Below are 56,225 nucleotides of genomic sequence, written 5' to 3'. Positions count from 1 at the left end.
AGCATCAGCTCGCGCCAGTCGATGCCGGCGGTCTCGGCGAAGCCGGAGGCCCGGGCGACGATGGTGCCCAGAAGCGCGGCGCCGACGCCGATCAGCATGTGCAGCCAGATGGGCATGTTCTGCCGGCCCGGCACGACCAGCCGGCCCAGCGCGCCGACGATCAGACCAACGACCAGCGCCGTGATGATGCCCCAAACGGTGAGCTCCATGGTCGCCCTCCTCCTTAAGATCGGGTCACACATTCCTGTGTGGTTACTGTCGTGATCGCTAAGTTCCCGACCGCCCGGAAATCCAAACCGACTCCGATGACGAATTGTTCAGGCGCACCCTGAGCTGCTGCTTCTTCCCGAAACCCGGCGCGGCGGGCCAGCCCGGCGCACCGACGGGGCTCAATGCGCCGAATACACCGACGGGCGCCCGGCCGCATCGGCCGGGCGCCCGTCGAGGCGCGTGGTACGTCGATCAGTGATGCGCGACGCCGCGGCGGCGGCCGACGCCGGCCACCAGGGCCACACCGATGGCCGCGAGCACGACCTGCACGGCCAGCTCGGCCCAGTCGATACCGGCGGTCTGCGTGGCGATGCCGAGCGCGCGGGCCAGGACGGTGCCCAGCAGCGCGGCGCCGACGCCGATCACCATGTGCAGCCACATCGGCATGTTCTGCCGGCCCGGTACGACCAGCCGGCCCAGCGCGCCGACGATCAGACCCACGACGAGCGCGGTGATGATGCCCCAGACGGTGAACTCCACGGTCGGTCCTCCTCAAGCGATTTCGCACGTTCCGTGCGGTTGCTGTCGTGCCCGCTAAATGCCCGACGCATCGAAAACCGAAACCGGCGGCATCGACCGCCGCTCCCCGACCGCGACGAACCCGCAGGTGGGAGCGCTGCCGGCAGCTGAAAAATTCCTGGGTACGCGAACCGGCCGGCGCCCTGGAGAGGACGCCGGCCGGTTCGTGGAGCCTTGCCGCTACTTCTTGCCGGGCGACTTGGTGTCGCCGGAGTCGGACGACAGCGCCGCGATGAACGCCTCCTGAGGGACCTCCACCCGGCCCACCATCTTCATCCGCTTCTTGCCCTCCTTCTGCTTCTCCAGCAGCTTGCGCTTACGGCTGATGTCACCGCCGTAGCACTTGGCGAGCACGTCCTTGCGGATCGCGCGGATCGTCTCCCGGGCGATGACCCGGCTGCCGATGGCCGCCTGGATCGGCACCTCGAACTGCTGGCGCGGGATCAACGAGCGCAGCTTCGCCGCGATCGTCGTGCCGTACGTGTACGCCTTGTCCTTGTGCACGATCGCGCTGAACGCGTCGACCGGCTCGCCGTGCAACAGGATGTCGACCTTGACCAGGTCGGACGCCTGCTCGCCGGAGGGCTCGTAGTCGAGCGAGGCGTAACCCTTGGTGCGGCTCTTGAGCTGGTCGAAGAAGTCGAAGATGATCTCGGCCAGCGGCAGCGTGTAGCGCAGCTCCACCCGGTCGGCGGAGAGGTAGTCCATGCCGAGCAGGCTGCCGCGGCGACCCTGGCACAGCTCCATCACCGCGCCGACGTAGTCGTTCGGGGTCAGCACGGTGGCCCGGACGGTCGGCTCGTACACCTCGGCGATCTTGCCGGTCGGGTACTCGCTCGGGTTGGTGACCACGACCTCCTCGCCGTCCTCCTGAATGGCCCGGTAGACCACGTTCGGAGCGGTGGAGATCAGATCGAGGTTGAACTCCCGCTCCAGCCGCTCCCGGATGATCTCCAGGTGCAGCAGGCCGAGGAAGCCGCAGCGGAAGCCGAAGCCCAGCGCGCCGGAGGTCTCCGGCTCGTACGTGAGCGCCGCGTCGTTGAGCTTGAGCTTGTCCAGCGCCTCACGCAGGTTCGGGTAGTCCGAGCCGTCGATCGGGTAGAGCCCCGAGTAGACCATCGGCTTCGGATCCTTGTAGCCGCCGAGCGCCTCGGACGCCGGCCGCCCGTTGATGGTGACCGTGTCACCGACCCGGGACTGCCGCACATCCTTCACGCCGGTGATCAGGTAACCCACCTCGCCGACGCCGAGCGCGTCGGCCTTCACCATCTCCGGCGAGATGACGCCGATCTCCAGCAGCTCGTGGACCGCGCCGGTGGACATCATCTTGATCCGGTCCCGGGCGGAGATCCGGCCGTCGATCACCCGGACGTACGTGACCACGCCCCGGTACACGTCGTACACCGAGTCGAAGATCATCGCGCGGGCCGGCGCCTCGGCGTCGCCCACCGGCGGCACGAACTGCCGGACGATCTCGTCCAGGAGGTAGGGCACGCCCTCGCCGGTCTTGCCGGAGACCCTGATGCAGTCCGCCGGGTCGCCGCCGATCAGGTGGGCCAACTCCTCGGCGTACTTCTCCGGCTGGGCGGCCGGCAGGTCGATCTTGTTGAGCACCGGGATGATGTGCAGGTCGTTCTCGAGCGCCAGGTAGAGGTTGGCGAGCGTCTGCGCCTCGATGCCCTGCGCCGCGTCGACGAGCAGGATCGCGCCCTCGCAGGCGGCGAGCGAACGGGACACCTCGTAGGTGAAGTCCACGTGGCCCGGAGTGTCGATCATGTTGAGCACGGCGGTCTCGCCGGCCCGGTCGCCCTCGCGGATCGTCCACGGCATCCGCACGGCCTGGCTCTTGATGGTGATGCCGCGCTCGCGCTCGATGTCCATCCGGTCCAGGTACTGCGCGCGCATCTGCCGCGGATCGACCACACCGGTGAGCTGCAACATCCGGTCGGCCAGGGTCGACTTCCCGTGGTCGATGTGGGCGATGATGCAGAAGTTCCGGATGCGCGCCGGGTCGGTGGCACCAGGAGCGTTCGCGCCGGGATCGAGCGTCGGTGGCACAGCGGTCCGTTCTGGTCGGCTGACGTGAGCGGGCCGGCGCGCCGCCGGCCCCCTCCATGGTCCCACGTCGCCCGGGGCGCGCCCGGGCTCCCCCTTCACTCCACGCCTATTCCACGGGTGGCTCGACGAACAGCGCGGCCAGCCTCGGCAGCCGGCGGCGGGCCTCCTCCTCGTCGTCGAAGTCCCAGAAGTCGTTCAGGTCGGGCACCGGGACCGGGTCGCGCTCGGCCGGCAGGTCGGACGCGGTGGCCTTGCGGTACGCGTCCCACGGCACCCCGAGCATCCGCTCGCACTCGAACTCCTCGCCACTGAGCGCGGCGGCCCGGACCTGCGGCAGCTCGGCCAGCGAGTCCGGGTCGCCGACCGTCCGGGCGAACACCGCCCGGCCCTGGGTCATCAGCCAGCCCCGGAAGTACTCGAAGCCGTCGTCCGAGGCGCCGCCGTTGATCAGGTACGCCGCGCCCCACAGGTCGACCCGGTAGGAGGCGGCGAGCACCCGCCGCTGGTGGTGGGCGTATCCGACGATCTCCTCCGGGTCGCGCTCGGCCAGCAGCGCGACCGCCCGGGCGGCGACCGCGTCGGGCTCTCCCCCGGCGCCGGCGCGGGCCTCGTCGATCAACTGCCAGAACTCGTCGGTCCTCATGGCAGGCAGTCTGGCAGAGCCCACCGACGCGCCGGTTCGCCGCGCGCCGCCGGTGCGGCAGCATGGTGCGGTGCGCGCGATCTCCCTACCGCCCGTTCCGTACGGGTCGACGGCCGTCCGGCCCGGCTGGGCCGACCTGCCGGCCGGGCTGCGCGACGCGCTCGCCGCCCGGATCGGCGGTCCACCAGCGGCGGTACGGGTGGCGGGTGGCGGCTTCACCAGCGGCTTCGCCGCCGTACTGACCGGCCCTGCCGGGGAGCGGGCGTTCGTCAAGGCGGCGGCACTGAACGGGCAGCGGCACCTGGTCGACTGGTACGCCCACGAGGCGGCGATCCTGGCCCGGCTCCCGGCCGGGCTGCCGGTGCCCCGGCCGCGCTGGGCGCTCACCGAGTCCGGCTGGTACGCGCTCGCGCTCGACGCCATCGACGGGCACACCCCCCGCCTGCCCTGGGCGCCGGCCGAGCTGGACGCCGCCCTCGCCGCGTACGCCGAGGTGGCCGCCGCGCTCGCCACCGCGCCCGCGGAACTGGCCGCGCTCCGGCTCCCCCGCCTCGCCGACCTGGCCCGCGACGACATCCTCTGGTGGGGCGAGGTGGCCGCCGGACGGGAGCCGCTGCCCGAGCAGGCCGCCGGCGCCCCGCTGGCCGAGCTGGTCGCGCTGGAGTCGCGCCTGCCCGGGTATGCCGACGCCGCTCCCGGCCTGACCCACGGCGACCTGCGGGTGGACAACCTCCTGATCGACTCCGGCGGGCGGGCCTGGCTGTGCGACTGGCCCTGGCTCTGCCACGGGCCGGCCTGGTTCGACCTGGCCGGGCTGCTGCTCACCGCGTACGCCAGCGGCCTCGACGCGGACGCCGCGTTCGCGGGGCACCCGGCGGCGGCCGGGGCGCCCGCTGACGCGCTGGACGTGACGCTCGCCGCGCTGGCCGGGTACTTCCTGACCGGCGCCGAGGCCGGGCCGTCCAACGCCTCCCCGCACCTGCGCGCCCACCAGCGCTGGAGCGGGGAGCAGGCACTCGGCTGGCTGGCCGAGCGCCGGGGCTGGTCCTGGGCACGCCCCGCCCCTTCCCCTTGATCCACACCAGTTCGGCGAGATGGCGGCATCCCACGGGCCCTGACCTCACCACCTCCCCGAAGTGGCACGCGCTCGACCAGGCTGGATGGGGCCGGGCGGAGGCGTTTTGGCTCGTCCGGGGCCGACCTGGTAGCCTGGCTTTTCGCGCGGCGATGACGCATGCTCGTCGTGCGCGAAAGCAGACCAACCCGAGCTATCAAGACGAGGCTGTCGCGTGGCGAACATCAAGTCCCAGATCAAGCGCAACCGGCAGAACGAGAAGCGCCGGCTGCGTAACAAGTCGGTCAAGTCGTCGCTGAAGACCGCCATCCGGAAGTTCCACGAGGCTGCCGAGGCGGGCGACACCGAGAAGGCCACCGTGCTCATGCGTGAGGCCACCCGCAAGCTGGACAAGGCTGCCAGCAAGGGTGTCATCCACTCGAACCAGGCGGCCAACCGGAAGTCGGCGATCGCCAAGCGCGTCGCCTCGTTCTCTGCCTGACCAGCGCCACAGATCCCACCGGAAGCCCCGGGGCCATTGTGCCCACGGGGCTTCCGCCTGTCCGTACTCCCCGCTTGCACCTCCGGCGCACCGGAATGCGGGCGTGGTGCGCGGCGCGGGTGCGCCGCGGAGGTCGTGGAAGATTTCGGCCCCTACGGGGGCCGTTTCGTACCAAGATCTGCGGGGTGATCGCGCCACGGTCGGTCGGCGACGGCGCCGGCGGGAGAGCGCGGGTGTTCGGAGGGCGTAGCGCGGGGCGTCCGGCGGAAGAGCGCCGCCCGGTGGCTGCGGCTATCGCTCGTTCGGGCGGTCGAACGTCGCGCGTTGGGGATGGTGGTAGCGGACGCCCCGGGAATCGGCGGTCGCGCCGCCGTGCAGCGCACCGGAGCTCGCCGGTGACGCGCCGCCCGGCAGCGACCCGATGCTCGCCGCCCCGCCCGGCGACACGCGGGCGCTCGCCGGCACCCGGGCCCGCCCGATCACCGGCTCCATCTGCCGGCGGAAGCGGTCCCGTTCCTGCTCGGGCACCTGCGCGGCGGTGCGGACGACCATCTCGGCCACCACGTCGTTGAGCTTGACCATCGCCGCGACCGCGACCGGCAGCACCAGCACCGCCCACCAGCTCACCAGTTCGGCGAGCGCGAGCAGCACGGCCAGCGCCACCGCGCCCTCGAAGAAGAGGAAGCAGAGCACCCCACCCGGGTTGACGAAGCGCAGCCCCAGCACCCGGGCGTAGAGCGGGCGGTACCGCTCCTCGTCCGTGGCCACCGTCGACCACGCTCGGGTCACCGGGCGCCGCCCTGCCGGGCCGCGGCCACCGAGAACACGGCCCGCTCCAGCGCGTACGCCCGGTCGTCGGCACCGCCCTTGACCGCCGCGTTGCACTCGGCGGCCACCCGCATCGCCTCGACCAGGCCCTCGGGCGTCCAGCCCCGGGCGCGTACCTGAGCCTTCTCGATCTTCCAGGCCGGCATGCCGAGCGTCTTGGCCAGCTGGAACGCGTTGCCCCGGCCGGCGGCGGCGACCCGGGCCACGGTCCGCACGCCGTCGGCCAGCGCGTCGGCGATCGGCACCGGATCGACGCCGACGTGCAGCGCCCACCGCAGCGCCTCCAGCGCGCCGGGCACGTCACCGACCATCGTCGCGTCGGCGACGGTGAAGCCGGTCACCTCGGCCCGTCCCCGGTAGTAACGGGCGACGGTGTCCGCGCCGATCCGCCCGTCGGTGTCGGCGACCAGTTGCGAGCAGGCGGCAGCCAGCTCACGCATGTCGTTGCCGACGGCCGCGACCAGGGCGTCGGCCGCGTCGGGCGTGCACTTGCCACCGTGGCGGCGGATCTCGTCCCGAACGAAGGCGGACCGCTCCCGGTCGCCCTTGAGCTTCACCGCCGGCACCACTGTGGCGCCCGCCGCCCGCAGGCCGTCCGCGAACGCCTTGCCCTTGGCCCCACCCAGGTGCAGCACCACGAGTTGCACGTCCGGGTCGGGATTCTTCGCGTACCCGAGCAGCGCGGTGGACAGGTCCTTGCGGGCGTCCTGACCGGAGCGGAGCACGAGCACCCGGCGACCGCCGAACAGCGACGGGCTGAGCATCTCGGCGATCTCGCCGACGGTGAGCGTGCCGGCCTGGTATTCCCGCACGTCCACGTCGGGGTCGACCTCGCGGGCCCGGGCGACGGCTTCGGTGACCGCTCGCGTGGCGAGCAGCTCCTCGTCGCCCAGGACGAGCACAATAGGAGGCAGGTCGGCGGGGGTCACGTCGCCCATACTCGCACGCCCTCCGACCCGGCCGGGCCTGCTCATCGGGGACTGTGACGGCGCAGCCCGCAGACAGCGCAAATCCAGACATTTGACTTGATCCCCTTTTTACTCTGACAAGATTCCCCTTCAGCGTGGCCGTCCCGCCTCGGCGCCCCGCTTCACCACCGCGAGCCCGCCACCCACCCGGACCGCTGCGATGTCCCCGTCGGTGTCGGTACGCAACACCCGCGCGCCGCCCCGGCTCAGCCGATCCAGCAGCCCGGCGTCGGGGTGCCCGTAGTCGTTGCCGACGCCCACGCAGACGAGCGCCACCGCCGGACGCACCGCGGCCAGGAACTCCGGATCCTGGTACGCCGACCCGTGGTGGGCCACCTTCAGCACGTCGGCCCGGATCCGGGCGGCCGGCGTCGTCTCCAGCATCGCCCGCTGCTCCTCCGTCTCGGCGTCCCCGGTCAGCAGGATGCGTACCCCGTCCACGGTGGCGGCCAGCACCAGCGAGTTGTTGTTCGGGTCGGACCGGCTGCCCCGCAGCGGGTACGGCGGCCCGACCGCGTCCAGGTCCACCGCGCCCGCCCGCCACCGCCACCCCGCCTGCACCGGAGCCACCGGCGTACCCGCCCGACGGGCCGCCTCGCGCACCTGGGCGGCCCCGTAGGGCGGCTCGGACCAGGACGGGCCCACCACAGCACCCACCCGCCGGCCCCGGAACACCCCGGACACCCCGCCGACGTGGTCGACGTGGAAGTGACTGACCACCAGCAGCGGCACCTCACGTACCCGGAGGCGGCGCAGGCAGGCGTCCACGCCTGACGGTTCCGGGCCGGCGTCGACCACCACGGCCCGGCCGGCGGCGACCGGCAGCACCACCGCGTCCCCCTGCCCCACCGCGCACGCCACCACCACCCAGCCGCGCGGCGGCCAGCCGGAGGCGAGCAGTCTTACCGGCACCGCGCCCAGCACCACCGCCACCGCGACGACAGCGATCAGCCGCCGCGCCCGGCGCCGCTGGAAGGCGAGCAGCAGCGCCACGCTCACCGCGGCCAGCAGCAGCGCCCCGGCCGCCCCGCCCGCCCACGGCAGGTTCCCGGCCGGCAGGTCCGCCCCGTATCCGGCCACCGCCACCAGCCAGCGCGCCGGCCAGCTCGCCAGCCAGGCCAGGAACTCCGCACCGCCCGGCCACAGCGGCGACAGCACCGCCGCCAGCACGCCGAGCACAGTGGCCGGCGCGACGGCCGGCACCGCGAGCAGGTTCGCCGGCACCGCCACCAGGCTCACCGTCGCGGACAGGCCGGCGATCACCGGGCCGCAGGCCAGTTGCGCGGCCGCCGGCACCGCGAGCGCCTCGGCCAGCCCGGCCGGTACGCCCCGGCGCCGCAACGCGTCCCGCCAGCCGGGCGCGAGCAGCAGCAGTCCCCCGGTGGCGCAGACCGACAACGCGAAACCCGGGTCGCCCGCGAGCTCCGGGTCGTACAGCACCAGACCGGTGACGGCGGCGGCGAGCGCGGGCAGCGCCGACCGGGACCGCCCGGCGGCGAGCGCGGCGAGCCCGATCGCGCCCATCGCTGCGGCACGCACCACGCTCGGCGAGGGTCGCACCAGGATGACGAACCCGACGAGCGCGAGGACGCAGAGCGTGGCGGCGGTACGCGGACCGGCGCGCGCCCAGCGGGCCAGCAACAGCACCGCCCCGACGACGATCGCCACGTTGGAGCCGGACACCGCGTTGAGGTGGGTCATCCCGGTGGCCCGGAAGTCCTCCTCCACCTCCGGCAGCAGCCGGCTGGTGTCGCCCACCACCAGGCCCGGCAGCAGCCCGCCCGGCGCGTCGGGCAGCGGCTCGCAGGCCCGTTGCAGCCCGGCGCGCAGCACGCCCGCGGCCCGTTGCGGCCATGACGCGTCGCCGCGCAGCGTGGGCGGGTCGGCGGTGGAGAACACGGCGGCGGTCAGGTCGCCGCCGCGCGGGGCGGACAGCCGTCCCCGGCTGGTGACCCGCTGCCCCGGCAGCAGTGGACGCCAGGACGGGTCGGTGGCGAGCACCAGCGCGCGTACCGGGCCGGTGACCCGGGTGCCACCGGGTCCGGTGAGCCGGATCAGATCCACCCGGACCAGCAGCATCGGCGGACGGCCGGGCGCGCCGCGAATCGCACGGGGGTCGTCTCGGAGCACCAGGTCGGCGGTGACCGGGGCACGGTCGGTGACGAGCGCGCGGACCGGGGCGGCGTCGCGGACCGCGACCCGGGCCCCGGTGGCCGCCGCCCCGCAGAGCACGCCGAGCAGTACGGCGACCGCGATCCAGCCGTAGCGACGGGCCACCGCACCCGGCCGGCCCAGCACCCCGCCCAGGTGCAGGCCCGCGAGCAGGGCGAGCGCAGCGGCGACGGCGGCCAACCACACGCTCGCCCGGACACCGAGGTGCAGCCCGGCCAGCGCGGCGAGCCAGGCCGCCACCGCCAACCCGGCCAGCCGCAGGTCGAGCACCTCACGACCGCCCACGTCCCCGTCGGCGACCACGGCGCGGCCATCAGCCAGAACGGGCCTTGGCCCAGGTCGGCTGCTCACACAGTCACCAGTTCCTTGAGCTGCTCGTACCGCGCGTCGCCGATGCCGTCGACCTGGCGCAGGTCGGACACGGACCGGAAGCCGCCGTTCCGGTCCCGGTGGTCGAGGATCCGCTGGGCGAGCACCGGGCCGACGCCGGGCAGCGCGTCGAGCTGGGCGAGGGTGGCGGTGTTCAGGTTGACCGGCCCGGCCGGTGCCGCCGGACCGCCCGGCGCTGTCCCGCCGCCGGCCGGGGCGGGTCCGGACGGTCCCGGTGGGGCGGTCACGCCGACCAGGATCAGCTCACCGTCGGTGACCTTGCGGGCGGGATTGAGCAGCGCCACGTCGACGCCGGGCAGCGCGCCGCCGGCCGCTTCGATGGCATCGGCGAGCCGGGCACCGGCCGGCAGCCGGACCAGGCCGGGGCGGCGCACCTTCCCGGCCACCGCGACGACGACCTGACCGGGTGAGCCGCCCGATGCGGGCGCACCGGTCACCACGTCGGTCACCCCGCCTGCCGGCGCCTCGGTGGCCGCCACGACCGGCTGGACGGGTTCGGCGGTCGGACGCGAGCGCCACGCCCAGACGGCGGCCACCACGACCACGACTGCCGCCAGCACCGCGAGCGCACGCACACCCCGACGGCCGGGGTCGAACGCGCCCGGGCCGGGCAGCCGGGACGCCAGACCTCGCGGGGACGCCGACTGACGGTTCCCCTCGTCGTCCGGCTCGGTGGACGCCGGATCCGCCCCGAATGGCTGCTCCGCACCGCCGTCGTGCTCCGGGACACCGCGCCGCAGCCCGAACCCCGTCTCGACCTCGCCCGGCCCACGCCCGGAACCCGAGCCGAGCCGCCCTCGCAAATCCGGCCCGGTCCCGCCGGTGGCATGCCCGGAGCGCGCACCGGGCATGCCGTTGAGGACCGGCCCGGCGTCGTCGGGCCCAGGCTCGCGGTCCGGCCCGGAGAGGGATGGCCCGGGCCACCGCGAGGACCCCGCCGCCGAGCCAGGCCCGCGCGAGCGGGAGGCGGGGCTCGGCGGAACGGCAGCGGCGTCCGCGAACCCGAACAGCCGGACGAGCCGCCGCCGTACCGTCGTCTCCTCGTCGTCTGGCACGGCTCGGAACGCTACGGTGACGGCTCGTCACACATCGGCCGATGAACCGTCACCTGTGGACAACGTAGGCACTGTGGACAGGCACCCGAGCCGACCGTGACTGTGCTAGGCATGCCGGCGGCCCCCCGGGCACGACGTGATCAGGTCAGCGCGCCTCCGGATCCAGCCCGAGCGCCGCCCGTCCCCCGTCGACCGGCACCGTCGCGCCGTTGACGAACGAGGCACGCTCGGAGAGCAGGAACACGACCACCTCGGCCACCTCGCCGGTACGCCCGATCCGACCGACCGGGTGCAGCCGGCCCATCTCCTCGCCGACGTGCGCCACCCCGGCCACGTCGAGTCCGGCCAGGTAGGCGGCGTCCCCGGTCACGGCGTGCAGCCGGTCGGCTAGTGATTACCCTGACGCGCCGTCGGACATGAAGCAGCCCCGGCACCCATCAGGAGTACCGGGGCCGCTCATGGCCTGGGGTCAGCCCACAGGGCCGATCTTCTTGGCCAGGTTAACGAAGCCCTGCCACGATACCGGCCCGAAGGTCAGGGTTCCGCCGTCACGGTCCTTGGTGTCCCGGACCAGGACGATGCCCGGGAGGTTGTCGGCGACCTCGACACACGAGCCACCGTTGTTGCCGCTCTTCGTGCTCTTGCGCCACTGCGCACCGGTCATGTCCATGATCCTGCCGCTTCTCTGATCAGGTCTAGAGACTGGTTTCGGGAGAGGGCGTCACCCCTGATGCGCTCCCATCTACGACTGAGCGTAGCAACGTCCGCAGCCTGATTTACGATCTGCGCTGGCCCCTGGCTGTCGACGTGCGCGACGTGCTCGCCGCTGGGTAGCTCGGCGATGATGAAGCCTCCGCCGAGCCCCGGATACATGCCAACGTCCTTCGGCACGATGTGCACTTGCACCGTGGAAAGGGCTGCGCAGCGGGCAAGGTGCTCGACCTGTTCGCGCATCAGATCGCGGTTGCCATACGCCGACTGGTGCAGCACTCCTCCGAAGATGACGGCGACGAAAAGGGGTGGGCGCTCTCGGCGCAGGATCGCTTGCCGCTCGATGCGTGAGGCGACCAGTTCGTCTACCTCCGCCGGGGTCAGCGCCTCGCCGGCAAGAGTTGCCCGCGCGTACGCCTCGGTCTGGAGAAGGCCAGGTATCCAACAGTGCTCGAACCAGCGGAGGGCAACTGCTTCTCGTTCCCAGTCGACCCACTCGCGTAGCCACTGCGGCTCACGTCGCTTCAGGACGTCGGGCCATAGATCCCCGACGTCCCGACCAAGGAGTGCGGCCACCTGTGCACGTCGGCGTGGTTGGGGCACTCGTCCCGGGGAGATCCAACGCGCTGCCGTCTTCGGGTCTACGCCGGTCTGAGCTGCCAAGCTCTCGGCCGTCTCGCCAGCCTCAGCCATCGCCGCCTGGAGTACGTGGTTCATCCCGCCTCCCCTGTGGACGTCCCGAATATCTAGGCACCATACATCAACGCTGTGTACTGGTCCCGTAGCTCTCGGCAGGGTGACGGTTGAGCGGCGCTACCCGGTGGAGGCCCGACGCCCGGCGGGAGTGCTGCCCGGGGTCGCCCCTTGGGCGAGCAACCAGGGGCGGCCCCTTCCCAACGACGGAGGGGGTCACATGGCGGCAGCGCCCGGGTTGATCAAGTGCGGCGATGTCCTGCACCTCACCCGCGCCGCAAGCGTGCAATTCGTGCGACCCATCATCGTCCGCGTGATTCGGGAGATCGCCGACCGGCACAGCTACGACGGCTGGACATGGATCGAGGCATACGAGCTGAGCGCCAGGGGCGAGGCGGTCGCCAAGCGGGAACTGTTCGTGCAACCGGCCGGACTGCGCTGGCTCGCCGCCGCGCCGGCAACGCCTGCTGTCAGCCGCCCTCGCGCCAGGCGGGTACGGGTGACGGCATGACCAGCGCCGCCCGTCCGCATCTGCCCATCCGGCCCATGTGGCTGTGCAAGCGCTGTGCGCACCCGTGGCCGTGCGCCGTCGCCCGGCTGTCCCTGGTCGCCGAGTACGCCGGGGATCGGGTAGGCATGTCGGTCTACCTGTGCGGGCAGCTCTACGAGGCAGCGATCGACCTGCACCGCCTCAACCCGAACGAGGCACCGTCACCGCAAGCTCTATTCGTTCGGTTCGTCGGCTGGGCGTCGCTGCGGTCGCCTCCTTAGCGGCGTCCGCGAACCCGAACAGCCGCAAGGCGGAGCGGCGACGTGATCATGTCAGCGTGCCTCCGGGTCCAGCCCGAGCACGGACCGCCCCCCGTCGACCGGCACAGTCGCGCCGTTGACGAACGAGGCGCGGCCGGAGAGCAGGAACGCGACCACCTCGGCCACCTCGTCGGTACGCCCGATCCGGCCGACCGGGTGCAGCCGGGCCATCTCGGCACCGACGTGTGCCGCCTCCGCCGGGTCGAGTCCGGCGAGGTAGGCGGCGTGCCGTTCGGTGTGGATGGACCCGAGCGCGACCGCGTTGGCGCGGATCCCGCGCGGACCGTAGTCGACGGCGAGCGCCCGGGTCAGCCCCTCCAGCGCGGCCTTGGCGGTGGTGTACGGCAGGGCGCCCGGCACTGCCCGGCGGGCCTGGTGGGACGAGACGTTGACGATCGCGCCGCCGGTCCCGGCCGCCAGGAACCGGCGTACGGCGGTGCCGGCCCCGGCCACGGCGGGGCGCAGGTTCAGCGCGATCAGGTCGACCACCTCGCTCGCGGGCGCCCGGTGCAGGTCGGCGTCGCGGAAGACGGCGGCGTTGTTGACCCAGCCGGCCAGCGGCGCGTACGCCTCGGCGCGGTCGGCGGCCCGGCCGGTGACCGCCTCGTCGCCGGCGTCCCCGGTCACGGCGTGCAGCCGACCGGTGACTGGATGCCGGGCCAGCCAGTCCACCGCGCCGGCATCCCGCTCGACCACGACCACCGTGCCGCCGGCGGCGGCCAGCCGTTCGACGACGGCCCGCCCGCCGCCGGTGACGACGTACGACAGTGGGCTCATCCGGCCACCCTAGGGCGTGCGGCGGTGGACCACCACGCACGCCAGCCCGGGCCCGGCGTGGGCGGCGACCACGGCTCCGGCCTCGGTGACGTACGTGTCGTGCAGGCGGTCGCCCAGCCGCTCGGTCAGCGCCGCCAGCAACTGCTCGGCCCGCTGCGGCGCGGCGAGGTGGTGCACGCCGAGGTCCACAGGCGCGTCACCGGCCGCCTCGACGGCGAGGTCGACCAGGCGTGCCACGCCCCGGCTCGCGGTACGGACCTTGTCCTTCACCACGATCGCACCATCGGGCATGTGCATGATCGGCTTGACCGAGAGGGCGGTGCCGAGCAGTGCCTCGGCCGCGTTGATCCGGCCGCCCCGGCGCAGGAACTCCAGCGTGTCGACGTAGAAGTAGATGGTTGTCCGGGCGACCGCGTCCAGCGCCGCGTCGCGTACCCCGGTCAGGTCGGCGCCCTGCGCGGCGGCCGCGGCGGCGGCGAGCGCCGGGAAGCCGAGGCCCATGCCGGTGGATCGGCTGTCGACCACCGTGACCCGGTCGTCGCCGACCTCGGCGGCGGCCAGCCGGGCGGCCTCGACGGTGCCGGACAGCTCGGCGGACAGGTGCACCGACACCACGCCGTCGGCGCCCTCGGCGAGCAGCGTGCGGTAGACCTGCGCGAACTGTTCCGGCGCGGGCCGGGACGTGCTCACCGAGACCCGCCGGCCGCTCAGCGCGCGGGTGGCGTCGGCCGGGGAGGTCTCGACGCCCTCCAGCCCTTCCGCGCCGTTGAGGACGACGGTGAGCGGAACGACCGTGAACCCGCGTGCGCGGACCAGGTCGGGGGGCAGGTAGGCGGTGGAGTCGGTGACGACCGCGACGGGCATGACCGGCACGCTAGCCGATGGCGCTGTGACGCGCCGGGTCCGGAGGTGTCAGACCGCCTCGGTGAGCGCCGGCTGGGCGATCAGGCCGACGTTGTGCGCGCGCAGGTGCCAGCCCCGGACGTCGTCGTGGCGCAGTTCGGTCCAGTGGCAGTTCGCCAGCGAACCGAGGCTGCGCAGCACCGTGTGGTCCCAGCCGAGCAGGTGGCCGACGCCCTGCCGGGCGCCGCCGCCGTGGGTGGTCACCACGACCGTGCCGCCGACGGCGAGGTCGGCGGCGGCCTGGAACGCGGCGCCGAGTCGCTCACCCAGGTCGGGCAGAGGCTCGATGCCGGCACCGGGGTCGGGGTCGCCGGCCCGCCAGCGGGCGTACTCGTCGGGGAACCGCTCGGCCACCTCGGTCAGGGTGAGGCCCTGCCACTGGCCGAAGTGCCGTTCGCGCAGCCGGGCGTCGGCGCGGACCGGCAGCCCGGTCAGCGCCGCGAGCGCGGCGGCGGTGTCGGCGGCGCGGCGCAGGTCGCTGGCGACGATCGCGTCCGGGCGCAGCGCGGCGAGCACCGGAGCGGCGGCCCGGGCCTGCTCGCGGCCGAGGTCGTTGAGCGGCACGTCGGTCTGGCCCTGGACCCGGCTCGCGGCGTTCCAGTCGGTGTTGCCGTGCCGCCAGACGATCAGGCGGGTCATTCGGCGGTGGCGGTGCCGGCGGCCGAGTCGGCCAGGTCGCGATCGGTGAACGGGATCTGCGGGCAGTCCTTCCAGAGCCGGTCGAGGGCGTAGAACTCGCGTTCCTCGGTGTGCTGGACGTGGACCACGATGTCGACGTAGTCGAGCAGCACCCAGCGGCCGCCCCGCTCGCCCTCGCGGCGCACCGGCTTGGCCTTGTCCGGCAGCTCCAGCAGGCGCTCCTCGATGGCGTCGACGATGGCGAGCACCTGACGCTCGTTCGGAGCGGCGGCCAGCAGGAACGCGTCGGTGATCGCGAGCTGGTCGCCCACGTCGATGATAACGATGTCCTGTGCCTTCTTGTCGGCCGCGGCCTGGGCGGCGGCCATCGCCAGCTCGTGCGCGCGTTCGGAAACTGTCACCGTTCTCCTTCGATCAACCGTGCGACCCTCCAAGCCTCTCACACCCGGCGGTGCGGCGACTTGTCAGTTCTGGTCGATTTCAGGTATCAACCGGGACGTAAGTGGGCGTATCACCGCTGGTAGAGACGTCGTTTCGCGATGTACTGCACCACACCGTCGGGCACCAGGTACCACACCGGCTCCCCCCGGGCGACGCGCGCGCGGCAGTCGGTCGACGAGATGGCCATCGCGGGCACCTGCACCAGGCTCACCGAGTCGGCCGGGAGGTGCTTGTCGGTGAGTTCGAAGCCGGGCCGCGTCACGCCGATGAAATGGGCCAGTTCGAGCGCGTCGTCCAGGTCCTTCCAGGAGAGGATGCGCTCCAGGGCGTCCGCGCCGGTGATGAAGAAGAGCTGCGCCTTCGGGCCGTACTCGGCGTGCAGGTCGCGCAGCGTGTCGACGGTGTAGGTGGGACCGCCGCGGTCGATGTCGACCCGGCTCACCTGGAAACGCGGGTTGGAGGCGGTGGCGATCACCGTCATGAGGTAACGGTCCTCGGCCGGGGTGACCGCTTCCTCCGCCTTCTGCCACGGCTGCCCGGTCGGCACGAACACGACCTCGTCCAGACCGAACCGGTCGGCCACCTCGCTCGCCGCCACCAGGTGCCCGTGGTGGATCGGGTCGAACGTGCCGCCCATGATGCCGACCCGCCGGATGTCTTCCTCCACCCCGCGATCGTAGGCCGCGCACCGGACAGGCCCGGGCGGGGTCGGCCACGCCGGGCGGAGGAGGCCGCCCGGCGTGCCCGGTCAGGCCGACGTGGCCGCCACCGCCGTCCGGGCCACGAGCGCCCGGCGCATGTCGTCGTCCAGGTCGGTCACCCACCGCCGCAGGCCGGGCGTGAGGTCGTCGCGGGCCAGCAGCGCCGCGGCCATCTCCCGGGTGGGCTGCGCCACGGCATAGCGGGGGTACGCGGCGACGGTGACCGCGTCGGCCACCCACGCGGTACGCAGACGCGCCGCCGCCGGCATGTCGGTGAAGTAGCGATCCACGTACCCGGCGGTCAGCTCGGCCTGCTCGGGCTGCCAGAAGCCCTCTGCGGTCGCCTCGACCAGGCGGTTCGACAGTTCGGTGCTGCGGGTGACGATCTCCCAGGCGGCGCGCTTCGCGTCGGCGCCGGGCAACGCGGCCCGGCACGCGGCGGCCTGCTCGGCGCCAGTGGCGCTGCGGTCGGCGCCGGCCTCGGCGTCGATCTCCGGCGAGCCGGCCGCGCCGAGCACCACGAGCCGGCGCAGCACCGCCCAGCGCAGGTCGGCGTCGACCGCCAGGCCCGGCGGGACGCCCTCGCCGGCCAGCCAGCCGGTCAGCATCGCGGTGTCGGTGGTGGCGCCGATCAGACCACGCGCGGCGGCGAGCTGCAACGAGCCGCCCGACGGTGCCGGGTCGAGCAGCGCCGCGCAGGCGGTCGCGACCCGCAGCAACGCCGCGTCACGGGCGAGCGGGTCGAGGTAGCGGTCGATCAGCCGGCGGCTGAGCGACAGGACGTCCTCGACGATCGTCACCTCGGTCTCGGCGGGCAGCGCCGCCCCGATCAGCTCGGCGAGCGCGCCGGCCGGCCGTTCCCCGTCGGTTACCGCGTCCAGCGTCTCGGCCCAGAGCAGCGCCCGGGCCAGCGAATCGTCCAGGCCCGGAAGCAGCAGCGGCACCGCGTCCGCCGAGGCCGGGTCGAGCCGGACCTTCGCGAACGTCAGGTCACCGGCGTTCGGCAGCACGAGCCCAGTGGCGGGCCGCCCGACCAGCTCCGGCAGCGGCGTACGGCCGCCGTCGGCGTCCGGGTCGAGGTCGACCTCGAACCGGTACGCCGGGCCGTCCGCGGTGTGGTGGGCCACCCCGATGCGGTGCGGCCGCAGCACCGGGTGGCTCGCCGGGGCGGTCTGCACGATCGCCACGTCGGTCCACCGCCCGTCGGCGTCCACAGCGGTGTCCACCCGCAGCGTGTTCACCTGCGCGCGGCGCAGCCAGCGCTCCGCCCAGCCGTCCAGGTCGCGGCCGCTCGCCCCGCCGAGGGCGGCCAGCAGGTCGGCGAGCGTGGCGTTGCCGAACCGGTGCGCCGCGAAATGGGCGTTCAGCCCGGCCAGGAACGCCTCGTCACCGAGCCAGGCGACGAGCTGGCGCAGGACACTGGCGCCCTTGGCGTACGAGATGCCGTCGAAGTTGAGCAGCGCCTGGGCGGCGTCTGCCACCTCCTGCGGGGCCACCGGATGGGTGGAAGGGCGCTGGTCGGCGGTGTAGCCCCAGGCCTTGCGGCGGCTCGCGAACGTGGTCCACGCCTGGTCGAACCGGGTCGCCTCGGCGGTGACCCGGGTGCCCAGGTATTCGGCGAAGGACTCGTTGAGCCACAGGTCGTCCCACCAGCTCATGGTGACCAGGTCACCGAACCACATGTGCGCCATCTCGTGGGCGATGGTGGTGGCGCGCAGCTCCCGCTGGGTGTCGGTGACCGCGGAGCGGAACACGTAGTCGTCGCGGATCGTGACCAGGCCCGGGTTCTCCATCGCGCCGGCGTTGAACTCGGGCACGAACGCCTGGTCGTACTTGCCGAACGGATAGCGCTCGGCGAACAGCTCGTGGAAGCGGTCGAAGCACTGCCGGGTGACGGTGAAGATCTCGTCGGCGTCGGCGTCCAGGTGGGCGGCGAGCGAACGCCTGCAGTAGAGGCCGAGCGGGATGCCGTCGTGCTCGGCGCGCAGCACGTGCCAGGGCCCCGCGATCAGCGAGACGAAGTAGGTGGCCAGCGGCTCGGTGGGGGCGAACTCCCAGCGGCCGGGCGCGGGCCGCTCGGCGAGCTGCCCGTTGGCGGCGACAGTCCACTCCGGCGGCACGGTGACCGTCAGCGTCACCGGGGCCTTCAGGTCGGGCTGGTCGAACGCGGCGAAGATGCGCGGCCCGTCGTCCAGGAAGGACATCGCGTAGAGGTAGGTCTCGCCGTCGGCCGGGTCGACGAAGCGGTGCAGCCCCTCGCCGGTGTTGGAGTAGGCCATCTCGGCCTCGACGGTGAGCGTGTTGGTCCCGGCCAGGCCGGTCAGCGGCAGCCGGTCGCCGGCGAGCAGGGCCGGGTCGAGGTCGCGGTCGTTGAGGCGGGCAGCGACGAGTCGGCGCGGCTTGACGTCGACGAAGGTCTCGGCACCGGGGGTGGCCCGGAACCGGATGGTGACGGCGGAGCGGAACCGCTCGGCGTCGCCGGTCAGGTCGAGGTCCACATCGTAGGACTCGACGACGATCGACGCGCCGCGCGCGGTCGCCTCTGCACGGGTGAGGCTCGGCATCCGCTTATCCTGCCCGATGAGGTCCGCTCGGGCCTTCTCGTTACGCATGGCAATGGAGGAGCAGCGATGGGTCAGCACCCCAAGGGCGATTTCGACCTCTCCCGGGCGGTTTGGCAGCGGGCCGAGGGCGACACCTCCGAGGGAGCGGTCGAAGTGGCATTCGTCGACGACCTGATCGGCATGCGCAACTCCGCCGAGCCGGACGGGCCCGTGCTGGTCTTCACGCAGGCCGAGTGGGACGCGTTCGTCGCGGGCGCCCAGGACGGTGAGTTCGACCTGGACTGAGCGCGCCTCAGTCACCGTCGCCCCAGCCGAGGCCGCCCGGACCGGGCGCGTGGTGGAAGCCGGGGTGAACGGCCACGTCGGCACAGCGCTCGCCGTCGGGCCCGGCGGCGTCGCAGAACAGCCGCTCGGCGCGGTGCCAGGCGTCCGCCGGGGACAGCGCCGCCGCGCCGAGCGCCAGCTCCGGGCGGAGCAGTCCGAGCGCTTCGGCGTACGCCACGGCGTGCTCACGCGCGACGGCGGGATCGGCGGCCGCGAAGCCCAGGTGCACGGTGAAGTGCCGCGGTGGGCGGGGTGCGGAGCGCCGCGGCCCGCCGATCAGCGGCCCGTCGCGGCCGTCGCCGCGCAGCCGGGCCGGCGCCTCGCGGTGCCGTCGTGCCGCCCTGTCGTCACGCATCGGTGCCCTCCCCCGTCGCCGGTGTCGCCCGCCGGACGTCGCGCCGGCGGGCGGCGGACCGGTCGCCGCCGGTCCGCGGAACCGAGCCAACCAGCTTTTCCGCGCCCGGGGAGGGGCCAGCGGCCACCCGCGTGGCCGGCCCCTCCCCCGAGCGGCCGGAGCTGCTGGAATGGAGGATTCGGCCGCGCCGACCCGGGTAGGTAGGCAGCGCCGCCGAACCGCGTCAGGAGCAGCCCAGATGAGCACCATGCCGAGCGACCGGACCCCGGACAGTACGCTGGCGTTCCTTCGGGAGGGCTACCGCTTCGTCGGCGACCGCTGCGACCGCCTCGGCACCGACGTCTTCCAGACCCGGCTGCTGCTGGAGCCGACGATCTGCCTGCGCGGCCGGGAGGCCGCCGAACTGTTCTACGACGAGGAGCGGTTCGTCCGGCGCGGCGCCATGCCGGTGCGCGGGCAACGCACGCTCACCGGCGTCGGCGGCGTGCAGGGCCTCGACGGACAGGCTCACCTGGTCCGCAAGGCGATGTTCATGTCGATCATGACCCCGACCGCGATCCGCCGCCTCGGGAAGATCTTCGACGAGCAGTGGCGGGCCCAGCTCCAGGTCTGGGCGGGCAGCGGCCCGGTGGCGCTCTACGACGAGGTGGGCCGGATCCTGACCCGGACGGTCTGGGCCTGGGCCGGGGTGCCGCTGGCCGAGGCCGACGTGCCGCGCCGCACCGCCGAGATGCACGCGATGATCGAGGCGCCGGCCGCAGTGGGCCCCCGGCACTGGCGCGGACGGCTCGGCCGCCGGCACGCGCAACGCTGGGCCGGCGAACTGATCGAGCGGGTACGCGCGGGCGCGGTGCCCGCCCCGGAGGGCAGCGCGCTGGCGGTCGTGGCCGGGTACCGGGACGAACGGGGCCTGCCGCTGCCCCGCCGGATCGCCGCGGTGGAGCTGCTGAACGTGCTGCGTCCCACCGTCGCGCTGGACCGGTACGTGGTCTTCGCCGCGCTGGCGCTGCACGACCACCCGCACTGGCGGGACCGGCTACCCGGCGACGACGCCGCGACCGAGCAGTTCGTGCAGGAGGTACGGCGCTACTACCCGTTCTTCCCGGTCGCCGCGGCCCGGGTGCGCCGCTCGTTCCGGTGGCGGGGGTACGCGTTCCCACAGGGCCGGCGGGTGCTGCTCGACCTGTACGGCACGAACCACCACCCCGACGTGTGGCCCGAGCCCGAACGGTTCCGCCCGGAGCGCTTCGCCGGGTGGCGGGACGACCCGTTCGGCCTGGTCCCGCAGGGCGGCGGCGACCACTACACCGGCCACCGCTGCGCCGGAGAATGGATCACGATCGAGCTGATGAAGCGGGCGGTGACGAACCTGACCGGCGCGATGACCTACCGCGTACCGCCGCAGGACCTGGCGCTCGACCTCGGCGCCATGCCGGCGTTGCCGCCCGGCGGGCTGGTGCTCGACGGGATACGACCGGCCGAGGGGGTACGCCCGCCGCGCTGACTCGGGCGCACCCCCGCGTGCTCACGCGGCCTGCGGGTGCAGCACGGTACGCAGGCAGCCGTCCTCCTTCTTCTCGAAGATCTCGTAGCCCCGGGCGCCCTGTTCCAGCGACATCGGATGGGTGGCCAGGTAGCCGGGGTCGATCTCGCCGGCTGCGACCCGGTCCAGCAGCATCGGGATGTAACGCTGGGCGTGCATCTGTCCCATCCGCAGCACCAGGGCCTTGTTCATGGCCGCGCCGAGCGGAAACTTGTCCACCAGGCCGCCGTACACGCCGACGATGCTCACCGTGCCGCCCTTGCGAGCCGCCATGATCGCCTGCCGGACGGAGGTGGGCCGGTCGGTCTGCGCGCGTACCGTCTGCTTGGCCTTGTCGTACGCGTAGACCGGGCCGACGTCGTGCGACTCCATGCCGACGGCCTCGATGCAGGCGTCCGGGCCGCGCCCGGCGGTCATCTCCCGCAGCGCCTCCAGCACGTCGGTCTCGGCGTAGTTGATCGTCTCCACGCCGAGGCGCTGCGCCGCGGTGGCGAGCCGCTCCGGCAGCCGGTCGATGACAACGACCCGCTCGGCACCGAGGATCTGCGCGGACCGGGCCGCCATCTGACCGACGCCACCGGCGCCCCAGACCGCTACCACCTCGCCGCCCTTGAGGTCGCAGAAGTCGGCGGCCATCCAGCCGGTCGGCATCGCGTCGGAGGCGAACACGACGGAGTCGTCCGGCACCCCGTCCGGCACTGTGAACGCGCCGACGTCGCCGAACGGCACCCGGATGTACTCGGCGTGGCTGCCCGAGTAGCCGCCGGCCGCGTGCGAGTAGCCGAGGATGCCGGCGGGCGAGTGACCCCACAGCTTCTCGGTGAAGACCGGCTGCGGGTTGGAGTTGTCGCAGAGCGAGAACTGCTCGGTGCGGCAGTACCAGCACGAGCCGCAGGCCACCACCGACCCGACCACGACCCGGTCGCCGACGGAGATCCGGCGCACGTCCGGGCCGGTCTCGACCACCTCGCCCATGAACTCGTGGCCGAGGATGTCACCCTCACGCATCGCCGGCAGGTAGCCGTTGATCAGGTGCAGGTCGGAGCCGCAGACGCTGCTCGCGCGGACCTTGACGATGATGTCGCCGCCGGACCTGACGGTCGGCTCCGGCACGTCCCGCACCGCCAGCTTGCCGACCCCCTCCCAGCACAACGCCCTCACGGCCGTCCTCCCGCCATCAGCTTCTCGCGTACCTTGTCCGTCGCCCGTTCCTGCCGTGGGCTGCGGCCGGACGGGTCGTGCCGGGTGTCGAGCACCTGCCCGGTCTCGACCAGTGACTTGATCCGGCGCAGCGTGGTGCGCAGCGCCAGGTCCGGGTCGCTGCCGCCGGCCAGGCCGACCACCCGCCGGATCGGTCCGGAGCGCCACCGCAGCTCGGCCCGGATCTCGGTGCCCCGGTCCTGCGGAGCGGCGGTCAGCTCGACCCGGCCGCGCTGGGCGACCGGCCCGTCGGTGACCCGCCAGCTCAACCGGCCCGGCCCGTCGACGGTGATCTCGGCCCGCCACCCGGTGCCGCCGCCGGCCGGGTCGGCCGCCACGCAGCGCCACCGGTTCGCGTCGATCTGCTCCAGCGTGGCCCACTCCGCCAGGCCACGGTCGAGCCGTTCCCGGTCGGCCCAGAAGCCGACCACCTCGTCCATCGGCCGGTCCACGGTGATCCCGCGGTGCACCACGTACCAGCCGTCCTCCCGGTCGGGCTGGTGCCGGTGCCGCCGCCGCGCCACCGTCCGGGTGACCCCGAGGGCGGTCACCGCGGCGGCGCCGGCCAGCGCCCATCTCGTCGCGTTGCTGGGCATCACGTCTCCTCCCGACTCGGACCGTCCGTATTCGGCTGCGCTACCCGGCGCAGCCCGCCCGAAACGGTTTCAGCAGCCGCATTCCGGGCAAGTCGCGTGACCCGACACGAGGGGGAGGGCGACGTGACCCGACCGACCGCCGCACAGCCGCGCGACGAGGGCGCCGCGTCCGCGCCGGTCCGGCTGCCGATGACGTACGTCCTGCCGCTTCGCGCCCACGACGACGACGGTCTGGACGAGCTGACCGGATACCTGCGCGAGCTGAGCCGCTGGGTCGACGTGGTGGTGGTCGACGGATCGCCGCCGGAGCTGTTCGCCCGGCACGCCGGCGCCTGGCGCGGGCTGGTGCGGCACGTGCCGCCGGACCCGGCCTTACACGGCCGCAACGGCAAGGTGCTCGGTGTGCTCACCGGCGTCGCGCTGGCCCGGCACGAGCACGTGGTGATCGCCGACGACGACGTCCGGTACGACCGCCCCGCCCTGTGCGCCGTGCACCAGATGCTGGACGGGGTGGACCTGGTCCGGCCGCAGAACCACTTCGACCCGCTGCCCTGGCATGCCTGGTGGGACACCGGCCGGACGCTGCTCGCCCGCACGTTCGGCGGCGACTGGCCGGGCACGCTCGCGGTACGGCGGAGCACGTTCCTGTCGATGGGCGGCTACGACCCCGACGTGCTCTTCGAGAACCTGGAACTGGTCCGGACCGTGCGCGCGTACGGCGGCAGCACCGCCACCCCGGCGTGGCTGTACGTGCGGCGGCTACCGCCGACCGCCGCGCACTTCCTCGGGCAGCGCGTCCGCCAGGCGTACGACGAGACGGCCCGTCCGGCGTGGCTGCTCGCCGCGCTGGCGGTGCTGCCCGCGGCGGCGGTCGCGCTCGCCACCGGCCGGCCCGGCCTGCTGCTGCGCGCCGGAGTGGCCACCGTCGCGGTGGCCGAGTTGGGCCGGCGACGGGCCGGTGGCACCCACATCTTCCCGGCGCACACGAGCCTGGCCGCGCCCGCCTGGGTGCTGGAACGTGGCCTGTGCGCCTGGCTGGCGGTGGCACGGCGGCTAGGCGGCGGGCTGCCCTACGCGGGAGCCCGGCTGCGGATGGCGGCCCACCCCTCACGGGTCCTGCGCCGGCGGATGACACGGCGCCGCCCCGACGATCTGGTGCTCTGGGTGGAGGCCGGGGCGATGCCCCCACCGCTGCGCGCCGAGGTGTAAGGAAGGGCCCCTTTTTATCGCCTGGGCGATAAAAAGGGGCCCTTCCTTACAGTTCAGGACCGCGCCTGCTCGGCGCTGTGCCGGACGTCGTGGGCGGCGGCGCGGCCGTCGTCCTTGACCGTGTACGCGGCGTCCTGCGCGGTGGCCTTCACCGACTCGGCGGCGTGCTGCGCCGGCTCGCGCAGCTCCTCCTTCAGCTCACCGGCGACCTCGCCCAGCTTCTCCTTCACCACCCCGCCGTGCTCGGCGGCCTTCTCCTTGACCTGCGCGGCGACCTGCTGCTCGCGGCGGGTGGCCGGGATCAGCGAGGAGACCAGCATGCCGACGCCGAAGGCGATCACCCCGGCGGCGATCGGGTTGCCCTCGGACTTCTGCCGCACCACCTGCGGCGCCCGGTGGGCGGCGTCGCTCACCGAGGCCGCGGCGGACTGCGCCTTGTCGCCCACCGAGGAGGCCATCGAGGAGGCGTGGTCGCCCACCGAGTGGGCGGCGTGGCCGGAGCTGTGGCCGAGGTCCGAAGCGGTTCCCATCACCTTGTCCTTCACGTTCGTCAGCGCGCTGCGGACGCGCTGCTTGCGGTCGTCGACGATGCGGCTCGGGCTGACCTTGTACGCCAGGGCGTCCACGTCCGAGCTGAGGTTGTTGCGGGTGGCTTCGATCTCGCGGCGGATCTGCTCGGGATCGGTGCTCATCGGGTGACTCCCTCCGGGTGCGGCTTGAGCGCGTCGGGGATGCGCTGCACGCTGTCGTTCGTCTGCTTCAGGCCGCGGATCCGCTCGGCGTTCTTCTTGCCCATCGAGTACAGGACCGCCGCGACCGCGGCCCAGATGACGGCCACGATCAGCGCGGCCAGCCCGGAGTCCATGACGTTGTCGAGGAACTGCCAGATCGCGATCGAGACGAAGAGCGCCACCATGTAGCCGCCGAAGCCGGCGCCGCCGAACAGGCCGGCGGCCTTCCCCGCCTTCTTGCCCTCCTGGCGGATCTCGGCCTTGGCCAGTTCCACCTCCTGGCGCATCAGCGTGGACAGGTCGGTGGTGACCTGGCGCATCAGGTCGCCGAGCGAACTGCCGCGCACCTCGTCGGCGTGGGGCGGGGCGCCCGCCGCCTGGTAGCCGGGGTCCTGCGTGGGTACGGTCATGCCGTCGCCTCCCTTCTGCCGGTGCGGCCGGTCACGGGCGGGGAGCGCCGGTCGACGGGACGCCCGGCAGCGGGTCGGTGCGCTCCGGCGGGGGCAGCGGCTGGCCGGTGCCGCCCGCCGGGTCGGCCCAGGTGTTCGGGGCGCCGCCACCCGGGTAGGTCGCGCCCGGCGCGGAGTAGCCCGGGTCCGGCTCGGCGTAGCTGCCCGGCGTCGGGTCGAGGTAGCCGCCCGGCGGCACCTGGTCCGGCACCTCACGGGCGGTCGGGATGACGGCGGTGCGGTCCGGGTCGTACGCCGGCCGCGCAGTGCTGTCGTCGCCGAGCGCGGTGATGTTGCGGGTGAGCCGCCCGGCGACCACGCCGAGCAGCGCCGCGCCGACGAGGAACGTGCCCGGGTTGCGGCGGGCGTAGGTCTTCACCTCGTTGAGCAGGTCGCCCGGCTCGCGCTGCTCCAGCCACCCGGCCACGCCGTGCACGCGCTCGGCCGCCTGGTGGGCCAGCTCGGTGACCGGCCCGGAGCCGCCACCCTGCTGCGCCATGGTGCGCATCTCGTCGGCGAGCGACCGCAGTCCGCTCGCGGCGCGCTGCTGCTGCTGACCGGCCTGCGCGGTGACCTGGCCGCGGGCCTCGCCGTAGAGGTCGCGGGCCTGCCGCTTGGCCTCGCCCACCACCTCCCGGCCCTGCTCCTTGGCGGTCTGCGCGACCGCGCCGCCCGCGTGTGCGGCGTCGGAGCCGACCTGGCGCGCCTGGTCACGCACGCCGCCACCGTTCGTCGACTGGTACGTCGCAGACGTGGGGGAAAGATCCTGAGTCATGGTGTCCCTTCCGCTCGTGTGTTCCCAGCGGGTGTCGTCGGGGGGTCACGCGGATCGTTTCCGCGTGACAACTGCCCTACCCCAGGCCGGTCGGTCCATTCCTGATTCGTGATTTCTCTGCGGGACCGACCCGCTCCGGTCAGAGAATGGAATGCCCGCCCGCCCGGGCGGCGGCCAGTTCACGGGGGTGACGGGGATGGCACGTGACGTGCGCGAACACGCGTCTGCCCGGCCTGCGGTGCAGAAGGTCGCCCTCGCGGCGGCGGCCCTCTTCACACTCCTCGGCGTGCTCGGCTTCGTGCCCGGCGTCACCACCCACTACGGCGAGATGACGTTCGCCGGGCACCACTCCGAGGCGAAGCTGCTCGGGGTGTTCCAGGTGTCGGTGCTGCACAACCTGCTGCACCTGTCGTTCGGGCTGGTCGGCCTGGTGATGGCCCGGCGGCTGGGCGGGGCGCGGGTGTTCCTGACCGGCGGCGGCGCGCTCTACCTGATGCTGTGGCTGTACGGCTTCGCCATCGACCGGGACACCTCGATGAACTTCGTGCCGGTCAACGACGCCGACAACTGGCTGCACCTGTTCCTCGGCTTCGGCATGCTTGCCGCCGGCCTGCTGCTCAACAACAACCTCGGCACCGGCACCCGGGTGGAGGCTCCCTTCGATCGCCCATGACCAGGCACGACCCGCCGATCCGGAGTTTGCGCCCGGCCGGCACAGTCAGGCCGGGGGCAACGGCGATCGGGGCGAGGAGGTCAGGCGATGGTGTTCGAGCGTCAGGCCGCCACCGGCAGCCGCTTGGCGAAGCAGACGCTGTACGGGTTGTCCACGTACTCGCCGTAGACCGGGATCGGCTCGTAACCGCTGGACCGGTAGAGCCCGATCGCGGCCGGCAGGTAGATGCCCGTCTCCAGGCACACCGTCCGGTGCCCCTGCTGGAACGCCAGCTCCTCCAGCGCCACCAGCAGCTGCCGGGCGATGCCCCGCCCCCGGTACGCCGGCCGCACGTACATCCGCTTCAGCTCGCCGGTGTCGGCGTCGAGCGCCTGGAGGCCGCCGCAGCCGACCGCCCGGCCGCCCACCACGACGGCCAGATAGTGGATGTCGGTGTGCACGACTGTGACCTGCCCGTCCAACCCGCCGTCCGCGTCGCGCAGCTCACGCTGCTGGGCGACGACGAGCGCGGCGATCTCCGGATCGGTGGCGGGGCGGGACTCGATCAACATGCCCGTACGTTAGATCAGCCGGATTTCGCGCAGGTTTCCCACCATCGACCCACAAACGGCTACTCGGCGTCCGCTTCCGCCGCGGGCGCGGCCTCGACCTCGTCCTCCGGCCGGACCCGACGGGCCTTGCGGGCCGCCAGCCGGTCGGACGCCGACGGGCGGTTCGACTTCTCCTCCAGCCGTACGTCGGTGCCCCGGTTACCGGGCACGAAGTCGGCACCGGCGTAGAGCGTCGGCTGCCAGTCGAACTCCCGGTCGCCGATGCGCACCAGGTCACCGGCCTGCGCACCGGCCTTCGCGAGCTTCTCCTCGACGCCGAGGCGGGCCAGCCGGTCGGCCAGGTAACCCACCGCCTCGTCGTTGTCGAAGTTGGTCTGCTTGACCCAGCGCTCCGGCCGGCTGCCGCGCACCGTGTACGACCCGTCCGGCTCGGCCTCGATGGTGAAGCCGGCGTCGTCGACCGCCTTCGGGCGGATCACCACCCGGGTCGGCTCGGCCGGCGGGGCGGCGCGACGGCCCTGGTCGACCAGCTCCGCCATCGCGTACGTCAGCTCGCGCAGGCCCTCCCGGGTGGCGGCCGAGACGTCGAACACGCGCAGGCCACGCGCCTCCAGGTCGGGGCGGACGATGTCGGCGAGGTCCTTGCCGTCCGGCACGTCGACCTTGTTGAGCGCGACCAGCCGGGGCCGGTCGGCCAAGCCGCCGTACTGGGACAGCTCCGACTCGATGGCGTCGATGTCGGCGAGCGGGTCGCGGCCGGGCTCCAGCGTCGCGGTGTCGATCACGTGCACCAGCACGGCGCAGCGCTCGACGTGGCGGAGGAACTCCAGGCCCAGGCCCTTGCCGCTGGCCGCACCAGGGATCAGGCCCGGTACGTCGGCGACGGTGAAGGTGTGGTTGTCCACCCGGACCACGCCCAGGTTGGGCACCAGCGTGGTGAACGGGTAGTCGGCGATCTTCGGCTTGGCCGCGGAGATCACCGAGATCAGCGACGACTTGCCGGCCGACGGGAAGCCGACCAGGCCCACGTCGGCGACGCTCTTGAGTTCCAGCACCACGTCCAGCCGGTCGCCGGGCTCGCCCAGCTCGGCGAAGCCCGGTGCCTTGCGGCGGGCGTTGGCAAGCGAGGCGTTGCCGCGCCCGCCCCGGCCGCCCCGGGCCGCCTCGAACGTGGTGCCGACGCCGACCATGTCGGCCAGCACCTCGCCGTCGAGGCTCTGCACCACGGTGCCGTTCGGCACCTTGATGACCAGGTCACGCCCGTTGGCGCCGTCCCGGTTCGAGCCGGCGCCACCCTTGCCGTTCTCGGCCTTCAGGTGCGGCCGGAAGTGGAAGTCGAGCAGCGTGGTGACCTGCGGGTCGACCACCAGTGACACGCTGCCGCCGTGGCCGCCGTTGCCGCCGTCCGGCCCGCCGAACGGCTTGAACTTCTCCCGGTGGATCGAGACACAGCCGTGCCCGCCGTCGCCGGCCTGCATGTGCAGGACGACCCGGTCAACGAACGTCGTCACGACGCCAATCCTTCCAGCGGGGTCCGCCCCGCACGGGGAAAAGCGAAGCGGGCCGGGACTCGAGGTCCGCGGCCCGCAACGCTTTCGGAACTACTGCTGCGGCACGATGCTGACGGTCTTGCGACCGCGCTTGGTGCCGAACTGCACCGAGCCGGCGGCCAGCGCGAACAGCGTGTCGTCGCCGCCACGGCCGACCAGGTCACCGGGGTGGAACTTGGTGCCACGCTGACGGATGAGGATCTCACCCGCGCTGACGACCTGACCACCGAAGCGCTTCACGCCGAGTCGCTGGGCCGCGGAGTCACGGCCGTTACGCGAGCTGGACGCACCCTTTTTGTGAGCCATTGGAGGACGACCTACTTCCCGCTGGAGATGCCGGTCACCTTGACCTGGGTCAGCGGCTGGCGGTGACCCTGGCGCTTGTGGTAGCCGGTCTTGTTCTTGAACTTGTGGATCCGGATCTTCGGGCCCTTGGTGTGCGCGGCGATCTCGCCGGACACCGCGACCTTGGCGAGCTTCGCCGCGTCGGTCACCAGGTCGTCACCGTCGACGAGGAGCACCGCGGTGAGCTTCACCGCGTCGCCGGGGGCACCGGCGAGCTTCTCGACCTCGATCACGTCGCCCTCGGCGACCTTGTACTGCTTGCCGCCGGTCTTGACGATCGCGTACATCGGAGGCGGACTCCCTGTCGTTGAGGCTACTGGCGTCTATTCCACCGCTGTCGGCTGTCACACCGTTCGCGGTCGTTCCCACGGCGTCTCGCCGGGAGCCGTGACACCGGCAGCGCGGGCACGCGGGAACTCGGCCCACCAAAAGTGCGCCGCAGGCAAGCGTACGCCATACCCGCCCCGCCCCCCAAACCGGGCTGCCGGTCGGTGCCTCTGCGCCCGGATCGGCGGGCACGACAGGGCCCCCGCTCCGCCGGGAAGAGGCGGGGCGAGGGCCCGGTTCGCGCAGGTCAGCGCGTCAAGACCTCACGGCCGGGTACGCCGCCGGGCGCCGCCGCGGCGTGCCCGCCGGCGCGGAGCGCCGCTGTCGTCGTCGTTGTCCCCGTCACCGATCGCGTCCGGGTCGTCGGCGGCGGCCAGCCGGGCCGACTTGCCCTCCTGGCTGTCCGCGACCGCCGGGGCGGCGGGCGTGTCCGTCTCGAACCGGGACAGGTCGTAGCCCTGGGTGTCGTAGTAGTCGTCGTCGTTCTCGACCACCTCGGCGACGGTCCGCTCCGGCATGACCGGCGCGGCCGGCGGCTCGACCTGCGCAGCCGGCTGCTCCGGCGCGGCGGCCTCGGCCGCGGGCTTCTCCGCGGCGGCCTTGCGGCCCCGGCGGCGGCCGGTCTTCTCCTCGGCCGGCGCGGCGACCGCCGAGGCGACCGCCTTGACCTTCTCCCCCGCCCCGGCGCGCGGCTTCTCCGGCACCGGCTCGGTGTGGATGATCACGCCCCGGCCCTTGCAGCACTCGCAGGTCTCGCTGAACGCCTCCAGCAGGCCCGCGCCGATGCGCTTGCGGGTCATCTGCACCAGGCCGAGTGAGGTGATCTCGGTGACCTGGTGCTTCGTACGGTCCCGGCCGAGGCACTCGGTGAGCCGGCGCAGCACCAGCTCCCGGTTCGACTCCAGCACCATGTCGATGAAGTCGATCACCACGATGCCGCCGAGGTCACGCAGCCGGAGCTGGCGCACGATCTCCTCGGCCGCCTCCAGGTTGTTGCGGGTGACGGTCTCCTCCAGGTTGCCCCCGGAGCCGGTGTACTTGCCGGTGTTCACGTCGACGACAGTCATCGCCTCGGTGCGGTCGATCACCAGCGAGCCGCCCGAGGGGAGGAAGACCTTCCGGTCCAGCCCCTTGAGGATCTGCTCGTCGATCCGGTACTCGGCGAACACGTCCGCCACCCCGGCGTGCCGGCGCAGCCGCGCCACCAGGTCCGGCGACACGTGCGACAGGTACGACTCGACCAGGTTGTACGCGGGCTCGCCCTCGATGACCAGCTCGCGGAAGTCCTCGTTGAAGAGGTCCCGGACCACCCGGATGACCAGGTCCGGCTCCTCGTAGAGCAGCACCGGCGCGCCACCCTCGGTCGCCTTGGCCTGGATGTCCTCCCACTGCGCCTGGAGCCGCTTGACGTCACGCGCCAGCTCGTCCTCGCTGGCGCCCTCGGCCGCGGTCCGGACGATCACCCCGGCGCCGTCCGGCACCAGCTTCTTCAGCACGTCCCGCAGCCGCTTGCGCTCGGTGTCGGGCAGCTTGCGGCTGATCCCGGAGGCGTTGCCGTTGGGCACGTAGACCAGGTGCCGGCCGGAGAGCGCGATGTGGCTGGTCAGCCGCGCGCCCTTGTGCCCGATCGGGTCCTTGGTCACCTGCACCAGCACCGAGTCGCCCGAGCGCAGCGCCTGCTCGATCGAGCGGGCCCGGCCCTCCAGGCCGGTGGCGTCCCAGTTGACCTCGCCGGCGTACAGGACCGCGTTGCGCCCGCGCCCGATGTCGACGAAGGCCGCCTCCATGCTCGGCAGGACGTTCTGGACCTTGCCCAGGTAGACGTTGCCGGCCATGGTGCCGGACGAGTTCCGCGTGACGTAGTGCTCCACGAGCACGCCGTCCTCGAGCACGGCGATCTGGGTGCGGTCGCCGCGCTGGCGGACCACCATCACCCGGTCCACCGCCTCGCGACGGGCCAGGAACTCCGACTCGCTCAGGATCGGCGGCCGCGTACGCCGCTGCTCGCGGCCGTCCCGGCGGCGCTGCCGCTTGGCCTCCAGCCGGGTCGAGCCGGAGACGCCCTGCACCTCGTCGACCGGCTTGCGCGGCTCACGGATCTTGACGACGGTCGGCACGCCGTCCTCGGCGGCGGTGTCCGCCTCCCCGGCGCCCCGGCGGCGACGACGGCGACGGCGGCGGGTCATCCCCTCGCCCTCGTCCTCCTCGTCCTCCGCAGGCTCCTCGGCCTCGCCCTCGGCGGCCTCGGCCGCGGCGGCGGGCTCCTCGACGTCCTCGTCGTCGGCCTCGTCCGCGCCGCCCTTGCCCCGGCCCCGGCCCCGGCGGCCCCGGCGACGGCGACGGCGGCCCGCGGCCGTCTCGTCGTCCTCGTCCCCCTCGGCAGGCTCCTCGGCCTCGGCGGTGGGCTCCTCCTCGGCGGCCTCCGGCTCGGCCTCGGCCTCGACCTCGACCGGCTCGACCTCACGGCGGCCGCGACGGCGACGCCGGCCGGTCTCGACCGTTTCCTCGATCGGCTCCTCGGCGGCCGGGTACGTCACCTGGACGGCCGGCGCCTCGTCGGGCTGCGGCGCCATGAACAGGACAGTCGGCGCGGAGAGCGCGGCCCGACGCCGGCGGCTCGTGGCCGGCGGCGTCTCGGCCGGCTCCTCGGCCGCGCGCGGCACGGCGGCGCCCGTCGCGTCCGCCGGGCCGCCGCGGGCCAGGTTGACCTCTTCGGTACGCGCAGCCGCGGCGCTCGCGTCCGCAACCGCCTCGGCGTCCTCGTCCTCGACGTCCGCGCCGGTGGTCTCGACGATGCCAGACGGGCCGGCGGTGCTCGCCGTGCCGGCGGCCTTGTTGCCGCGGGTGGTGGCCCTGCGCCGGCCGGTGGGGGCCTGCGCGGCGGTCCCGGCGGCGGCACCCGCGGTCTCCGCGATCCCTGCGCTCTCCGCGGCGGCGGCTTCGCCGGGTGCGGCGGCCTCGCCGCCGTCGATGTCGGCGCGTCCCTCGGCGATCAGGTCGCCCCCGGGCGCGGAGACCGGTCCGTCGATCACGCCGTCCGCGAACGCCTGCCCCGCGGCGGCGGTCTCCTCCGGCGCGACGTTCTCGGCAGCCGGCGGCGTGGCCTTGCGACGACGGGTCCGGGTCACCTTGACCGGCGGCACGACCTCCTCCGAGGCGGCCTCCACACCGGCCGCGGCCACCGGCTCCTCGACCGCCTTCGCCGGGGTCGCCTTGCGACGCCGCCGGGTGGTCTTCGGCGCGGTGTCCAGTTCGCCGGCCACCGGCGCGAGCACCTCGGCCTGCGGCGACTCACCGCTGCCGGTGACCGTCGTGGACGCCTCGACCGGCGCATCGGTCTGCTCCGGCTGGTTCAGCGGGGCGGCCCTGCGGCGGCTGGCCCGCTTACGGGCCGGCGGCTTGGTCTCGGCGACACCCTCCGCGACGGTGCCGCCTTCCGCGGTGGTGCCTTCCGCGGTGGTGCCGGAGGCGGCACCCTCGGTGCCGGCAGAGGTCGCACTCGCGGCGCTGCCGGAGGCGGTGGTCGCGCTGTCGGCGGTCGTCCCGGCCGGCTCTGCGCCGGTCCGTTCGCCGCCCTCGGGCTCGTTCTCGAGCATGGACGTTCTCCAGTTCTGGCCGCCCCGGGCGCGGGTGAGCGCTGCCACGCAGGGTTGCCGCAAAGGTGTTTCCGCCGGGCGCGCAAACGCGCGACCGCCGAAGTCTGCCTGCCAGAGCGTTGACCGACGGTCAGCGCTCTCCGATGGTTGCCCCGTCGCGATCCGCTTCCAACGGATCGACGATCTCGCCCTGCGCGGTCAGCGTGCCCTGCGCCAGCCGGATCACCTTCGGGGTGACCGGCGGCTCCAGGGCGGCCACCGCGCGGAGGCCGGACAGGACGTCATCGGGCCGAACGGACGGGGTGACCTGCCGCACGACCAGTTCGAGTATCGCACACGGTACGGCCGCCGCCCCGGAAGGCGTCTCAGCCGGAGCCATGGCATCGATCGTCACCACTGCCGCGCGGGCGTCGAACGTACGCCGCCCCTGCTTGGTCATCCGCTCGACCTGGATCTCCTCGGCGGCGGTGAAGGCCGCCACAGCCTCCGCGAGCACCTTCGGATCGACCTCGGGCAGCTCGATCCGCCAGTACGACGCCTCGATCCGGTCCGCCAGGCTGCCGCCGGTGGCCTCCACCGCGTCGAGCACGTCGAGTCCGGGCGAGAGCGCGGCGTCGAGCGCCGCACGCAGCCCCGCCGGATCGACCGGCTCACGGAGCCCGATCTCCAAATACTCGGCCTCGCTCGCCACTCCCGTCGGGGCGGCCGAGGCGTACGAGATCTTCGGGTGCGGGGTGAACCCCTGGGAGAAGGCGATCGGCACGCCGGCCCGGCGCAGCGCACGCTCGAAGGCCCGGGCGAAGTCGCGGTGCGAGGTGAAGCGCAGCGGCCCACGCTTGGCGTACCGGATACGGACCCGCTGGACGACGGGGGCCTGGCCGCCCTCGGGTTGAGGCTTTCTGGCGATCGTTAGCTCCTCGGCTGTGCCTGCGTATCTGTCTCATCCTGACGCAGCACCCGCCGCGCCCCACACCCGGGGCCACCCACCCCACCCCAAAACCACCCAAACCCCAGCCCTTCCAGGCACTCAGGTGGGGCCCTCACGTGATGATCAAGGGCTTGACGTCCGGATCCGCCTCACCCCGATCCACAAACCCCTTGATCACCGGGCACGGCGAGGCGGGGTCAGGCAGCCGGACGATCATGAGGTTGACGGTGCGATTGGAGATCGACATCGCCGTCAATTTCATGATCGACCGGGTGGTGGGTGGGTCTGCGGGAGTCGACGGGTGGGTCAGGTGCGGGTGTCGTGGGGTGGGGTGGGCCGCTGGGGTGGGGGTGGGTAGGCGCCCGGGTGGGGCGGGGTGACCGGGTGGGCGTGGACGCCGGGTGACGGGTGGCTGCCGGGCGGGCCGTACCCTGAAGGCGGGGCGGCGGGATAGCCGGCCGGGACCAGCGGGCCCTGCCCACCGCCGTCCATCCGGTCCAGCGCCTCGTCCGGGATCGAGCCGGCCTCGGCCAGCTCGCGCCGGTGACGGCGACGGTTCCAGATCAGGAACACCACGAGCGCCAGCAGCACCACGAGTGCCACGGCGATGCCGATGCCGATCACCATGACCTGCTGGTCGGTGGGGCCACCCCGGTCGCCGTGCTTCGTCACGTCGAAGTTGTCGTCCTCGGCGGCAGCCGGCGGCACGGACGCGCTCGGCGCCGCGGCTCCGAGCAGCGGGTTCGCCGACACCGACGGCACATCGGCGGTGAGCGCCGCCACCGGGTCGATCCGGCCGAAGCCGAACCGCGGGTCGCGGCCGGGCGGGCCGGAGTCCCGGGCGGTACGGATGATCCGGTTGATCACGTCGGGCGCGGAGAGCCGCGAAAACTTCGACCGGATCAGCGCCGCCACACCGGCGACGATGGCGCTGGAGTCGGAGGTGCCGTCGCCCCAGCCGTACCCCCGGTCGGGGCCGATGTTGTAGACCTCGTCCCCGGGCGCGGCGATCACCGCTTCCGGGCCCTGGGCCGACCCGGACCAGAAGCCGCCGCCCCGCGTCGTGCCGGTCACCGCGATCACGCCGGGGATCTTGGCGGGCGCGGCGATGTCGGGGCCGAGTTTGCGGACGTTGCCGGCGGCGGCCACCACGACCACGTCGCGCTCCAGCGCGTACCGGATCGCGGCCTCCTCGCCCTCGTCGATGGCTCCGGCGTGCCCGTAGGACAGGTTGAGCACCTTCGCGCCGCCGTCGACAGCCATCCGGATTCCGGTCGCGGAGTGGCCCGGATCGCCGATCTCGGCCGCCGGCTTGCGGATCGGCAGGATCCGGGCGTCCGGCGCGACGCCTGTCACACCGGCTCCGTTCGCAGCGATGATCCCGGCCATGTGGGTGCCGTGACCGTCCGGGTCGCGCCGGCCGTCGCCGGAGCCGGAGGTGCTCCGGCCGGCCAGGAGCTGACCGCGCAGGTCCGGGTGGTCGGCGTCGGCGCCGGTGTCGACGACTCCGACCACGACACCGCGCCCCGTGGAGATCTGATGCGCCCGGTCGATCCGCAGCTCGTCGAGATACCACTGCTCGGACCGGCGCGGCGCGCCGACCGCGGGCTGCGCGGCCCCCAGCACCATCAGCCCGGCCGCCAGCGCGGCCACCACCGGCCGGAGCGCGCCGACGTGCACCCTCATCCGTCCGTCCTCATCGCAGGATGCCCGGGGACGCACCGTCACCGGCGCCCCACGGATCGTCGTCCTCAGTCAACCACGACGAGTGGTCGCCACCACCGCCGCCATGCCCGGCGCCGCCGTGGCCACCCATCATCCCGCCGCCCATCATGCCCGCGCCGGCCAGGCCGCCACGCGCACCGCCCGCGCCGCCCGTGCCGCCCGGCCCCGCGCCCGCCGCCGCGCGCAGCGCACCTGCCGCGCTGGTCAGCGGGGGCACCTTGCCGTTGCCGCCGCCGACCATGCCGGGCAGCGCGCCCACGCCCATGCCACCCGCGGCGCCGAGGCCACCGCCACCGATGCCGCCCGCGGAACCCAGTCCGGCGCCACCGCCACCGCCGCCGAAGCCGGCGCCGCCGGTGCTCAGTCCGGCACCACCGCCGAGGGTGCTGCCCGGGCCGCCCGGGGTGATCGTGCCCGGACCGCCCGCGCCGGCCAGGCCGCTGCCGTACTCGGGGCTGACGGAACCCGGGGCGCCGGCGCCGGGCACGCCGGTGCCCGGCGGGGTGTACGAGCCGCCGCCGGGACCGCCGCCACCCAGCTCGGGCACGCCCGTGGTCGGCGGGGGCGTGAACGAGCCGCCGCCGGTCACGCCGGCACCACCGCCGCCGATACCGGTGCTGCCCAGCGAGGGCATCCCGCCACCGCCACCGCCACCGCCGATGCCGCCGCCACCGCCGCCCGGCAGCCCGCCGCCGGGCACTCCGGACGGGGGTACGCGGGTGTCCGGGCGGTAGCCGTCGTCCAGACCCCCCTCAGGCATCGGTACGGCCAGCTTGGGGCGTTCGGCCTCGACCGCGGCCGGCAACGGCGACATCGCCGCGTTGGCCGCCTTCTGGTTGTCGTTGTACCAGTTGTCGAGGTGCGACTTGGTGTCCCACCAGCCGCCGCGCTTCTGGTCGCTGGCGTTGCCGTCGATCTTCATGGTGGCTTCGAGGTCGTCGGCCTTGTCGCGGAACGCGCCGTCGGCGTACAGCGCCTGGTTGCTCTGGTAGTCGCTGCGCAGGGCGGCGAGGAAGCCGGACTGGCTCTCACCGTCGCGCGCGTCGTCCAGCTCGGTGCCGCCGGGCAGGCTCCACTCGTTCCAGCCGAAGTTGTCCATCAGCGGGATCGGAATGCTCGCCACCGTCTTGCGGATGTCACCCTCGATCCGCGTCAGCGCGCCACTGACGTTGCTGGCGTACGTGCCGAGTTCCTCGATCTGCTTGCCGATGTCGCCGAGGTGCTCGCGGTACGCGTCGCCGCCGCTGCCCGTCCAGCCGGCAAGCATCCCGGGGAGGCCGCCGGTGTGCGGGCGCTCCTGCCCGGCCGCGACCGGGCCGACGAACGAGCGACCGACGAGCGAGTCGCGCAGGTGGCCGAGCGCGGTGGCGAGGTTCTCCCAGCCCGCGCCGACCGATCCGACGGTTTCCGGGTCCGCCGAGAGCGTCACCTCACGGACGCAGCGCTCCCAGGTGCCTGCTGCCATGACCGTCTCCCCCTCAGGCCGTGTACGGGTAGGTGGGCTGCTGCCCGGCGTCCGGCGGCGGGGCCGCGGACTCCAGCAGCCGCTCGATGTCCCTACCGTTGGCCGCGTTGCGGGCCTCGGCGTCGCGGAACGCCTTGGCGATGTCCTGTGTGCCCTGCTTCAGGCCGGCCAGCTTCAGGGAGATGGCCTTCAGGTGAGCCTCCATGCTGGCCGTCGACGTGGTCAGCGCCTGCCACTGCATCCGGGCGTCCTCGTACGCGCCGAACGGCGTGCCGTTGGGCACCGTCTGCGCGTTGCCGCTGTCGCCCTTCATCCGCTCCTTGATGCGCTCCATCTCCCATGAGATGGTGTCCTCGACGTACTGCTTGAGGCGCTCGATGTATTCGGCCGCCGCATCCAGGTCCTCGACGCTGACGTGCAGATCGCCGGTGTCCGGCGGATTGATGCCCATCCTGACTGTCCTCCCCGCTGCCGGCCCCGGCCGGTCCACTACGGACGCAGCGTATCGAGGAAGAACCAGTCGGGGCACCCCACCCCGCGTACCGCGGCGGTCACCGGGGGAAGACGACGGAGCGCGGGAACCCGATCGGGTTCCCGCGCTCCGGTGGGTGCGGGCGGCCTCAGCCCTGAGCGGCGGCGGGCAGCTTCAGTCCGTTGACCGGGGTCAGCGGCAGCAGCTTGCGGCCGGTCGGGCCGATCTGGATCTCGGTGTCCATGGCCGGGCAGACACCGCAGTCGAAGCAGGGGGTCCAGCGGCAGTCGTCCTGCTCGTACTCCGACAGCGAGTCCTGCCAGTCCTGCCAGAGCCAGTCCTTGTCCAGGCCGGAGTCGAGGTGGTCCCAGGGCAGGACCTCCAGCTCCTCGCGCTGCCGGGTGGTGTACCAGTCGAGGTCCACGCCGTACGCCGGCAGCACCTCGGCGGCGGCGTCCACCCACCGCTGGTACGAGAAGTGCTCGCTCCAGCCGTCGAACCGGCCGCCGCTCTCCCAGACCTTGCGGATCACCGCGCCGACCCGGCGGTCCCCCCGGGACAGCAGGCCCTCGATCAGCGACGGCTCGCCGTCGTGGTAGCGGAAGCCGATCGCCCGGCCCAGCGACCGGTCGCTGTTGATCGCCTGCTTGAGCAGCTTGAGCCGGGCGTCGATGACCTCCGGCCGCTCCATCGAGGCCCACTGGAACGGGGTGTGCGGCTTCGGCACGAACCCGCCGATGGAGACCGTGCAGCGGATATCTTTGGACCCGGTCGCGGCGCGGCCGGCCCGGATCACCTCGTGCGCCATGTCGGCGATCTCCAGGACGTCGGAGTCGGTCTCGGTGGGCAGGCCGCACATGAAGTAGAGCTTCACCTGCCGCCAGCCGTTTGAGTACGCGGTGACCACGGTGCGGATGAGGTCTTCCTTCGACACCATCTTGTTGATCACCTTGCGGATCCGCTCCGACCCGCCCTCCGGGGCGAAGGTCAGACCGGTCCGGCGTCCGTTGCGGGACAGCTCCTGGGCCAGGTCGATGTTGAACGCGTCCACCCGGGTCGACGGCAGCGACAGCGAGACGTTAGTGCCCGCGTACTGCTCGGCCAGGCCGGAACACATGTCGCCGATCTCCGAGTGGTCGGCCGACGACAGCGACAGCAGGCCGACCTCGTGGAAGCCGGAGAACTCCAGCCCCTGCTGCACCATCTGGCCGACAGTGGTGATGGAACGCTCCCGCACCGGGCGGGTGATCATGCCGGCCTGGCAGAAGCGGCAGCCACGGGTGCAGCCCCGGAAGATCTCCACCGCGTACCGCTCGTGGACCGTCTCGGCGAGCGGGACCAGGGGCTTCTTCGGGTACGGCCAGGCGTCCAGGTCCATCGTCGTGCGCTTGTGCACCCGGAACGGCACGTCCGGGCGGTTCGGCACGACCCGCTGGATCCGGCCGTCCGGCAGGTAGTCGACGTCGTAGAAGCGCGGCACGTAGACGCTCTCGGTGCGGGCCAGCCGCAGCAGCAGCTCGTCCCGGCCGCCCGGGGAACCCTCGGCCTTCCATTCGCGGACGATGGCGGTGATCTCCAGCACCGCCTCCTCGCCGTCGCCGAGCACCGCGGCGTCGACGAAGTCGGCGATCGGCTCCGGGTTGAACGCGGCGTGCCCACCGGCCACGATCACCGGGTCGGCGTCGGTGCGGTCGGCGGCGAGCAGCGGGATGCCGGCGAGGTCGATCGCGGTGAGCAGATTGGTGTAGCCCAGCTCGGTGGAGAACGAGACGCCGAACACGTCGAAGTCGCGGACCGGGCGGTGGGCGTCGACGGTGAACTGCGGCACGCTGTGGGCGCGCATCAGCTTCTCCAGGTCGGGCCAGACCGCGTACGTCCGCTCGGCGAGCACGTCGGGCAGCTCGTTGAGCACCTCGTACAGGATCTGCACGCCCTGGTTGGGCAGGCCCACCTCGTACGCGTCCGGATACATCAGCGCCCACCGGACGGTCGCGGCGTCCCAGTCCTTGACCACCGCTCCCAGCTCTCCACCCACGTACTGGATGGGCTTGGTCACCTGCGGCAGCAACGGCTCCAGCCGGGGCCAGACGGAGTTGGCGGCGGCGGGACGGGGGGTCGTGGACGGGGCACTCATGATGCCCAAGCGTACGCGGTGCCCCCGCCTTCGCCCGCGCCCGCGCCCGTGTCCGTCGCGTTGATCAAGGAGTTCGTGTGCCGTCCGGCGCTCCCGCCGGACCCGAACTCCTTGATCACCGGAGTGGGGCCGGACACCGGGGCGGGATTCGTCCCGGGTGGCGGGACGGTACTAACCTCGCAACGGGCGCGAGAGGAGATAGCCGCGATGCCGCAGCCGCAGCCGGGGGCGGACCGGCCGGCCGACGGGGCCGAGATGCCGTCCGTCACCGAGCCGGCGACCGCCGTCGACACCGAGGACGCCACCGGCGCCTCGGCTCCGGCGTCGCCGTCCGACACTCCGGAGACCGCCGACGACCGGTCCCCCGGCGCAACGGCGGCCGACCAGCCGTCCGACGCCGCCGACGGCGGACCGCACGACGGTACGCCCCGCGGCCGGCCGGCGGCCGTCGTGTCCGACGAGCAGCCGCACCACACCGAGCCCGGCGACCGGCCGTCCGACGATCAGGTGCACGCCTCGCCGCCCGACGAGCCGGCGCGACAGGACGAAGCCGCCCGGCCAGCGGAACAGGCTGACCCGACGCGGCAGGACCAGGCCGCCGACGCGGCGGGGCAGGCTGACCTGACGCGGCGGGAGCAATCCGCCGGGCCGGGGACTCCGGCGGAACCGGCCGGCACCGCCGCGCCCGGCGACGCGAGCCCGCACCCGCCGGCCGGCGCGGCCGACGTCCCCGGCGACGATTCCGAGGCGCCGACCGCCGACGCCGCAACGCCGGCCGGGCCGGTCACCCCGGCTCGGGGTTCGGCAGCGGTTCCCGGCCGCACCACACCCGTCCCGACCCCGCGCACGGGGCGCCGGCCGGATCCGACGCGCATCGACCTCGCGCCGCAGTCGCCCCAGCCCACCCCGGATCCCACCCGGGTCGACGACGCCCCGGATCGCACCCGCGAGGAAAGCACGCCCGACCCGACCCGGGTCGAGGCGCCCACGCCCCGCTGGAGCGGTTCCGCCGCCGTCCCGCCACCGCCGGCACGCCGGCCCGCCTGGGGCGAGTCGGCCGAGCCCACGCCCGTGCCGCCGCTCGCGTCGCCGGAACACGCCACGCCGGTCGACCCGTGGGCCGGGGTGGACACCACCGGCTGGGAGCTGCACGCTCCCGAACTGCCGCCGCTGACGCCGACGATGCCCTACACCGCGCCCTGGACCACGCCGGGCGACCCTCACCCGGCCCACCCGGCGCCACCGGCGGCTCACCCGAACCCACCGGCACACCCCACCCCGCAGCCGGCGCCACCGGCCCATGCCGCGCCGCCCGCCGCCCGCCCGGTGTCGCCGCCCGACGCGCCGTACGCCGGACCGGCCCGGCCGGTGTCGCCGCCGCACCACCCGCCCTACCCCGGACCGGCCCGCCCGGTGTCGCCGCCGCACCACCCGGGTGCGCCGGCCGCCCGGCCCGTCGCGCCGCCGCCCGTCGCGCCGCCGGTGAAGCCCGGACGGCCGCCGAAGCAGCGCCGGGGCAAGGCCGGGCCACCTGCCGCGCCGCCACCGGGCTGGCAGCAGCCGCCCAAGCGGACCCGGCGCCGGCGCCGCTGGCCCTGGATGCTGCTGCTCTCCGTGGCCTGCTGCTGCGGCGTCCCGCTCTGGTGGATCCAGCCGGTCTCCAGCCAGTACCCGGCCAGCGCCACCCTCCCGGACCGGATCGACTCGATGCGGCTGCGCCAGGACGAGAGCAGCCGGGCCACCGCCGAGGAGCTGAAATCCCAGGTACGCGAGTCGAACCTGCTCGCCGAGGACACGTTCGCCGGCATCTACACCACGAACGACGGCAAGCGGGTGACGTTGTTCGGCAGCACCGGCCTGCGGTTCAGTCCGGAGTCGGACGCCAAGTCGGAGATCGACCGCCTCGCCGGGGACTACGCCCTGAAGGAGTCGGTGGCAGTGGACACCGGCGTACGGGGACGCTACGAGCGCTGCGCCGTCGGCCGGGCCGACGGCGACTCGGTGGTGGTCTGCGTCTCGGCCGACCACGGCAGCCTCACCACCGGCGTGTTCACCCGGCTGTCGGTGGACGACAGCGGGCGGCTGCTCGACGACCTGCGCCAGCGCGTGGTGGTGCCGAAGTCCTGACCGCTCAGGCGGCCTGGTCGCCGCCGGTCTGGTCGGCGCGCTTCGGGGCGTAGCGCGGGACGTACTCCTGGCCGCTGAGCTTCTGGATCTCGGCCATCATCTCGTCGGTCATCGCCCGCAGCGACGTGCGGTCGTCGGGACGGCCGGTGAAGTCCAGCGGCTTGCCGAACTTCATAGTGATCTTGGCGCGACCCGGCCGCGGGATCCGCGTACCGATGGGCTGGGCCTTGTCGGTGCCGGTCACGCCGACCGGGATGATCGGCACACCGGCGGCGATGGCCAGCCGGACCGTGCCGGTACGCCCACGGTAGAGCCGCCCGTCCGGCGAGCGGGTGCCCTCCGGGTAGACGGCGACCAGGTCACCGGCCTTGAGCACCGGGATCGCCGCGTCGAACGCGGTGAGCGCGGCCCGGCCCCCGGCCCGCTCGACCGGGATCGCGCCCAGGCCGGTGAGGACGAACTTGGAGAAGCCGCCCTTGAGCCCGGCACCCGTGAAGTACTCCGACTTGGCCCAGAACGCCAGGTGCCGGGGCACCACGGTGCCGAGGAGCAGCTCGTCGGCGACCGAGAGATGGTTGCTGGCGAAGATCGCGCCGCCGGCCGCCGGGATGTGCTCCAAACCCTCCACGTGCGGACGGAAGGCCAACCGGAGCGCGGGCGCCACGGTGAGCTTGCCGATGGTGTAGAGCAGGGGCACGGGTCCTCCGGCGGTCGTACGTGAAACAGGCGCTGTCACGGTAGCCGACGCGGCCGTCCGCCACCGAGCGGGTGGCCCGCAGTCCACTGGCTGGGTGCGGGCGTTGAGCGGGGGCCCTTCCTCTACCTGAGGCGTCGAGAAGGGCCCCCGCCTCACATCACACCTTGCGGACCGCCACGGTCACGCGCTCGCCCTCGCCGGCCTCGCCGTCGAAGCCGTCGAGGCCCTCGGCGAAGTCGACGCTGTCGGCGAGCACCTCCCGCGCCACGAACTCGGTGTACGCGGCGACGGCCGCGCGCACCTCCTCGGACGCGGAGACGGCCACCGTGATCCGGTCGGAGACGTCCAGCCCGGCCTCACGGCGGGCCTGCTGCACGACCCGGACCACGTCCCGGGCCAGCCCTTCGGCCGCGAGTTCCGGCGTGACCCCGGTGTCCAGCACGACCACTCCCTCACCGCCCGGAAGCGGCGCGGAGTGTTCGGCGTCGGCGGCGACCAGGCGCAGCTCGTACTCGCCCTCGGCGAGCGTGACCCCGGCGGCGACCGGGGCGCCGTCGCGCAGCTCCCACTCCCCCGCCTTGACCGCCTTGATCACCTGCTGGACGGCCTTGCCGACGCGCGGGCCGAGCGCCCGCGGCACCACTGTGAGCACCTGCTGGCAGTACGCGGACACCTCGCCGGTGAGCACGACCTCCTTCACGTTCACCTCGTCGGCGACCAGGGCGGCGAAGGGCCGCAGCTGGGCGGCGACGGGCGACGCCACGGTGAGCTTCGCCAGCGGCAGCCGCACCCGCAGGCCCTTGGCCTTGCGCAGCGACAGGGCCGCCGAGGCGACCGCCCGGACGTTGTCCATCGCGGAGACCAACTCGTGGTCGGCCGGGAACTCCTCCGCGGACGGCCAGTCGGTCAGGTGGACCGACCGCTCGCCGGTCAACCCGCGCCAGATCTCCTCGGCGGTCAGCGGCGCCAGCGGCGCCACCACCCGGCACAGCGTCTCCAGCACGGTCCACAACGTGTCGAACGCGTCCGCGTCGCCGGCCCAGAACCGGTCCCGGGACCGGCGCACGTACCAGTTCGTCAGCGCGTCCAGGTAGGACCGCACGGTGGCGCACGCGCCGGAGATGTCGTACGCGTCCATCTGCGCGCCGACGGTCGCGACCAGCTCGTTCGTCTTCGCCAGCACGTAGCGGTCGAGCACGTTCGCCGAGTCGGTACGACGACGCGCGGTGTGGCCGTCGGCGTTGGCGTAGAGCGAGAAGAAGTACCAGACGTTCCACAGCGGCAGCAGCACCTGGCGCACCGCGTCCCGGATGCCCGACTCGGTGACCGCCATGTCGCCGCCGCGCAGCACCGGCGACGACATCAGCATCCACCGCATCGCGTCCGACCCGTACGAGTCGAACACGTGGTAGACGTCCGGGTAGTTGCGCAGGCTCTTGGACATCTTGCGCCCGTCCGAGCCGAGCAGGATTCCGTGGCTCAGGCAGTTGCGGAACGCCGGCCGGTCGAACAGCGCGGTGGCCAGCACGTGCATGGTGTAGAACCAGCCGCGGGTCTGCCCGATGTACTCGACGATGAAGTCACCCGGGTAGTGGTGCTCGAACCACTCGCGGTTGGAGAACGGGTAGTGCACCTGGGCGAACGGCATCGAGCCGGACTCGAACCAGCAGTCCAGCACCTCCGGCACCCGGCGCATCATCGACTTGCCCGTCGGGTCGTCCGGGTTGGGGCGGACCAGGTCGTCCACCGCCGGCCGGTGCAGGTCGGTCAGGCGTACGCCGAAGTCACGCTCGATGTCGGCCAGCGAGCCGTACACGTCCACCCGCGGGTGGTTCGGGTCGTCGGAGCGCCAGACCGGGATCGGCGAGCCCCAGAACCGGTTCCGGCTGATCGACCAGTCCCGGGCGTTCGCCAGCCACTTGCCGAACGAGCCGTCCTTGATGTGGCCGGGCGTCCAGTTGATCTGCTGGTTCAGCTCGACCATCCGGTCCTTGAACCTGCTCACCGCGACGAACCACGACGACACCGCCTTGTAGACCAGCGGGGTGTCGCAGCGCCAGCAGTGCGGGTACGAGTGGGTGTAGGTGTCCTGCCGCAGCACCACACCCCGCTCCTTCAGTTCCCGGATCACCGGCTTGTTCACGTCGAAGACCTGCTCGCCCTGGTACGGCGGGACCAGCGCGGTGAACCGGGTGTGGTCGTCCACCGTCACGACGGTGGGGATGCCGGCGGCGTTGCAGGTGTTCTGGTCGTCCTCACCGAAGGCGGGCGCCAGATGGACGATCCCGGTGCCGTCCTCCGTGGTGACGAAGTCCGCGCCGAGCACCTGGTAGGCGTTCGGACCGGCCGGCTCGACCAGGAAGTCGTAGAGCGGCGTGTAGCGGCGTCCGGCCAGGTCGCGGCCGTACACGGTGCCGACCTGCTCGTACCCCTCCAGCTCCTTGGCGTACGCGCCGAGGCGCGCGGCGCCGACCACGTAGCGCTCGCCGTCACGCTCGAGCAGCGCGTACTCGATGTCGGGGCCGACGGCGAGCGCCAGGTTCGACGGCAGCGTCCACGGCGTGGTCGTCCAGACGCCGAGCTTGACCGGCCCGCGCAGCGGCTCCGGCGCGTTCTCGTCGGCGGTCAGCTCGAACCAGACGGTGAGCGTCGGGTCGTGCCGGTCCCGGTAGACGTCGTCCATCCGGGTCTCGGTGTTCGACAGCGGCGTCTCGCACCGCCAGCAGTACGCGAGCACCCGGAAGCCCTCGTAGACCAGACCCTTGTCGTGCAGGGTCTTGAAGGCCCACATGACGCTTTCCATGTAGTCCAGGTCGAGCGTCTTGTAGTCGTTGGCGAAGTCGACCCAGCGCGCCTGCCGGGTGACGTACCGCTCCCAGTCGTGGGTGAACTCCAGCACCGACGTGCGGCAGGCGTCGTTGAACCGGGCCACGCCGAGGTCGAGGATCTCCGCCTTGGTGGTGATGCCGAGCTGCTTCTCGGCGACCACCTCGGCGGGCAGGCCGTGGCAGTCCCAGCCGAACCGGCGCTCGACGTGCCGCCCGCGCATGGTCTGGTAGCGCGGCACCACGTCCTTGACGTAGCCGGTGAACAGGTGGCCGTAGTGCGGCAGGCCGTTGGCGAACGGCGGGCCGTCGTAGAAGACGTACTCGTTCTCGCCGTTCCGGCCGGCGTCGCGGGCCTCCACCGACGCCTCGAAGGTCTTGTCGGCCGTCCAGTGCTCCAGCACCCGGCGCTCGACCGCGGGCAGGTCCGGGCTCGCCGGGACGCCGGCGCCGGTCGGGTCGTGCAACGGATAGGCCATCGCCTGTCGCTCTCCCTCAGCAGCTCACTCGTCTGTGGTCTGCGAGGACGAGCCGACTCCGGTGCGCCGTGACCGGCGCCCCGGGCGTGGCCCGCGGTACCACCCCGCTTGGCGGCCGAGGTGCGACCGCCCGCTCGTTGGCCGGCTGTGACGGGCCGTCCCGTCCGGTTCTACTGGGCCGGTGACCCGGCTGTTCTTCCGGAGGCTCGCCGGTGATGGCCGGGTCGTCGCCTGTGCCCCGCAAGCGTACTCGACCTCCCACCCGCCGCGCCTCCGACTATCTCCTCTCCCATCGACCCCGGGCGGGTCAACGGCGGGAGGTGGGGGCCGGGAGGGTGGTGGTCCAGAGGGAGACGCCGGTGCGGTCGCGCAGGTGGACCGTGAGCGCCCGCGACGCGCCGTCGATGGTCACCTCGCCGAAGTGCTGGAAGCCCTCGGCCGGGGAGGTGTTGGCCCGCGGCGGGGCGTGCACGAAGACCGCCTTCGGGCCGAACGTGCCGTCGAGCGCGTTCGGGCCGAACGCCCCCGCGTGCGCCGGGCCGGAGACGAACTCCCAGAACGGGCTGAAGTCCCGCACCGCCGCACGCGCCGGGTCGTAGTGGTGGGCGGCGGTGTAGTGCACATCGGCGGTGAGGAACACCAGCCCGGTCACCCCGGCCCGGTGCGACGCGCGCAGCACCTCGGCGAACTCCAGCTCCCGGCCGGCCGGCGCGCCGTCGTCGCCCTGCGCGACGCCCTCCTGCGCGCCCGCAGCGTCGGGCACCACCACCCCGATCGGCAGGTCGTTGGCGATCACCTTCCAGGTGGCGCGGGACGCGCGCAGTTCCCGGATCAGCCACTCCCGCTGCGCCCGGCCGAGCAGGCCGCGGTCACGGTCGGCGTACGTGTTGCCGTCGTTCGGGTCCTTGTAGGTGCGCATGTCCAGCACGAACACGTCCAGCAGCGGCCCGTACGACAGCCTGCGGTACATCGGCCCGCCCGTCGACACCGGCAGCCACTCGTGGAACGCCTGCCGGGCCCGGGCGGCGAGCACGTCCACGCGCTTCTCGCCGTACCTGTCGTCGGTCAGGATCTCCCCCGGGTACCAGTTGTTCACCACCTCGTGGTCGTCCCACTGGTTGATCTGCGGCACCTGGGCGGCGAACGCCCGCAGGTGGGTGTCGAGCAGGTTGTACGCGAACTGCCCCCGGTACTCGGCGAGCGTCTCGGCCACCTTGCTCTTCTCCGGCGTCACCAGGTTGCGCCAGGTGCGGCCGTCGGGCAGGACCACGCTCTCGGCCAGCGGTCCGTCGGCGTACACGGTGTCGCCGCTGCACAGGAAGAAGTCCGGCCGGCGCTCCCGCATGGCCCGGAAGATCGCCAGGCCGTCGAAGTCGGGGCTGATCCCCCAGCCCTGCCCGACGATGTCGCCGGTCCACACGAACCGCACGTCACGCCGCTGGTGCCGGCCGGGGGCGGTGGCGAACGAGCCGGTCAGCGGCTCGCTGCACAGGCCGTGCCGGTCCAGGCTCTCCACCCGTACCCGGTAGTGCAGCCGCTCCCCCGCGGGCAGGCCGCGCAGCCGGACCTTGCCGGTGAAGTCGCCGGTGGGGTCGACCACCGGGCCGCGCACCAGCCGCGCGCCGCGCAGGTCCGGCCGGCGGCTCACCTCGACCAGCATCCGGCCGGGCCGGTCCGCGCGGGTCCAGACCAGCGCCGAGTCGGCGGTCACGTCGCCGCTCTGCACGCCGTGGGTGAGCAGCGGCCGGCCCCCGGCCCGCAGGCCGGGCGCGGCGGGCGCGCCGGGCGCACCGAGCAGCGCGCCGCCGGCGACTCCACCGGCGACCAGGCCGGCACGGAGCAGGGTACGTCGATCGATGTGCGTCATGGGTCCTCCCGGTGTCGGCAGTGTCACCGGCCCCGGTCTACCGGCCCCAGGTGACCGGCGACTCCGACAGAGGTGACCGGCACCCCAACGACTGCTGTCGACCCCGGTCATGACCACCGTCACACCGCCGCGCCGTCACACCGCGCCCGCCGTGTCCCGTCCTGTCCGCGTACCCGAACCTCAAGGAGGCGGCGATGAGCCGGATGGACATGGCGGCGGTGGCGCCCGAGGCGTTCCAGGCCGTGCTGGGCCTGGAGAAGTACGTCCGGGCGAACGTGGACCACACCGTGCTGGAGCTGGTGAAGCTCCGGGCGTCGATGCGCAACGGCTGCGCGTTCTGCGTGGACATGCACAGCCGCGAGGCGCTGGCGGCCGGCGAGGACAGCCGCCGACTGTTCGCGGTCGCGGCGTGGCGCGAGGCACCGTTCTTCGACGAGCGGGAGCGGGCCGCGCTGGCCCTCACCGACGCGGTGACCCGGCTCGGCGAGCACGGCGTGCCGGACGACGTCTGGGACGCCGCGGTGAAGGTGTGGTCGGAGAGGGAACTGGCGGACCTGGTGACGGCGATCGCCACCATCAACGTGTGGAACCGGATCGCGGTGACCTGCCAGACGCAGCCGCCCACCGGGTAGTGCACCCCGGGCGTCGCCCGGTTCCTCTACAGTCGCCGGTGACGCGCTGCCCGCCCGGCCCGTCCCGGTGACCGGAAGGCGGTCACCGGGCAGGCGCGTACCCGGGCGGCGGCCCTGGCGGAGCGGATCGTGCGCGAGCTCGGCGCGCTGCCACCCGCGCCGACGCCCTGACCTGACGGGCCGGCGGCGGCCCGGGGCCGCCGCCGGAAACCGCTCAGGCCAGCTCGGGGAACCAGAGCGCGATCTCGCGCTTGGCACTGTCCGCCGAATCGGAGGCGTGCACCAGGTTCTCCCGGTTCGACAGCGACAGGTCACCGCGGATGGTGCCGGCGGCGGCCTTGCGGCCGTCGGTGCTGCCGATCATCGCGCGCACCACCTCGATCACCTGGTCGCCGGAGAGCACCAGCGCCACCAGCGGGCCGCTGGTCATGAACGTCTTCAGCGGCGGGTAGAACGGCTTGTCGACGTGCTCGGCGTAGTGCTGGTCGGCGAAGCCGCCGTCCATGGTCCGGCTCACCATCGCGTCGATCCGCAGGCCCTTGCGCTCGAAACGGGACAGGATCTCGCCCACCAGACCGCGGCGCACCGCGTCGGGCTTGATCAGTACGAGCGACCGCTCGTCCGGGCTGCTGCTGGACACGCTGGGTTCCTCCTGCGCACTCAAACGGGGTTCGGCTGGGTACGGTCAGCGTAGCGACCCGGTCCCGGCGCCGGCGCGGCGGCTGCGTCTTCCCTGGCCCGCCGCGGCGGCCTAGCCTGGCCCTGGAACCCCTGGGAGGTCCACTGTGGCGAATGGCGGGAACCACACGATCGCGCCGGTACGCAAACTGATCGGGGCGGTGCTGGGCACCGTCGCCACCTTCGTGACCGTGTTCGGGCTCGGCATGACCAGCTGGGCCATCGTGGCGCTCGGCGTCGCGCTACTGGTGCTGGCGATCGCCCTGGCCACGGTACGCGGCGGCGGCCGCGCCTGGGTGATCGGCCTGGGGCACGTGCACAGCGCGTCCGAACCGCCCACCCAGTACGCGTTCGGCCGCTGCGAGCTGCAACTGGTCATCGACGCGCCGGGGCTGCCACCCCGCTCCAAGAAGATCATCGAGCCGCGGGTGCCGGTCGCCAAGTGGCCCTCGCTGGGCCAGGCGCTGCCGGTCCGGGTGGCGCTGGACGACCAGCGACACGTCCGGGTGCTCTGGGACGAGGTGCCCACGCACGCGGAGAGCACCGCCGCGGTCGCCGACCTGCCGCCCGAGTACGCCGCCGAGCCGGACCCGCTGGACGAACCACTGATCGCGCAGGAGGCGCCGCCGTGGGCCGGGCGCGCGCCGGAGGACGACTTCCGCGACGACTACCCGCCCGCGCCGGACCCGTACCTGGACGACGTCCCGGCCCGGGCCGAGGACCGCGAGCCGGTGGTGCTGCACCGGAGCCCCGGCGGCCCGGTGGTGCTGGAGGGGCAACTCGTCGAACGGGCCGAACGCACGGCCGGCCCCGGCGCGCTCCCCCGCCGCGCCCCGGCCCCCCGCTCGCCGGTCGAGGAGCCGGCCGACACGGTGCCGGTCGAGACGGTGCTCACCGACCCCGGGCCGGCCGACACGATCCCGACGAACGCCGGGCCGGCCGACACCGTGCCCGACCCGATCGACGTGCCGCTGGACGACCCGCCGGACGCTCCGCGGCGCTCCGACGCGCCGACCGCCGAGGAGCTGGACGAGGCGATCTTCGGGCCGTCCGACGCGGTCGAGCCGGACGAGCCGGCCAGCCCGATCAGCGGCGTCGGCATCACGCTGCTCGTCACCGACCTGGACCGGTCCCTCGACTTCTACCGGGAACTCGGCTTCGACGAGCTGGACCGGGGCGAGGGCAACGCCGTGCTCTCCTCCGGGCCGACCCGGCTGGTGCTGCGCCGGGTGACCGGCGCCGCCCCGATCAGCCGCCGCCTGGTGCACGTCAATCTGGAGGTGGACGACATCCAGGGGGCGTACGAGCGGCTGCGCGACTCCGGCGTCCGGTTCACGTACGCGCCGCGTGTGGTCAACCGGGGCACCAAGCTGGAGGTGTGGGCGGCAGCCTTCCGCGACCCCGACGGCCACGGCGTCGCGCTCACCCAGTGGCGCACCCTCGCCGAGGTGTAAGGAAGGGCCCCCTCTTAACGCCTCAGGTAGAGGAAGGGGCCCTTCTTAACACGCGCAGCCGCGCGACGGCGCTCAGCCGAGGATGACCCGCCGCACGTGCAGCGCGTACGCCCACACCAGCGCGAACATCACACCGAGCGCGAACAGCGACCAGTGCAGCAACCCGGAGAGCAGCAGCAGGCCCTGGAGGACGGTGCCGGCGTGCCACGCCCACGGGCGGCCCATCATGCCGGCGAGCACCACGCAGGCGACCGCCAGCGCGACGATCGCGCCGATCGCCGCGCCGCTCAGGTCACCGCCGACCACCCGGATCGGCTGGATGGCCAGCAGCAGCACCAGCGCCTCCAGCGCCATCGTGCCGGCGCCGAGGCCGCGTACTGCCTTGTCCGGGTTCCGCAGCCCGGACCGCCGCACACCGGCCGGCGTGTGGCCCTCCGACGCGGCGCCGCCCGGCCGCTCGGCGCCGCCCGGCCGCTCCGGACCCGCTGGCTCGTACGGGCCGGCCGGGCGCTGCTGCGGGCCGGTCATCGCTTGAGCAGCCGGCGGGCGTCGGCCACTGTCACCACCGATCCCGTGATCAGCACGCCCACCCCGGCCAGCTCGCCCGGCACGTCCGACTCGGCCTCCGCCACCGCCGCCTCGATGGCGTCGGGCATCTTCCGGGTCACCTGCACCCGCTCCGGCCCGAAGATCTCCCGCGCCAGCGCGGCCAGTTCGTCCACCGGCATCGCCCGAGCCGAGCTGTTCTCCGCCACCACGATCGAGTCGAGCACCGGTTCGAGCAGTTCGAGCAGGCTCGCCGCGTCCTTGTCGCCGAGTACCGCCAGCACGCCGACGAGCTTGCTGAACGCGAACTCCTCCTGCACGGCGGCGACCGTCGCGGCCATCCCGTGCGGGTTGTGCGCGCCGTCGAGCAGCACCGTCGGTGCGGTACGCACCCGCTCCAGCCGGCCCGGCGAACTGGTCGCGGCGAAGCCCTCACGGACCGCCTCGATGTCGAGCTGCCGCCGGGCCCCGGCGCCGAGGAACGCCTCCACGGCGGCCAGCGCCACCGCCGCGTTCTGCGCCTGGTGCGCCCCGTGCAGCGGGATGAAGATCTCCTCGTACACCCCGCCCAGGCCCTGGATGGTCAGCACCTGGCCGCCGACCGCGACCGCGCGGCGCAGCACGCCGAACTCGGCGCCCTCGCGCGCGACGGTGGCGTTGACCTCGGCGCATCGTTCCAGGATCGGGCGGGCTGCCTCCTCCTCCTGCGCCGCTGCGATCACCGTGGCGCCGGCGTGGATGATGCCCGCCTTGTGCAGGGCGATGTCCTCGATCGTGTCGCCGAGCCACTCGGTGTGGTCCAGCCCGATCGGGGTGATCACGGCGACGCCGGCCTGGAGGACGTTCGTCGCGTCCTCCGCGCCGCCGAGCCCGACCTCCACCACCGCCACGTCGACCGGGGCGTCGGCGAACGTGGCGAACGCCAGCGCCGTGGTCATGTCGAAGTACGTCAGCGGCTCGGCGAACCGCTGGTCGACCAGCTCGGCCAGCGGCGCGATCTCGCGGTACGTGGACACGAACCGCTCCTCGCTCACCGGCTCGCCGTCCAGGCTGATCCGCTCCCGGACGGTCTCCAGGTGCGGGCTGGTGTAGCGGCCGGTGTGCAGCCCGAACGCCCGCAGCAGCGAGTCGATCATCCGGGCCGTCGAGGTCTTGCCGTTGGTGCCGGTCAGGTGGATCGACGGGTACGCCCGCTGCGGGCTGCCCAGCAGGTCGAGCAGGGTCTCGATCTTCTCCAGCTCGAAGTGCATCCGGGTGAAGCCGCGCGCGTTGAGCGCGGCCTCCACCTCGGCGAACGCCGTGCGGTCGGTGCGTTCGCTCATGAGGGAAGCGCCTCCAGGGCGGCGTCGATCCGGACCAGATCCGCCTCGGCCACCGCCAGCCGTTCGCGGATCTTCGCCACCACCGGCTCGGGCGCCTTGCCGACGAACGCCGGATTGTCCAGCTTCGCCCGCGCCTGGGTGGCTTCCTTCTCGGCGGCCGCCCGGTCCTTGGTGAGCCGGGCGCGCTCGGCGGCCACGTCGATCGAACCGCGGGTGTCGAGCGCGACGCTCACCTCACCGGGCATGGCCAGCGTGGCGCTCGCCTGGAACTCGTCGCCCGGCACGTCCAGCCGGGCCAGCGAGCGGACCAGCGGCTCATGCGCCGCGATGCCCGCGCCGGCCAGGCCGTCGAGCCGCGCGGCGACCCGCTGGGTGGGCCGCAGCCCCTGGTCCGACCGGAACCGGCGGACCTCGGTCACCACCCGCTGCAGGGTGCCGACCTCGCCCTCCGCGGCGTCGTCGATCAGGGTACGGTCGGCGACCGGCCAGGACGCGGCCAGCACGGTCTCGCCGCCGCTGAGCGCGGCCCACAGCTCGTCGGTGACGAACGGGATGACCGGGTGCAGCAGCCGCAGGAGCTGGTCCAGCACGTGCCCGAGCACCCGGCGGGTGGCGTCGGCGGCCGGGCCGCCCTCGGCCAGGACCGGCTTGCTCAGCTCCACGTACCAGTCGCAGACGTCGTCCCACGCGAAGTGGTAGAGCAGATCGCAGACCTTCGCGAACTCGTACGCCTCGAACTGCTCGTCGACCTCGGCGGTGACGTGCGACAGCCGGGACAGGATCCACCTGTCGACGGTGGAGAGGGCACCGGCGTCCGGCAGCGGGCCGTCGGTGTGCGCGCCGTTGAGCAACGCGAACCGGGTGGCGTTCCAGAGCTTGTTGCAGAAGTTGCGGGAGCCCTGGCACCACTCCTCGCTGACCGGCACGTCCTGGCCGGGGTTGGCGCCCCGGGCCAGCGTGAACCGGGTCGCGTCGGCGCCGAACCGGTCGATCCAGTCCAGCGGGTCCACCACGTTGCCGAACGACTTCGACATCTTCTTGCCGTGCTCGTCGCGGACCATGCCGTGCAGCGCCACCACGTCGAACGGCTGCACGCCGTCCATCGCGTACAGGCCGAACATCATCATCCGGGCGACCCAGAAGAACAGGATGTCGTAGCCGGTGACCAGCACGCTGGTCGGGTAGAACTTCGCCAGATCCGGGGTGCGCTCCGGCCAGCCGAGCGTGGAGAAGGGCCACAGGCCGCTGGAGAACCAGGTGTCCAGGACGTCCTCGTCCTGCCGCCAGCCCGCGCCGGACGGCGGCTCCTCGTCCGGGCCGACGCAGACGATCTCGCCGTCCGGGCCGTACCAGACGGGGATGCGGTGGCCCCACCAGAGCTGGCGGGAGATACACCAGTCGTGCATGTTGTCGACCCAGGCGAAGTAGCGCTTGGCCAGCTCGGAGGGCTCGATCGTCACCCGGCCGTCGCGCACCGCGTCGCCGGCGGCCTTCGCGAGCGGCGCGGTGTTGACGAACCACTGCAACGACAGCCGCGGCTCGACGGTCGTCTTGCACCGCGAGCAGTGCCCCACCGCGTGCAGGTACGGCCGCTTCTCGGCCACGATCCGGCCCTGCTCGCGCAGCGCGGCGACGATCGCCGGGCGGGCCTCGTACCGGTCCAGGCCCTGGAACGGGCCGGGCGCGGTGATGACACCGCGCTCGTCCATGATCGTCAGCGACGGCAGGTCGTGCCGCTGGCCGATCTCGAAGTCGTTCGGGTCGTGCGCCGGGGTCACCTTGACCATGCCGGTGCCGAAGCTCGGGTCGACGTGCTCGTCGGCGACGATCGGGATCCGCCGGTCGGTGAGCGGCAGCTCCACCTCGGTGCCGATCAGGTGCCGGTAGCGCTCGTCGTCCGGGTGCACCGCCACCGCGGTGTCGCCGAGCATGGTCTCCGCCCGGGTGGTCGCCACCACGACCTCGTCGCCGTAGCGGATCGAGACCAGCTCACCCTCGTCGTCGGTGTGCTCCACCTCGATGTCGGACAGCGCGGTGAGGCAGCGGGGGCACCAGTTGATGATCCGGTTGGCCCGGTAGATGAGCCCGTCGTCGAAGAGCTTCTTGAACATGGTCTGCACGGCCCGGGACAGGCCCTCGTCCATGGTGAAGCGCTCGCGGTCCCAGTCGACCGCGTCGCCCAGCCGGCGCATCTGGCCGAGGATCGCGCCGCCGGACTCGGCCTTCCACTGCCAGACCCGCTCGACGAACTTCTCCCGCCCGAGGTCGTGCCGGGACAGCCCCTCACCGGCGAGCTGCCGCTCGACCAGGTTCTGGGTGGCGATGCCGGCGTGGTCCATGCCCGGCAGCCAGAGCGCCTCGTACCCCTGCATCTTCTTCCGCCGGGTGAGCGCGTCCATGAGCGTGTGCTCGAACGCGTGGCCCATGTGCAGCGAGCCGGTGACGTTCGGCGGCGGGATGACGATGGTGAACGGCGGCTTCTCGCTGTCCGCCGACGCCCGGAAGTGCCCGCCGGCTACCCACTGCTCGTACCGTCGCTGCTCTACCTCGCCGGGCTGGTACTGGCCGGCGAGGGTCGGGGCGTCGGGGCGTCGGGCATCCAGTCTCTCGGTCACCTGCGAAAGTCTACGGAGCGCTTTCGGGGACCCGACGTGCACCACCTGTGATTCGCGTACGGTGGCGGTCATGTCCGACGCGCATCTCACCGAGCGCCCGGTCGACGGGGGTTCCGATCCGGTCGAGCTGACCGACGAGCCGATCGAGCTGAGCCGCCGCGATCCCGCGCAGGAGCCCGAACGCCGTCCCGTCTCGCGCCGCCGGAAGATCGTCCTGGCCGCTCTGCTCGCGGCCGGTCTGGCCGGCGCCGGCGCGCTCGGACTGGGCGGCTGGCGGGTGCTCCAGCAGAAGGACACCACTCTCGGTCGGCCCGCCGAGGTGGCGGGGCTGGTGCGGGACGACAGTGAGCGGGCCCGGAGCACCGCCGACTACCTGCGCGACGGGCTGGCCGCCGACATCGAGCTGGACCGCGGCTACGGCGCCGTCTACTCCGAGTCCGGGGACGCCAAACGTTCGGTGCTGCTGTTCGGTGGCACCACGCTGCTCTGGCAGCCCGAACGCGACCTGGACACCCTGTTCGGCCTGATGGCCGACGAGACCGGCCGGGTGGCGGGGCTGCGCGAGGTGGACGCGGGCCGCCTGGATGGCGTGATGAAGTGCGGTACGACGAGCGGCGACGGCGGCGACTTCGCGGTCTGCGGGTGGGCCGACCACGGCAGCGTCGTCATGGGCATGTTCCCGGGCCGCCGGGTCGACGACGCGGCGGCGCTGTTCCGCGACATCCGCGAGTCCGTCCAGAGCCGCTGAGCCGCGACCTCGGCGCCCACTCATCGGGCAGTACGCCGAGGTGCCCACACACGCTCCTGCCCCGCCCCCGCCACGTCGCCGTGTCGGCGGCCCCTGTCCCCTCCCACGCCCCGGTTTCGGGGTGATGGCCGCACTTCGGGGAAGTGGCGGCCTGGTTCGGCGGGCCGGTATCGGTGCCGGCAATGAGATGGGCGGTCCGTTGGTTACCCGCATCGGGGGCCAGCTCGGCGGCCGGTCTGGTGGTGTTTTCCGGGGGTGAACGCAATTCAGGGCCACCCCGGAAGGGGTGACCCTGAATGAAAAGGTTGTCCGGCGGTGTCCTACTCTCCCACACCCTCCCGAGTGCAGTACCATCGGCGCTGGAGGGCTTAGCTTCCGGGTTCGGAATGTGACCGGGCGTTTCCCCTCCGCCATGACCGCCGTAACTCTATGAACATGTCAACCAACCCAACAACATGGGCGGCAGTTTGTTCAGAGTTGCACAGTGGACGCGTAGCAGCTTGGTAGTCAAGTCCTCGGCCTATTAGTACCGGTCAACTGAACCCGTTACCGGGCTTACATTTCCGGCCTATCAACCCAGTCGTCTAGC

General features: G+C 73.2%; 53 protein-coding genes and 2 rRNA genes (1 of these 55 running past the window's edge). 12 read left to right on the top strand and 43 right to left on the bottom strand.

The features are described 5' to 3' along the window. The 4 genes from C569_RS0118795 to C569_RS0118780 form a co-directional block, all read right to left on the bottom strand. Positions 1-209: the 5' portion of a GlsB/YeaQ/YmgE family stress response membrane protein gene (locus tag C569_RS0118795; RefSeq protein WP_013287983.1), read on the bottom strand. 76 nt of this gene lie to the left of the window's left edge; the window shows 209 of its 285 coding nt (coding positions 1-209); its start codon is at positions 207-209; the stop codon falls past the left edge of the window. Between the two features lie 253 nt (positions 210-462). Further along, a complete protein-coding gene (locus tag C569_RS0118790; protein WP_018787320.1) occupies positions 463-750 on the bottom strand; it encodes a GlsB/YeaQ/YmgE family stress response membrane protein in 288 nt (95 codons plus the stop codon). A gap of 219 nt (positions 751-969) precedes the next feature. Continuing rightward, positions 970-2,847, bottom strand: coding sequence for a translation elongation factor 4 (lepA, locus tag C569_RS0118785; RefSeq protein WP_018787319.1), 1,878 nt, complete (start codon positions 2,845-2,847; stop codon positions 970-972). Between the two features lie 106 nt (positions 2,848-2,953). After that, on the bottom strand, positions 2,954-3,490 hold the full coding sequence (locus C569_RS0118780) for a DUF4240 domain-containing protein (RefSeq protein ID WP_018787318.1): 537 nt from the start codon (positions 3,488-3,490) through the stop codon (positions 2,954-2,956). Between C569_RS0118780 and C569_RS0118775 the strand changes: the two genes are divergently transcribed. Further along, positions 3,489-4,565, top strand: coding sequence for a phosphotransferase (locus C569_RS0118775; protein WP_018787317.1), 1,077 nt, complete (start codon positions 3,489-3,491; stop codon positions 4,563-4,565). The genes C569_RS0118780 and C569_RS0118775 overlap by 2 nt on opposite strands. Positions 4,566-4,779: 214 nt before the next feature. Next, positions 4,780-5,046, top strand: a complete 267-nt coding sequence (gene rpsT, locus C569_RS0118770) for a 30S ribosomal protein S20 (protein WP_013287988.1) — start codon at positions 4,780-4,782, stop codon at positions 5,044-5,046. Between the two features lie 291 nt (positions 5,047-5,337). Here the strand turns inward: rpsT and C569_RS0118765 are convergent, their stop codons facing one another. The 7 genes from C569_RS0118765 to C569_RS0118735 form a co-directional block, all read right to left on the bottom strand. Then, positions 5,338-5,835, bottom strand: coding sequence for a hypothetical protein (locus C569_RS0118765; RefSeq protein WP_026268341.1), 498 nt, complete (start codon positions 5,833-5,835; stop codon positions 5,338-5,340). After that, positions 5,832-6,812: a DNA polymerase III subunit delta gene (gene holA, locus C569_RS0118760; RefSeq protein ID WP_026268340.1), complete on the bottom strand. Its 981-nt coding sequence runs from the start codon at positions 6,810-6,812 to the stop codon at positions 5,832-5,834. Before holA ends, C569_RS0118765 begins: the two co-directional genes overlap by 4 nt. Positions 6,813-6,932: 120 nt before the next feature. Beyond that, on the bottom strand, positions 6,933-9,317 hold the full coding sequence (locus C569_RS0118755; RefSeq protein ID WP_018787314.1) for a ComEC/Rec2 family competence protein: 2,385 nt from the start codon (positions 9,315-9,317) through the stop codon (positions 6,933-6,935). Between the two features lie 44 nt (positions 9,318-9,361). Then, positions 9,362-10,255, bottom strand: coding sequence for a helix-hairpin-helix domain-containing protein (locus C569_RS33770; protein WP_018787313.1), 894 nt, complete (start codon positions 10,253-10,255; stop codon positions 9,362-9,364). A gap of 349 nt (positions 10,256-10,604) precedes the next feature. After that, positions 10,605-10,829 (bottom strand): SDR family oxidoreductase, encoded by a 225-nt coding sequence (locus tag C569_RS0118745; RefSeq protein ID WP_018787312.1) that lies wholly within the window; start codon positions 10,827-10,829, stop codon positions 10,605-10,607. Between the two features lie 99 nt (positions 10,830-10,928). Beyond that, positions 10,929-11,123 (bottom strand): DUF397 domain-containing protein, encoded by a 195-nt coding sequence (locus C569_RS0118740; RefSeq protein ID WP_018787311.1) that lies wholly within the window; start codon positions 11,121-11,123, stop codon positions 10,929-10,931. Next, positions 11,120-11,887 (bottom strand): DUF5753 domain-containing protein, encoded by a 768-nt coding sequence (locus C569_RS0118735; protein ID WP_018787310.1) that lies wholly within the window; start codon positions 11,885-11,887, stop codon positions 11,120-11,122. The genes C569_RS0118740 and C569_RS0118735 overlap by 4 nt, the downstream gene beginning before the upstream one ends. A 196-nt stretch (positions 11,888-12,083) precedes the next feature. Between C569_RS0118735 and C569_RS0118730 the strand changes: the two genes are divergently transcribed. Further along, the gene (locus C569_RS0118730) at positions 12,084-12,374 is read left to right on the top strand and encodes a hypothetical protein (protein WP_018787309.1); all 291 of its coding nucleotides are present in this window, start codon (positions 12,084-12,086) and stop codon (positions 12,372-12,374) included. Next, a complete protein-coding gene (locus C569_RS0118725; protein ID WP_018787308.1) occupies positions 12,371-12,634 on the top strand; it encodes a hypothetical protein in 264 nt (87 codons plus the stop codon). Before C569_RS0118730 ends, C569_RS0118725 begins: the two co-directional genes overlap by 4 nt. A 51-nt stretch (positions 12,635-12,685) precedes the next feature. Here the strand turns inward: C569_RS0118725 and C569_RS0118720 are convergent, their stop codons facing one another. From C569_RS0118720 to pepN, 6 genes are all read right to left on the bottom strand, one after another. Beyond that, a complete protein-coding gene (locus C569_RS0118720) occupies positions 12,686-13,450 on the bottom strand; it encodes an SDR family NAD(P)-dependent oxidoreductase (RefSeq protein ID WP_018787307.1) in 765 nt (254 codons plus the stop codon). A gap of 9 nt (positions 13,451-13,459) precedes the next feature. Beyond that, entirely contained in the window at positions 13,460-14,314 is an 855-nt protein-coding gene (locus C569_RS0118715) for a DegV family protein (protein WP_026268337.1), read from the bottom strand. Between the two features lie 48 nt (positions 14,315-14,362). Continuing rightward, positions 14,363-14,992, bottom strand: a complete 630-nt coding sequence (locus tag C569_RS0118710; protein WP_018787305.1) for a histidine phosphatase family protein — start codon at positions 14,990-14,992, stop codon at positions 14,363-14,365. Then, entirely contained in the window at positions 14,989-15,393 is a 405-nt protein-coding gene (gene rsfS, locus C569_RS0118705; RefSeq protein ID WP_018787304.1) for a ribosome silencing factor, read from the bottom strand. The genes C569_RS0118710 and rsfS overlap by 4 nt, the downstream gene beginning before the upstream one ends. Positions 15,394-15,503: 110 nt before the next feature. Then, complete coding sequence (nadD, locus tag C569_RS0118700; RefSeq protein ID WP_018787303.1) at positions 15,504-16,100, bottom strand: nicotinate-nucleotide adenylyltransferase; 597 nt, start codon at positions 16,098-16,100, stop codon at positions 15,504-15,506. A gap of 81 nt (positions 16,101-16,181) precedes the next feature. Further along, on the bottom strand, positions 16,182-18,698 hold the full coding sequence (pepN, locus tag C569_RS0118695) for an aminopeptidase N (protein WP_018787302.1): 2,517 nt from the start codon (positions 18,696-18,698) through the stop codon (positions 16,182-16,184). Between the two features lie 66 nt (positions 18,699-18,764). Here pepN and C569_RS0118690 point away from each other — a divergent pair, with 66 nt between their 5' ends. Then, the gene (locus tag C569_RS0118690) at positions 18,765-18,983 is read left to right on the top strand and encodes a DUF397 domain-containing protein (RefSeq protein WP_013287999.1); all 219 of its coding nucleotides are present in this window, start codon (positions 18,765-18,767) and stop codon (positions 18,981-18,983) included. A 7-nt stretch (positions 18,984-18,990) separates the two neighbouring features. On the opposite strand, the gene C569_RS0118685 is transcribed toward C569_RS0118690, so the two are convergent. After that, positions 18,991-19,377 carry a hypothetical protein gene (locus C569_RS0118685; protein ID WP_018787301.1) on the bottom strand — a complete coding sequence of 129 codons (387 nt, stop codon included), beginning with the start codon at positions 19,375-19,377 and terminating at the stop codon, positions 18,991-18,993. A 238-nt stretch (positions 19,378-19,615) separates the two neighbouring features. Between C569_RS0118685 and C569_RS0118680 the strand changes: the two genes are divergently transcribed. Beyond that, positions 19,616-20,881: a cytochrome P450 gene (locus tag C569_RS0118680; RefSeq protein WP_018787300.1), complete on the top strand. Its 1,266-nt coding sequence runs from the start codon at positions 19,616-19,618 to the stop codon at positions 20,879-20,881. A gap of 21 nt (positions 20,882-20,902) precedes the next feature. On the opposite strand, the gene C569_RS0118675 is transcribed toward C569_RS0118680, so the two are convergent. Further along, the gene (locus C569_RS0118675) at positions 20,903-22,081 is read right to left on the bottom strand and encodes a zinc-dependent alcohol dehydrogenase (RefSeq protein ID WP_026268336.1); all 1,179 of its coding nucleotides are present in this window, start codon (positions 22,079-22,081) and stop codon (positions 20,903-20,905) included. Further along, the gene (locus C569_RS0118670; protein ID WP_018787298.1) at positions 22,078-22,716 is read right to left on the bottom strand and encodes a hypothetical protein; all 639 of its coding nucleotides are present in this window, start codon (positions 22,714-22,716) and stop codon (positions 22,078-22,080) included. The genes C569_RS0118675 and C569_RS0118670 overlap by 4 nt, the downstream gene beginning before the upstream one ends. A 123-nt stretch (positions 22,717-22,839) precedes the next feature. On the opposite strand from C569_RS0118670, the gene C569_RS0118665 reads away from it, so the two are divergent. Continuing rightward, complete coding sequence (locus tag C569_RS0118665; protein ID WP_018787297.1) at positions 22,840-23,925, top strand: glycosyltransferase family 2 protein; 1,086 nt, start codon at positions 22,840-22,842, stop codon at positions 23,923-23,925. 53 nt (positions 23,926-23,978) lie between these two features. On the opposite strand, the gene C569_RS0118660 is transcribed toward C569_RS0118665, so the two are convergent. Genes C569_RS0118660 through C569_RS0118650 form a run of 3 tightly spaced genes read right to left on the bottom strand, consistent with a single transcriptional unit; the run spans position 23,979 to position 25,823 of the window. Beyond that, the gene (locus tag C569_RS0118660; RefSeq protein ID WP_018787296.1) at positions 23,979-24,617 is read right to left on the bottom strand and encodes a DUF3618 domain-containing protein; all 639 of its coding nucleotides are present in this window, start codon (positions 24,615-24,617) and stop codon (positions 23,979-23,981) included. Then, on the bottom strand, positions 24,614-25,066 hold the full coding sequence (locus C569_RS0118655) for a phage holin family protein (RefSeq protein ID WP_018787295.1): 453 nt from the start codon (positions 25,064-25,066) through the stop codon (positions 24,614-24,616). Before C569_RS0118655 ends, C569_RS0118660 begins: the two co-directional genes overlap by 4 nt. A 31-nt stretch (positions 25,067-25,097) precedes the next feature. Beyond that, entirely contained in the window at positions 25,098-25,823 is a 726-nt protein-coding gene (locus C569_RS0118650; RefSeq protein ID WP_018787294.1) for a hypothetical protein, read from the bottom strand. A gap of 265 nt (positions 25,824-26,088) precedes the next feature. Here C569_RS0118650 and C569_RS0118645 point away from each other — a divergent pair, with 265 nt between their 5' ends. Then, positions 26,089-26,553, top strand: a complete 465-nt coding sequence (locus tag C569_RS0118645) for a DUF4383 domain-containing protein (protein WP_026268334.1) — start codon at positions 26,089-26,091, stop codon at positions 26,551-26,553. 101 nt (positions 26,554-26,654) lie between these two features. On the opposite strand, the gene C569_RS0118640 is transcribed toward C569_RS0118645, so the two are convergent. The 11 genes from C569_RS0118640 to C569_RS0118590 form a co-directional block, all read right to left on the bottom strand. Further along, positions 26,655-27,104 carry a GNAT family N-acetyltransferase gene (locus C569_RS0118640; RefSeq protein ID WP_018787292.1) on the bottom strand — a complete coding sequence of 150 codons (450 nt, stop codon included), beginning with the start codon at positions 27,102-27,104 and terminating at the stop codon, positions 26,655-26,657. 59 nt (positions 27,105-27,163) lie between these two features. Then, the gene (obgE, locus tag C569_RS0118635; protein WP_018787291.1) at positions 27,164-28,615 is read right to left on the bottom strand and encodes a GTPase ObgE; all 1,452 of its coding nucleotides are present in this window, start codon (positions 28,613-28,615) and stop codon (positions 27,164-27,166) included. Between the two features lie 90 nt (positions 28,616-28,705). Continuing rightward, positions 28,706-28,960, bottom strand: a complete 255-nt coding sequence (rpmA, locus tag C569_RS0118630) for a 50S ribosomal protein L27 (protein WP_013288010.1) — start codon at positions 28,958-28,960, stop codon at positions 28,706-28,708. An 11-nt stretch (positions 28,961-28,971) separates the two neighbouring features. Further along, positions 28,972-29,286 carry a 50S ribosomal protein L21 gene (rplU, locus tag C569_RS0118625; protein ID WP_018787289.1) on the bottom strand — a complete coding sequence of 105 codons (315 nt, stop codon included), beginning with the start codon at positions 29,284-29,286 and terminating at the stop codon, positions 28,972-28,974. A gap of 303 nt (positions 29,287-29,589) precedes the next feature. Beyond that, the gene (locus tag C569_RS0118620; RefSeq protein WP_018787288.1) at positions 29,590-32,922 is read right to left on the bottom strand and encodes an Rne/Rng family ribonuclease; all 3,333 of its coding nucleotides are present in this window, start codon (positions 32,920-32,922) and stop codon (positions 29,590-29,592) included. Between the two features lie 130 nt (positions 32,923-33,052). Beyond that, on the bottom strand, positions 33,053-33,772 hold the full coding sequence (locus tag C569_RS0118615) for a TIGR03936 family radical SAM-associated protein (RefSeq protein WP_081635974.1): 720 nt from the start codon (positions 33,770-33,772) through the stop codon (positions 33,053-33,055). A gap of 190 nt (positions 33,773-33,962) precedes the next feature. After that, entirely contained in the window at positions 33,963-34,097 is a 135-nt protein-coding gene (locus C569_RS34770; protein ID WP_018787286.1) for a hypothetical protein, read from the bottom strand. A 59-nt stretch (positions 34,098-34,156) separates the two neighbouring features. Beyond that, a complete protein-coding gene (mycP, locus tag C569_RS30575; protein WP_081635973.1) occupies positions 34,157-35,536 on the bottom strand; it encodes a type VII secretion-associated serine protease mycosin in 1,380 nt (459 codons plus the stop codon). 10 nt (positions 35,537-35,546) lie between these two features. Beyond that, positions 35,547-37,040: a hypothetical protein gene (locus C569_RS0118600; RefSeq protein WP_026268332.1), complete on the bottom strand. Its 1,494-nt coding sequence runs from the start codon at positions 37,038-37,040 to the stop codon at positions 35,547-35,549. A 13-nt stretch (positions 37,041-37,053) separates the two neighbouring features. Beyond that, positions 37,054-37,491, bottom strand: coding sequence for a hypothetical protein (locus C569_RS0118595; RefSeq protein WP_018787285.1), 438 nt, complete (start codon positions 37,489-37,491; stop codon positions 37,054-37,056). Between the two features lie 169 nt (positions 37,492-37,660). Beyond that, positions 37,661-39,646, bottom strand: coding sequence for a TIGR03960 family B12-binding radical SAM protein (locus C569_RS0118590; RefSeq protein WP_026268331.1), 1,986 nt, complete (start codon positions 39,644-39,646; stop codon positions 37,661-37,663). 207 nt (positions 39,647-39,853) lie between these two features. Between C569_RS0118590 and C569_RS30570 the strand changes: the two genes are divergently transcribed. Continuing rightward, positions 39,854-41,773 (top strand): hypothetical protein, encoded by a 1,920-nt coding sequence (locus C569_RS30570; protein ID WP_036346241.1) that lies wholly within the window; start codon positions 39,854-39,856, stop codon positions 41,771-41,773. A 4-nt stretch (positions 41,774-41,777) separates the two neighbouring features. Here the strand turns inward: C569_RS30570 and C569_RS0118580 are convergent, their stop codons facing one another. The 3 genes from C569_RS0118580 to C569_RS0118570 form a co-directional block, all read right to left on the bottom strand. Further along, positions 41,778-42,470 carry a 1-acyl-sn-glycerol-3-phosphate acyltransferase gene (locus tag C569_RS0118580; protein WP_018787283.1) on the bottom strand — a complete coding sequence of 231 codons (693 nt, stop codon included), beginning with the start codon at positions 42,468-42,470 and terminating at the stop codon, positions 41,778-41,780. Positions 42,471-42,627: 157 nt separating this feature from the next. Beyond that, positions 42,628-45,774 (bottom strand): isoleucine--tRNA ligase, encoded by a 3,147-nt coding sequence (gene ileS, locus C569_RS0118575; RefSeq protein ID WP_018787282.1) that lies wholly within the window; start codon positions 45,772-45,774, stop codon positions 42,628-42,630. A 307-nt stretch (positions 45,775-46,081) separates the two neighbouring features. Beyond that, positions 46,082-47,641, bottom strand: a complete 1,560-nt coding sequence (locus tag C569_RS0118570) for an alkaline phosphatase (protein ID WP_018787281.1) — start codon at positions 47,639-47,641, stop codon at positions 46,082-46,084. A 194-nt stretch (positions 47,642-47,835) separates the two neighbouring features. On the opposite strand from C569_RS0118570, the gene C569_RS0118565 reads away from it, so the two are divergent. Further along, positions 47,836-48,273 carry a carboxymuconolactone decarboxylase family protein gene (locus C569_RS0118565; RefSeq protein ID WP_026268329.1) on the top strand — a complete coding sequence of 146 codons (438 nt, stop codon included), beginning with the start codon at positions 47,836-47,838 and terminating at the stop codon, positions 48,271-48,273. A 214-nt stretch (positions 48,274-48,487) separates the two neighbouring features. On the opposite strand, the gene ndk is transcribed toward C569_RS0118565, so the two are convergent. Next, positions 48,488-48,913, bottom strand: a complete 426-nt coding sequence (ndk, locus tag C569_RS0118560; RefSeq protein WP_018787279.1) for a nucleoside-diphosphate kinase — start codon at positions 48,911-48,913, stop codon at positions 48,488-48,490. A gap of 145 nt (positions 48,914-49,058) precedes the next feature. Between ndk and C569_RS0118555 the strand changes: the two genes are divergently transcribed. Beyond that, positions 49,059-50,405: a glyoxalase/bleomycin resistance/dioxygenase family protein gene (locus tag C569_RS0118555; protein WP_018787278.1), complete on the top strand. Its 1,347-nt coding sequence runs from the start codon at positions 49,059-49,061 to the stop codon at positions 50,403-50,405. 72 nt (positions 50,406-50,477) lie between these two features. On the opposite strand, the gene C569_RS30565 is transcribed toward C569_RS0118555, so the two are convergent. From C569_RS30565 to C569_RS0118540, 3 genes are read right to left on the bottom strand one after another with little or no spacing between them, the layout of a single operon-like run. Next, positions 50,478-50,933, bottom strand: a complete 456-nt coding sequence (locus tag C569_RS30565; RefSeq protein ID WP_018787277.1) for a DUF4233 domain-containing protein — start codon at positions 50,931-50,933, stop codon at positions 50,478-50,480. Continuing rightward, positions 50,930-52,273 (bottom strand): folylpolyglutamate synthase/dihydrofolate synthase family protein, encoded by a 1,344-nt coding sequence (locus C569_RS0118545; protein WP_018787276.1) that lies wholly within the window; start codon positions 52,271-52,273, stop codon positions 50,930-50,932. Before C569_RS0118545 ends, C569_RS30565 begins: the two co-directional genes overlap by 4 nt. Further along, a complete protein-coding gene (locus tag C569_RS0118540) occupies positions 52,270-54,888 on the bottom strand; it encodes a valine--tRNA ligase (protein WP_018787275.1) in 2,619 nt (872 codons plus the stop codon). Before C569_RS0118540 ends, C569_RS0118545 begins: the two co-directional genes overlap by 4 nt. 70 nt (positions 54,889-54,958) lie before the next feature. Here C569_RS0118540 and C569_RS0118535 point away from each other — a divergent pair, with 70 nt between their 5' ends. Beyond that, positions 54,959-55,636, top strand: coding sequence for a hypothetical protein (locus tag C569_RS0118535; RefSeq protein ID WP_026268328.1), 678 nt, complete (start codon positions 54,959-54,961; stop codon positions 55,634-55,636). A 307-nt stretch (positions 55,637-55,943) separates the two neighbouring features. On the opposite strand, the gene rrf is transcribed toward C569_RS0118535, so the two are convergent. Together rrf and C569_RS0118525 are read right to left on the bottom strand one after the other, a co-directional pair. After that, positions 55,944-56,060, bottom strand: a 5S ribosomal RNA gene (rrf, locus tag C569_RS0118530). 79 nt (positions 56,061-56,139) lie between these two features. After that, positions 56,140-56,225: ribosomal RNA gene (locus C569_RS0118525) — 23S ribosomal RNA — on the bottom strand; the annotation flags it as partial.

This window comes from Micromonospora sp. CNB394 (assembly GCF_000374985.1).
GTDB classification, from domain to species: Bacteria; Actinomycetota; Actinomycetes; order Mycobacteriales; family Micromonosporaceae; genus Micromonospora; species Micromonospora marina.
The sequence above is the reverse complement of the archived record's forward strand: the minus strand, read 5'-3'. Positions and strand labels throughout refer to the sequence as shown.

Coding starts and splice junctions, on each gene's coding strand:
- holA (WP_026268340.1), bottom strand. CDS start 6,812: ATGGGCGACGTGACCCCCGCCGACCTGCCTCCTATTGTGCTCGTCCTG.
- C569_RS30570 (WP_036346241.1), top strand. CDS start 39,854: ATGCCGCAGCCGCAGCCGGGGGCGGACCGGCCGGCCGACGGGGCCGAG.
- mycP (WP_081635973.1), bottom strand. CDS start 35,536: ATGAGGGTGCACGTCGGCGCGCTCCGGCCGGTGGTGGCCGCGCTGGCG.
- C569_RS0118780 (WP_018787318.1), bottom strand. CDS start 3,490: ATGAGGACCGACGAGTTCTGGCAGTTGATCGACGAGGCCCGCGCCGGC.
- C569_RS0118670 (WP_018787298.1), bottom strand. CDS start 22,716: ATGCCCAGCAACGCGACGAGATGGGCGCTGGCCGGCGCCGCCGCGGTG.
- C569_RS0118685 (WP_018787301.1), bottom strand. CDS start 19,377: ATGCGTGACGACAGGGCGGCACGACGGCACCGCGAGGCGCCGGCCCGG.
- C569_RS0118590 (WP_026268331.1), bottom strand. CDS start 39,646: ATGAGTGCCCCGTCCACGACCCCCCGTCCCGCCGCCGCCAACTCCGTC.
- ileS (WP_018787282.1), bottom strand. CDS start 45,774: ATGGCCTATCCGTTGCACGACCCGACCGGCGCCGGCGTCCCGGCGAGC.
- C569_RS0118640 (WP_018787292.1), bottom strand. CDS start 27,104: ATGTTGATCGAGTCCCGCCCCGCCACCGATCCGGAGATCGCCGCGCTC.
- C569_RS0118680 (WP_018787300.1), top strand. CDS start 19,616: ATGAGCACCATGCCGAGCGACCGGACCCCGGACAGTACGCTGGCGTTC.
- C569_RS0118725 (WP_018787308.1), top strand. CDS start 12,371: ATGACCAGCGCCGCCCGTCCGCATCTGCCCATCCGGCCCATGTGGCTG.
- C569_RS0118545 (WP_018787276.1), bottom strand. CDS start 52,273: ATGAGCGAACGCACCGACCGCACGGCGTTCGCCGAGGTGGAGGCCGCG.
- C569_RS0118690 (WP_013287999.1), top strand. CDS start 18,765: ATGGGTCAGCACCCCAAGGGCGATTTCGACCTCTCCCGGGCGGTTTGG.
- C569_RS30565 (WP_018787277.1), bottom strand. CDS start 50,933: ATGACCGGCCCGCAGCAGCGCCCGGCCGGCCCGTACGAGCCAGCGGGT.
- C569_RS33770 (WP_018787313.1), bottom strand. CDS start 10,255: ATGCCCGGTGCGCGCTCCGGGCATGCCACCGGCGGGACCGGGCCGGAT.
- C569_RS0118740 (WP_018787311.1), bottom strand. CDS start 11,123: ATGACCGGTGCGCAGTGGCGCAAGAGCACGAAGAGCGGCAACAACGGT.
- C569_RS34770 (WP_018787286.1), bottom strand. CDS start 34,097: ATGTCGATCTCCAATCGCACCGTCAACCTCATGATCGTCCGGCTGCCT.
- C569_RS0118720 (WP_018787307.1), bottom strand. CDS start 13,450: ATGAGCCCACTGTCGTACGTCGTCACCGGCGGCGGGCGGGCCGTCGTC.
- C569_RS0118730 (WP_018787309.1), top strand. CDS start 12,084: ATGGCGGCAGCGCCCGGGTTGATCAAGTGCGGCGATGTCCTGCACCTC.
- C569_RS0118595 (WP_018787285.1), bottom strand. CDS start 37,491: ATGGGCATCAATCCGCCGGACACCGGCGATCTGCACGTCAGCGTCGAG.
- C569_RS0118565 (WP_026268329.1), top strand. CDS start 47,836: ATGAGCCGGATGGACATGGCGGCGGTGGCGCCCGAGGCGTTCCAGGCC.
- C569_RS0118735 (WP_018787310.1), bottom strand. CDS start 11,887: ATGAACCACGTACTCCAGGCGGCGATGGCTGAGGCTGGCGAGACGGCC.
- C569_RS0118600 (WP_026268332.1), bottom strand. CDS start 37,040: ATGGCAGCAGGCACCTGGGAGCGCTGCGTCCGTGAGGTGACGCTCTCG.
- C569_RS0118660 (WP_018787296.1), bottom strand. CDS start 24,617: ATGAGCACCGATCCCGAGCAGATCCGCCGCGAGATCGAAGCCACCCGC.
- C569_RS0118715 (WP_026268337.1), bottom strand. CDS start 14,314: ATGCCCGTCGCGGTCGTCACCGACTCCACCGCCTACCTGCCCCCCGAC.
- rplU (WP_018787289.1), bottom strand. CDS start 29,286: ATGTACGCGATCGTCAAGACCGGCGGCAAGCAGTACAAGGTCGCCGAG.
- C569_RS0118535 (WP_026268328.1), top strand. CDS start 54,959: ATGTCCGACGCGCATCTCACCGAGCGCCCGGTCGACGGGGGTTCCGAT.
- C569_RS0118620 (WP_018787288.1), bottom strand. CDS start 32,922: ATGCTCGAGAACGAGCCCGAGGGCGGCGAACGGACCGGCGCAGAGCCG.
- C569_RS0118655 (WP_018787295.1), bottom strand. CDS start 25,066: ATGACCGTACCCACGCAGGACCCCGGCTACCAGGCGGCGGGCGCCCCG.
- rpmA (WP_013288010.1), bottom strand. CDS start 28,960: ATGGCTCACAAAAAGGGTGCGTCCAGCTCGCGTAACGGCCGTGACTCC.
- C569_RS0118570 (WP_018787281.1), bottom strand. CDS start 47,641: ATGACGCACATCGATCGACGTACCCTGCTCCGTGCCGGCCTGGTCGCC.
- C569_RS0118710 (WP_018787305.1), bottom strand. CDS start 14,992: ATGACCCGCCTGATCGTCTGGCGGCACGGCAACACCGACTGGAACGCC.
- C569_RS0118775 (WP_018787317.1), top strand. CDS start 3,489: ATGGCAGGCAGTCTGGCAGAGCCCACCGACGCGCCGGTTCGCCGCGCG.
- pepN (WP_018787302.1), bottom strand. CDS start 18,698: ATGCCGAGCCTCACCCGTGCAGAGGCGACCGCGCGCGGCGCGTCGATC.